Genomic DNA, 57671 nt, shown 5'->3' with positions numbered 1-57671 from the left:
TACTACTTCTGTATATGTCTTTATTATACTATCGTCATTATAACCAATTAATGAAACGCATCTTGATCAATTTTGTTGCGGTCAGGCCTTGATTAAGACTCAAGGCTCCTGACCTTCTTCTGCTGAATGATTATGAGCATCGTTGAGGACATCGCCCATATAAATTCGTATAGTTGAACCTTGATCAACACGTGCTCCAGGCTTGGGTGCTTGATTAATTACATATTTTCCGCTGCCGGACTTCGCGAGCATGAAGTTCATATTCAGATCCTCATACAAGTCTTCAACCGTCGCGCCTGTTAGATCAGGTACGGTCACGATTTTAGTTTCACCATATTTATATTCTTTGGCAACTTGATCCTTACGCACAGGAACCTTCATATAGTGAAGCGCATCCTCCAAAATATTCTGTACGATCGGCGCCGCGACGACACCACCAAATTGAATCCCCTTAGGATTATCTACCGCAGTGTACACAACAATCTGTGGGTCATCAGCTGGGGCGAAGCCAATGAATGATACAATATGTTCACTCGAAGAATAACGACCATTTATAACCTTCTGTGCCGTTCCTGTTTTACCACCTACACGATAGCCATCAATAAAAGCTGGCCGACCAGTACCTTTTGCTACAACACTCTCTAATGCTTCACGCACTTGTTTGGACGTGTTCTCCGAAATGACTTGTCGCACTAGCTCTGGCTTAGCTTCCTCTATCACTTCACCTGTCTCAGGGTGAACCCACGCCTTGGTAACATAAGGCTTGTAAAGCTTACCGCCATTAATTGCAGCAGAGACTGCTGCAACTTGCTGGATCGGTGTCACGGATACACCTTGACCAAATGCAGTAGTTGCCAGCTCTACAGGCCCTACGCGTGAGAGCTTGAATAGAATACCACTCGCTTCACCACTAAGATCGATGCCCGTTTTGGTTCCGAATCCAAAGTTTTTAATATATGAGAAAAGAGATTCCTTCCCTAACTTTTGACCCAAAGCTACGAATCCCGGGTTACAAGAGTTCTCGACAACCTGCAAGAATGTCTGACTCCCATGCCCGCCCTTTTTCCAACAGCGTAACCTTGCACCGCCAACCTCTACATAGCCTGGATCAAAAAACTGATCCTGCTGCAGATTCACTTTCTTCTCTTCCAGCGCTGCTGCTAATGTGATGATCTTAAACGTTGAACCTGGTTCATATGTCATCCAGATTGGCAGATTGCGGTTATAAATCTCGGCAGGATACTGTTGATAGTCAGCAGGCTCATATCCTGGTCTACTTGCCATCCCTAACACTTCACCTGTTTTGGGATTCATCGCTATGGCAAGTGCGGAGTTTGCTTGAAACTTGACCATCGCCTGATCTAACTCTCGCTCCATGATTGACTGAATGGATTTATCAATCGTCAACTCCAGATTCAGCCCGTCCCTCGGTTCCACATACTTCTCAGATGAGCCCGGCATTAGCCTTCCGGCCGCATCGGACAAGTAGGACACGCTGCCGTTCAAGCCATTGAGCTTATCATCATACTTTTTCTCTACCCCAGTTAAACCTTGATTATCGATCCCAGTAAACCCAAGAATATGCGCAGCCAAATCACCGTAAGGATAAAAGCGTTTATTGTCTTCTGCAACAACGATACCCGGAAGCTTCAAATCACGGATGCGTTGAGCTTTATCCATCGTAATTTTGCGGCCGCCGGGCTGTAGTCTGACAATGAGTTCTCTTTTCTTGATGGTTGCCAGCACTTTCTCTTCCGTCATGCCTAGCAGTGGAGCAAGTGCTTTTGCGGTGACCTCCGCTTCCTTCACCTGGGCAGGAATAGCCATAATAGTTGGGCTCGTCACATTATAAGCAAGCGAGGTTCCATTCCGATCCAGAATCTCTCCCCGTTTTGCCGAATATGGAATATTCCGACGCCACGATTCCTCCGCCTTAGCCGACAATTCTGGTCCCTTCCCGAGTTGTACATAAGCCAGTCGTATAACCAGAGCCGAAAACAAAAAGATTAAAACAACTAAACTCCATAACAGCCTGCGCCGTAAATTTACACTTGATCCCTTCACGAAAAAGATCCCCCCACTCGTCCCAAAATCATGACCTTCCTTACATTCATGAATATTCGGGACAACCAGGGGTTAGAACAAGCTCTATTTTAAATGCTATCACGTTATGGAAGTGAACTGTCCGTCTGCTTACCTTCGGACGATTCGGTGTCACTTGAAGATGCATCGTTCTGATTGGACTGATTCGCCTCTTCACCCTGCCCAGTAGCATCTGATTTTGAATCTTCGGCATTCTTACCGATTGCCGCGTCCGAAGAATCAGGAGCATCATCTGCAATACCCGTGACAGCCGCCTTGGCCGTTTGAAGTACCAACTGAACTGTACGCTGTTCACCTGATACCTGCTCCGTCTGTTTCACCACAAAGCCTTCTCCCTTAACGGTTACACCTACTTTTATTAAAGAGAGAACTTCAAGTGCATCTCGGAGAGAGGAACCCTTCAGATCTGGAATCTTCATCTTACTGCTTTCTTCCGTCAGCAGGTAGATGCGTTGTCCAGGATTCATTAAAGAACCAGCAGCTGGATACTGACGAATTACATTCTCGCCTTGGCCTAATGTTTCATAGGCAATACCAGCATTCAGTAATTGACTTCTAGCTTGCTTCGCTGTTTTGCCAATCAGATCAGGAGCCTTGGATTGAATGACAGGAGCGGCTTTAGTTTTACTGTTCCCCGTTGAAACTGTTTCTTTGGGAATTCCCCAATATTGAAGGGTTTGGCTAACAATTTTCTTAAATACCGGAGCGGCAGCAGTTCCGCCTCCAATGTTAGCACCGCTTGGTTGGTCAATAAGAACTAACATCGCGATTTTGGGATTGTTCACAGGAGCGAATCCAATGAAGGAAACGACGTCCTTGGATTTGCTATATTCCTTGCCATCCCATTTTCTCGCTGTACCTGTTTTACCCGCTACTCGATATCCTTCAATATAGGCATTTTTCCCTGTACCAATTGTTTGGTCAGCCACAACCTGTTCTAAATAACCACTCACAAGTTTGGAAGACTCTTTCGAAATAACTTGACGAACTTCCTTCGGTTTAATAACCTCTGTCGTTCCATCATTCGGATTAATGATTTCTTTAACCAGATGAGGTGTCAGTAGTTTTCCGCCGTTGGCAATCGCAGAAATAGCTGCCACCTGTTGGATTGGTGTAACTTGTACGAGACCATGACCATAAGCAGCCGTTGCAATCTCTGACTTATACACCAGTGGTTTAATTGGTGAAGCCGACTCACTTGGAAGATCAATCCCCGTCTTCTTACCGAAGCCAAACTGGTCAATATAGTGACGTAACCGATCACCGCCCAGCATGTTATAACCGAGGTTAACAAACGCAATGTTACTTGAGCGTTTTACACCCTCTAAATATGAAATCCAGCCATATGCATGACCATTATCACTGATCGGATAACCGCCAATATAAACCCGTTTCGATTCAAAGGTCGCATTAGGATCGAATAACTTCTCTTCAACTGCGCCTGCTAAAGTAACAATCTTGAACGTGGAACCTGGCTCATAGATGGATTGCGTCGCATGGTTGATAAAGTTCTTCTGATCCGGTGTTTCACCATACGTATTCGGGTTAAAGGTTGGCCAGTTAGCCATACCTAAGATTTCCATAGTATTAGGATCTGCTGCAATGACAGTCATACTCAGCGGATTGTATTTAGCCACAGCTTCTTTCATGGCATCTTCAATATAATATTGAATCGTATCATCAATCGTAAGTTTCAACGTTTTACCATTCTTCGGTGGCAGATACGTGTCCTCAGAGCCCGGAAGTTTAATTCCTTTGGCATCCTTTTGGTAATTCAAATGCCCGTCAGTACCTGTCAATACATCATCATAAGACACTTCGAGCCCATTGACCGCTTTTCCATCACGATTCATATAACCTAGCAGATGTGAAGCAAGTGTCTCCTCTGGATAATAGCGCTTCGATTCCTGTGTCATTACAATAGCATTTCGTGCCTTATACTTTTCCTGCAACTCTTCCCGAAATTCATTCACTTTCGCTTGGAGGTCAGGTCCAATCTTGTACCCCTCACTGCGCACTTCACGTTGGGCATAGAATCCGCCATTATCTGGTTTTTTCGCTGTGACGATCGCACGCATTTCACTTTCATTTTTACCTAGTATAGAAGAGAGTCTACTTGTAACTTCATCCTCGATACCTAGCTCATTAATAAGCAGAGGGTTTACAGATACGGTGTATGCAGGCGCATCCGTTGCCAGTACATTTCCGTTTCGATCTGTTATTGAACCTCGACTGGCTTTAATCGTCTGTTCACGTTCAATCAATCCGGAAGCTTCCTCTGTCCAGAATTCTTTGTTCACAATTTGAATGAAGAAGATTCGAATCACCAGTACAAGAAAAAAGAGGGTAATACATCCCCCTATAAGTAGCGTGCGCATTTTTATTCTTTTTACCATCGGTACACCTCTTTACTTACTTTGCTGTATCCGAAGAAGATCCTGCGTTGGTTGAACGTGGTACATAAATTACGTTTTTGTCCGTCGCTTCAACATAACCAAGTTCACGTGCATGTTCGATTACCAAATTGTTTAATTTCTCACGTTCCACTTGTAAATCAGCAATCGTTTTCTCAGCTTCTCTAACCTCGGATAACGTTGATTGTGCTTGTTTGTTCAGATCATAGATCTGAGCATAACGTGACATCATTAAACCGCCTACAACGATTACTGCCAACAAAGTGAGTAAGTATAGAAATTTTTCGCGTGCGGGAAGTCCGGTACGACGCGTCACTACTTTCGTAGTTTCCTTGTACCGTTGCTGGGTCACACGCTGTTGAGACGCTTTTTCTTTTACAGCCAGATTACCACGTGTATATGCCATGCATAGGCTCCTCCTTCACTCTTTAAGTTTACAATTTCTCTGCTACGCGCAATTTGGCTGAGCGTGCACGGGAATTATCAGCTAATTCTGATTCCGTCGGAATCATAGGCTTCCTGTTGACTAAACGCAACGTTCCCTTACCGCCACACACGCATAAAGGGAAATCGGGAGGGCATGTACACTTCTCCAGATAACTGCTAAAAATCTGTTTGCATATCCGATCTTCAAGCGAGTGAAAGGTTATGACAGATACACGTCCACCTGGTGCTAGGCATCGAACGGCCTGATGCAAGCCTTCCTCAAATGCACCTAACTCATCGTTAACTGCAATTCGTAGAGCCTGAAAACTTCTCTTAGCAGGGTGCCCACCGGTACGACGAGCCGCCGCAGGGATCCCTTCCTTGATCAACTCGACAAGCTCACCTGTAGTTTCAATAGGTGACTGACTTCGCTTATCTACAATGACACGTGCGATTCTTCTTGAGAACTTCTCTTCACCATAACGATATAGGATCTGAGCAATTTCATTCTCTGGCCACTCATTTACGATTTCTTTGGCAGTCAAAAATGCATCCTGATCCATTCTCATATCGAGTGGAGCATCATGATTGTAACTAAATCCACGTTCTCCTTCATCAAACTGCGGTGAGGATACACCTAAATCGTACAAAATACCATCGACCTGTGGTACGCCATCCTTCTGTGGAATGTCCAGTTCCTTTAGAACTTGTTCCAAATCACGGAAGTTGGTTTTGACCAACGTTATACGGTCTCCATAAGCAGCTAACTTCTCACGTGCATTATCCAAAGCCCAATCATCCTGATCCAGTGCGATCAGACGTCCCCCTGGACCAAGCTTGGAAGCAATTACGGCACTATGTCCGCCACCGCCTAAAGTGCAGTCCACGTATATACCGTCCTGCTTGATGTTTAATCCCTCTGTTGCCTCTTCTTTGAGTACGGTTATGTGGTGAAACAACCTGCACCCCTCCTGACTTTATAAATCAAAATTAAAATCGACTAGCTTTTCGGCAATGTCGTTGAATACTTCTTCTGATTGATTAAAATAATTCTCCCAGATGTCTTTGCTCCAGATCTCTACCCGGTTCGATACACCAATTACAACACAATCTTTGTCTAGTTTGGCATATTCCCTTAGATTGCCCGGCAAATTTACCCTACCCTGTTTGTCCAAATCACATTCAGTCGCACCAGAGAAAAAAAATCGAGTAAATGCACGCGCATCTGACTTCATTAAAGGTAGTGCCTTGAGTTTCTGTTCCATGACCCCCCACTCTTCCATAGGGTACACGAAAAGACATTGATCCAACCCCCGTGTGACAACGAAAGACGATCCTAGAGATTCGCGGAATTTGGCAGGGATAATAACCCGCCCTTTATCATCAATGCTATGTTGGAACTCCCCCATAAACATTGGCCCACTCACTCCTCACCCGTTTCTCCCACTTTGCCCCACTTTCCACCACCTAAGCATAATAGATTCGCACTAAAAAATCAAAACCCTTCTTACTTGCTTGATTTTTTTTAATTTCAGCAAGTAAAAAAACGCCTCTGACCCTGCAACTCAGGATCAAAGACGTTTCCTTCTACGGGCAAATGAATATTTACCCGATTATGAGCCATATCATCAATACACTATTGTAGACCGTTTGAATCAGTTATTCAGCTTGTAATTACTGGGAAACGTCTAGAATTTCCAGCTGTCCAGATATTTTTCTTGCTCCGCGGAGAGTGAATCAATCGTAATATCAAGGCTTTCAAGCTTATAGCTAGCCACTTGTTGATCGATTTCATACGGTACATTAACCACGTTTTTGCCAAGACTTGCATAGTTTTCACTTACATAGCGCAAACCGAGCGCTTGAAGCGCAAACGTTGTATCCATGATCTCAGCCGGATGGCCATCAGCCGCTCCCAAGTTCACAAGACGACCTTCTGCTAACAAGTACATCTTACGTCCATCTTTGAAGCGATATTCTTCAATGTTACGACGAACCGTGCGAATAGACTCGGAACGTTTAGCAAGCTCAGGTTTATTCACCTCGACGTCAAAGTGACCTGCATTACTTAGGATTGCACCATCTTTCATTACATCATAATGCTCACCTGTGATTACGTCTTTGTTTCCTGTAACTGCGATGAAGAAATCACCAATCTTAGCTGCTTCCACCATTGTCATCACGCGGAACCCATCCATGTGCGCTTCTACTGCTTTGATTGGGTCAATCTCGGTTACGATAACATTCGCTCCGAGCCCTTTGGCACGCATAGCTACACCTTTTCCACACCAGCCATAACCTGCAACCACGACGTTCTTGCCTGCAACGACCAGGTTGGTCGTACGGATAATTCCATCAAATGCAGACTGACCCGTGCCATAGCGGTTATCGAACAAGTATTTGCAATAAGCGTCATTAACTGCAACCATCGGGAATTGCAATTGGCCTTCTTTCGCTAATGCTTTCAAACGGATAATACCTGTTGTCGTTTCCTCTGCACCACCACGAATCGTTGCAGCAAGGTCAGGACGTTCTGATGCAATAATCGTAGCAAAATCGCCACCATCATCAATGATGAGATCAGGCTTCACTTCAAGAGCGCGAAGTTGAAGCTGTTTGAACTCTGCAGGTTCTGGATTGTATTTTGCATATACCGTTACGCCATCTTCAACAAGCGCGGCACACACATCATCCTGCGTGGACAATGGGTTACTGTGGGTAATCGTCACTTCTGCCCCACCAGCCTGAATCACTTTAGCAAGATAAGCCGTCTTGGCTTCAAGGTGAAGGCAGATCGCAACTTTGAGTCCTTTGAATGGAAGATCCTGCTCAAATTGACGGCGAATCCGGTTTAAGACAGGCATGTGCGCCTCGACCCAATCAATCTTCAAATGTCCTTCTGGAGCAAGCCCCATATCTTTCACAATACTATTTTGCAGAGCGGGTGTTGTCATTACAGATCCTCCTTAGATTGTATTCCTTCTATTATAAAGAGCATTACAGTCTGATCACTTGATGTTGCCCACGGAATTCACGCTGATCTTGAATCAATTCTTCAATCCATTCGGTTCCGAAGCGATTCAGATAATAGAGCGCATTGTGTACGCGTTCTTGTGGTTTATTCATTGGGAAAAGAGCATTTTGTATGCCATTCCAATGACTAAGCCCAACCTGATGTTTAAGTGAAATCGCTTTGTTCGTCTGGTTTTGCAGATACTGAATTTGTTCGTTGATTTTTCTTAAATTCGTATCACAGATTCGATCCAGACCGGGATGAATTGCCGTAATTTGGTCAAGCAAAGGACGATAGATATCAGCAATCGCCTTACTAACCTGGCTGAATTGTTCTTCCACCTGAAATGTCTCTTGACCAGCAAGCCACCTATCACGTTTTTCTTCGAGATGGTACTGCACATCTTGGAAAGAAAGCCCGTACTGATTCATATGTTTCTGATGAACATCCTCAAGGATAGTAAATGACAAACGTGGTAACAGAATGGGCATCTGAAGACCAAACTGTGTAAATGCAGTACGTGTCAACCCCCAATAGGAAATCTCACCTTGCCCCAAAATAACAGCGATAACAGGTAGAATCGAATCCTGCATTAACGGACGGGTAAGTACGTTATTACTGAATCTCTCGGGGTGTTCCGCCAGTTCTTGTAACAAGCGTTCTTCTGAGAAGGAAACCAGACCTTTCCGATCCGTGTATAGACCGTCCTTCAACAGCAACAACAGGCGTGCTCCTCCATGAATGTAAAACAAGTTGGCACCGTCGTCTGCCACTTCTGCTGGCATGTCGTAGCCTGCTTCTTTCACTAATGAAGCTCCGTGAAGATAAGCCTCACGCAATATATCATTTTCACGAATGATCCGTTCAAAAACGGGTTGCTCTAATTGGCGAAGATCCGGCGAAGCAGCATCCATCAGGATAAGTCCACTTTTGCCAAACAACGCAGCAATCAATCGAGCAAAAGCATCACTAAGATTGGAACTTGAGTTATGGATATCAACCAGCAGTTTCATTAAGCTCGGTTTATGTACCGTGTCAGGTAATAGATGCTCTACCTGCTCAATTGAAGTCATCCATTGTTCTGTGTCAACCTTCACGTTACTGACCGAATCACGCCCCTCAAAGCGTCCATGCAGCTTCAGCTTCACGATATCGCCTTGGGTATCCGGTAAATAGGTGTGGTTAACCTCATCCCAGTCATGATCTTCTCCCGCAATCCAAAAGACGGGTACAACCGGGCGCTGTAATCTAGTCTCAGCTTCAAGCGCAGCTGCTACTACACTGGCTGCTTTGTAAATAACGAACAAGGGCCCTGTCAACAATCCACTCTGCTGACCCCCTGTGACTACCAGCGCATTCTCGTCAGCCAAACGATCGAGTGATCGTTGCACAGCATCATCAGGGTTTAATCGCTTATTATATATACGTAGATATTCTACTAAGTCCTGACGGTTAATACGTGTGTCTTCCGATTGGTCGAGCCATTCGGCACGTCTATCCAGTTCAGATTCCCAGTGAATGTCATACTCATAAAGGCCACGCGCAGCATCACGTGAACAGATGTAGTCTTCTGCAAGCCGTGATCCGCTGCGGAGCGCCTCTGTAACACCTTTCATGAGGTCTGCCTCCTATTCTGCTTCAAAGCCTTTCTTGATTGTACCGAATCCAATGCCTCTTCGTCAAAAGAAAGTCACAAAAACTACAAAAAAACCGCCGAACAAGTCGACGGTTTAAGATACATAGATAAGTCCAGTTACAATTGGTTTACACGTAAGGCTCTGAAACCCAATGACCTTTGGAAACTTCAATTAATTGAGCATTTTCCAGATTATAAGGATCGTTTACAGGGCCACTACCTGCATTCTGGATTGGGCCAGCTTGCTCATCCGGCAACAAAATACGACGTTTGTTCGCTTCAACTTCCGGATCAGGTACCGGAATTGCTGACAGCAACGTTTTCGTATATGGATGGATCGGATTAGCATATAACTCTTCACTTTCAGCAAGCTCAACCACTTTACCCATATACATAACCGCTACGCGGTCACTGATATGTTTAACCATGGACAAGTCATGCGCAATAAAGAGATACGTCAAGCCAAGACGTTGTTGGAGCTCTTCCAACAGTTTAACGACTTGTGCTTGGATTGATACATCCAATGCAGACAATGGCTCGTCACAGATGATGAATTTAGGGTCTACAGCCAAGGCACGGGCAATCCCGATCCGTTGTCTTTGACCACCAGAGAATTCATGTGGGTAACGAAGCGCATGGCTAGGATTCAAGCCTACCAGATCAAGCAGCTCTTCAACCCGTTTTTTACGCTCAGCCCGGCTGGAAGCCAAACCGTGGATATCTAGAGATTCACCGATAATATCCATAACGTTAAAACGAGGGTTCAAGGATGCATATGGATCTTGGAAGATCATCTGCATATCTTTACGCATTTCTTTCATCTTACGTGGAGACAGCTTGTAGATATCTGTTCCGTTAAAGTTAACACTTCCGCCAGTTGGTTCATAAAGGCGCAGTATAGTACGACCTGTTGTAGATTTACCACAACCAGATTCGCCTACAACACCAAGTGTTTCGCCTTCAAAAATATCAAAGCTAACATCATTAACCGCCTTAAGAATGTTACCTTTACCCAGATTGAAGTATTGTTTCAAGTTCTTCACTTGAACTAGCGGCTTGTTGGCACCTTTGATAATACCAGCCGGTGCAGGTTTTTCTTTCTTAGGCTCATCCAAGCGTGGTAGAGCGTTCAACAACTTGATCGTGTATGGATGTTGAGGATTGCTAAAGATTTCGGCAGTTGTTCCTGTCTCAACCACTTCGCCTTCCTTCATAACTACGACACGGTCACACATACCAGCAACTACACCAAGGTCATGGGTAATCAGCATGATCGATGTTCCGAGTTTTTGTTGCATATCCTTCATAACGTCCAGAATTTGCGCCTGAATCGTTACATCGAGTGCTGTTGTTGGCTCATCCGCGATGAGAAGAGATGGACGGCACGCCAGCGCGATCGCGATCATCGCACGTTGACGCATACCACCAGAGAATTGGTGTGGATAATGATTCATGCGAATAGCCGCATTTTTGATTCCCACGAGCTCCAACATTTCCAGGGCGCGTTTTTCTGCTTCTTTCTTGGACATATTCTGGTGCTTACGCAGAACTTCAGTGATCTGTTTACCTATTTTAATTGTAGGATTCAATGAAGTCATTGGATCTTGGAAGATCATACCGATATCTTTACCACGAATGGCTTCCATTTGTTTATCTGTTTTATTTAATAGGCTTTGCCCGTGAAAAGTAATTTCTCCACTTTTGACCTTCGAAGGCGGGGAGGGAATCAACTTCATGATCGTTTGGGCGGTAACACTCTTACCACTACCTGATTCACCAACGATTCCCAACGTCTCTCCTTTGCCAAGTTCAAAACTCACATTTTTAACGGCATCAAATTCTCCAGAACGTGTCGTAAAGGACACGCTCAAATCTTTGACAGTTAAAATCGGCTCCATTATTCCCACCTCCTATTTCTATTTACGTAATTTCGGATCAAGTGCATCACGTAGACCATCACCGAGCAAGTTAAATGCTAGCATTGTGATAACCATCAAACCTGCTGGGAACCACATCCGCCATGGGAACAGTGTCCAACCTGTCAATGCATCATTGATCATTGAACCTAGTGAAGATCTCGGTGCAGATACACCTAGTCCGAGGAAGCTCAAGAAAGCTTCGGCAAAGATTGCATTTGGAATAGACAACGTCAATGTTACGAGAATTGGACCGATTGCATTAGGCAGCAAATGACGGAACAATTGACGAGTAGTGCTTGCACCCATGGAACGTGCCGCGAGAATAAAGTCTCTGTTTTTGAGTTGCATAATCTCTCCACGGACAATCCATGACATACTGATCCAGCCCGTAATGGTGAGTGCAATGATAATGGTAGTCAAACTTGGTTCCAATACGACCAACAACAGGATTACAACAAGCATGTACGGCAAGGAATATAGAATTTCGGAAAACTTGTTCATAATTCCATCTACACGTCCACCGTAGAAGCCCATGATCGCCCCATAAATAACACCGATAATAAGGTCAATCAAAGCGGCTGCCAAACCTACAGTAAGGGATACACGCGCGCCGACCCAAGTTCTTACCCAAACGTCACGACCAAGCTCGTCCGTTCCGAACCAGTGCTCTGCACTAGGTGGTGAGTTGGAATTGATCAAATCATTGGAATAATAGTTATACTGAGTAAACAACGAAGTTGGACCGATTATAGAGAAAATCACGACAAGAATTAAGATACCTAGACTAATCATTGCGGCTTTATTGGCTGCAAGTCTATACATAGCATCTTTAAAAAGAGATATGCTTTCTTCCGATTTAACCGCTGCCTGACTATTTAGGTCAGTGTTAGCCGTTTCATTTTTTTTATTGTTCGTGCCAGACAACGTTATGCCCCCTTCCGGCTTTCCAGCTTAATTCTAGGATCAATTAACACGTAAGCAATGTCTGTGAAGAAACGTGCCAGCATCAGGAGAATACCGTAGAAGATCGTAATCCCCATGATCATGGTGTAATCACGGTTTGTGATACTTTCTACGAATACTTTACCAATACCACCAATGTTAAAGATTTGCTCAATTACGACAGAACCTGTAATGATATTCGCAGTCATTGGACCTACATAAGTCACGACCGGAAGAATACCGTTACGTACAACGTGTCTGAACATAATTGCAGGCCACTTCAGACCTTTAGCTTTCGCTGTTTTGATGTAATCAGCATGAAGCACTTCCAGCATGCTTGAGCGTGTCAAACGAGCGATAAAGGCAATTGGAGATGCAGATAGAGCTGCAACTGGAAGCACATAATCAAGTGGCCCATCAAAGCCCATAACGTTGAACCAACCTAATTTGGAAGCAAAAACATACTGTAACAGCGATGCAAGCAAGAAACTTGGGACAGCGATACCAATGACCGCAAGAATCATGGTCACATCATCGATCAGTTTACGGTGATAGACTGCTGCGATAAGTCCGAGCATAACACCAACGATAACAGAGATAATGATTGCAAACACACCTATTTTCAAGGATGCAGTAAAGGTCTGCACAATCATGTCAGAGACACTTTGGTTAAGATAGTTCATCGAAACTCCAAAATCCCCTTGAATAATCCCACCCATGTACTTCAGGTATTGAACAATCATCGGTTTGTCTAGCCCGTACTTCACCTCCAAAAGCGCCCTAATTTCAGGTGATACTCTCTTCTCAGATGTAAAAGGGTCACCTGGAATGGCCTTCATCAGAAAGAAAGTCATCGATGCGAGTATGAAAAGCGATAGCAGCATAAATAGCAATTTTTTCAGCACGTACTTAACCAACCCTTACACACCTCCAAAAAAACAATATTTTGTATACAAATCGATTGTAGAATTAGACAACAATAAAGTCCAATCCATTTATCGGAAATTTCAAGAATTATAAGGAAAATCAGTTCACATACAAAAAAATCGGGATATATATGGAATTCCACATATATATCCCGAAGTAATCATATAGACTTCAGAACAACTTATTTCTCTTCCAGATATGCACGAGTGAAGTCAATTGCTCCACTGAAATCAAGTTGTACGCCTTTCAGGTAAGGCTTAGTCAAAGATACGTTAGTGTAGTAGTAGATCGGCATTACTGCCATTTCATCTTGAATCAGAATTTTTTCAGCGTCAGCGAAAGCAGCCATACGAGCAGCTGGATCAGCAGATTTTACAGTGTCTTTTACATCTTTGTCATACTGAGCGTTGCTGAACTTGGAATCGTTGTTTGTGTTTCCAGTAGTCCACATTTCCAAGAAGTTGTAAGGATCGTTGTAGTCAGCAGACCAGCCTGCACGAGCCACTTGGAAGTTTTGTTTTTGACGATTGTCTAGGAAGACCTTCCACTCTTGGTTTTCCGTTTTCACGTCAACGCCGAGGTTGTTCTTCCACATATCTGCAATAGCAAGCGCAACCTTCGCGTGAGCATCACTAGTGTTGTAGATCAATGTAATAGCCGGCAATGTTGTATAGCCTTCTTCTTTCATGCCTTCATCAAGCAATTTTTTAGCTTCTTCAACATTTTCAGTGAAGTAGTCATCTTTGTGCTCATCACGGAATTCGCCGTTTTCACCGCGGATACCTGGAGGTACGAATCCGAATGCTGGAATTTGTCCACCTTGTGTTACTTTGTCAACGATTGGTTGACGGTTAATCGACATTGCAAAAGCTTTACGGATTTTAACGTTGTTGAATGGAGCTTCATTTACGTTAAATTGATAGTAGTACGTACTTGCAATACCAGTAGCTTTGAACTCATCTGGCAATTCTGCTTTCACAGAAGGAATTTGCTCTGTTGGAACTTCACCGTTAGGTGCGCCTGTGTAGTCCAATTGTCCGGATTTGTAAGCTTGCAGTTCAGAAGCACTGCTGCTTGTCAAGGACATATCAATTTCAGTCAGTTTAATATCAGATGCTGCATGGTACGTATCGTTTTTCTTCACTACGATTTTTTGACCTTTAAGGAACTGATCCATAGTGAATGGCCCGTTAACGATCATGTTTTTGTAGTCTGTGAAGAATTTGTCATTTGTATCAGCAGACTGGTGTACTGGGTAGTACGTATAGAATGCTGTCAGACCCAAGAAGTAAGGTGTAGGGTTTTCCAAAGTAACTTCAAGCGTATGCTCGTCTGTTGCTTTAACACCTACTTGTGCGAAGTCTGTAACTTTAGTACCTTCGAATGTTTCATCAGAGCTGCGGTTGTAACCTTCAGCGCCTTTGATGTAGTACAATTGGTAAGCGTAAGGAGAAGCAGTTTCTGGTTTCAATGCACGTTCCCAAGAACGAACAAAGTCTTCAGCAGTGATTACATCACCGTTGCTCCATTTTGCTTCCGGATTCAGGTTGAAAACATATTTCAAACCATCTTCGGAAATTTTCCAGTCAGTTGCAACGCCAGCTTGTTCTTTACCATCAGCATCGATGCGTACAAGACCTTCATACAAGAATTTCAAAACTGTGTTGGTTTGGCTGTCTTTTGCTTGAGCCGGGTCCAACGTAGGAGGTTCAGCTGTCAGGTTGATTTTCAGCACTTGATCTTTTGCAAGACCATTACTTTCGCTTGCAGAACCAGTATCGGTGTTGTTACCTGTGCCTTCATTTTTCGATCCGCACGCTGCAAGTACGGTACCGAACGCCAAGATCAGCGTCAAAAGGACTAATAGACTTTTCCTTTTCATCTAACACTTTCCCCCTAAATTGATGTGGTTTATGTTTATAGATTATACAACCACCGGTCAAAAAAATCTACATTACTTTTTCAGAAAGTAATGTTTTTTTCATTTTTCGACAAAATCGACACATTTTTTAACCCTTTTGCGTTATGTAACCTCACATCTGTTTCATGAAATATCTAAATAGTCCAAATATAGTAAACAAAACATAACCAAAACTCATCATTACAAATGCCATACGCCAAACTGCCCGGAACATTCGTCCCCCATCGACTTTACCTTTTAGTCGATTTTGCGCCCCTCCTACCAATCCAAGTGCTATTAGTATGAAAATAAGCGTCAAATAAAAACCAAAATTCATTTCGAATGTTAAGTTGAATAACGCAGATACAGAGAAAATTAGAAATAGCGTTGTAACATCCATAGCTTTTCGAACCGCAACCCGTTTATCCTTTTTCCAAGCATACATAACCCAATATACAATAATGAAAGGAAAGAAGGGCAGTATACTCAACGTGATAAAAAAGCTCATCAATTCACTCCTTCCGGATGCATAGCTTTGATTAAATGCAGCAATGTTTCATGCAACGGAGCAGTCAGTCCACACTGATGCGCCAAATTTACGACTTGCCCATTGATGGAGTCAATCTCAGTACGACGTCCTTCCAGAACATCCGCAAGCATAGAAGAGGTATTCGAGGCTGTCGTCTGGCATACGTTCAACAGTTGTTCCCAGAGATCTGCATCCGCCGTAATTCCGCTTGCTCTGTATATTGTGATTGCCTCATCATATAGCTGGCGCATAATCGTGGTGCGTTCTTTATTTAGAAGTAATTCGCCGTTCGATACTCGCCAGACTGCCGTAAGTGGGTTAATGACTGCATTGATGATCAACTTCCTGTATATCAGCTTATCGATTTGATTCGACACTGTACAGTCAAATCCTGCCTGTTGTATAGTGTGCACCAAACTTATTAGTCCATTCTCTCCTGCTTGTCCTACATGACGCGGTGAAGCCTCCTCACTTTGACCAATCCAAGTCTGTCCTTCACCTGCACGGATTACCTCGTTACCTATTCTTTTGGCTCCTTCTGTAGTGATTGCATTGTGTATAGTAGCTCTTCGCATAGCTTTTTGTAATTTTGCCACATGTCCAATCCCATTTTGGAAACATATGATATTGAGCGGTTCCTTACTTATAGACTTAATGTCATGGATAATATCATCCATTGCCGTCTGCTTCACCATCAGGAGTAACGAACTCCCAGGTGAATGTGCCCATGTTTCGGCCAACTTCATAATGCAATGGGCCTGAATATCAGCTCCGCTTATGCTCAGTGCTTCTGCTTCGTTAGGCTCTTTAATTTGCAAACCAAGCCTCTTCATGTTGGATGCTTGCTCAGAAGTTCGAGTCCAATAACGTACCTGTTGGCCAGCAGCCTGTAGTTTACTTCCGTACAATAATCCAAGTGATCCTGCGCCTACAATGTCAATAATCATATGACACCCTCCTCTCGCCATTATCCATACCTTAGATTAGATCTATATATCATAGAACAAAACGATTAAACAAAAAACCCGTGCACGCTGCCGTATCTAACGGAAATGTGACGGGTTCATTCCTATATCGAAGATTAAACACAGATCTGTACTACTCAATTCGCTCCAAATTTCCGTTAGCATCCATTTTAAACCGTGTTTTGAGCTCTTCTTCTTCTTCTGACAAAAATGCAAGTCTTCTTGCACGATCCATAATCTGAATCAATGCCTTGTAATCGTCGTTCACTACACGGTAATCGGTTTGAACTTCATTCACTTGCTTCGATAAACGATCATTCTCACAACGAAGCTCATGAAGTTCGTCTTCTTTTTCTCGTAATTCTTTTTCCAGCATTTTAAGCTGACGGCCATTTTCTTGCACTGTTCCTCTCCATTGACGTAAGAAACGGATCACAGCATCGATGGAGAGAGTCTCTTCCAAGATTCCATCTGACTTATACAAGCTTTCTTCCGTTTCTAATGTAGAGAGTGCCGCCACTTGTGGCCCAAGCAATGCAGGTTGTTTTCTAAGATAACTACGTTTTTGGCGTTGTGCTTTGGCATTGCTGATCGCAGATTCATACTTTTTCCGGACAAAACTGTTCCAGCGAAATCCGCAAGCGGCAGACGTTCTGCCAATTTTATCGCCTACTTCTTCAAATGCAGCGAGCTGCGTGCTTCCATCCCGAATATGACGTAATGTAACCTCAGCCAAAATCAAATCGTCCTCTGTACTCCAAGCATCCTGTCTCACTGCAGTCATGCTATAATACCCTCCTAACAACATCCTAAAATAACCGTTCACCTTACCGATCTCTCGGCTTGTGAATGAGGTATAAAAGCTGCTTCATTCATTCTTATGCCTCTCATAGAGTTCATAGAATTGATTTCATACTAAAATGTATTTCCACATTTAAGTGCACTCATACGTCACATGTGTAAAAGAAAGCATAATTGTGCGCTTTAGGGCAAAAAAAAAGAATTCGCTTTCATATCCAATTCTGTTTACACCTTTTTCCTTTCCCGGTATAATGTTGTGTAGACAATCTATGATCGTACATAGAGAGGAGGACTTACCGTGGCACGCATGTTTCGAGTACTCGGGTTCTTCACACTCACAATTGGCCTGATGGCTTTTGCAGGGAATTTGGTCGAGATGGCCTTGCTTTTTTTCTTGCAGACTGCGTTTTTCGTCATTTTGGGATATCTGAAATTTACCGAAAGAACGTACATATTGCTCTTCTGGGGTTATATGATCGTTACCTTTACGGGGTTCAGTTACTGGACCGTATTCCAAATGGATTTGCCGCTCTAATCCGCCAACAGCAAAAAAGCGATCCAGTTTACTCCGGATTGCTTTTTTTGTCGTTCAAAATCTATGATGACTCTGATGATTGAAGTATGGTTTAACGCGTTATGTAACCACTAAGGATATTTCACAGTATTGTTTCATATATTGTTTGAAAGAGAGAAGCCTGTACAATAGATATGACTAAGGAAAGGAGAATGATATTGGTGAAACGTCGGTATAACATAATTGCTCTACTCGTATCCATCCTACTTTTTGTCCAACTTACATCGACTTCCGTTTATGCCGAGCCCTCTCCTGAGGAAACACGTGAGATATTGCAAAAAAGCTTGTCCATCGTTGAGATCGACCATGAGATTGAACGGATAACACAAAGACAGAATGAATTGGATCAGCAGCAACTTACGTTGACGAGTCAGCTTCAAGAGCAAAAAGAACAAATACATATTCAACAAGAACGGGCAGGTTCGGTTGTACGATCCTATTATACAGGTGAACGCGACAGCCTCCTCATGACCGTCCTTGGTGCCAGATCATTCAAAGATCTATTTATTCTTTATGATTACTATCAGATTATTATTGGCAGAGACCAGGCTGTGTTGGATAAGTTTCAGGAGAGGTATAGAAGCATGCAGCAAACGTCAACTCGCATTGCTCAAACGGCCCAAGAGCTCGATGAACTAAAATCTAATTTGCAGAATCAACGGGAGCGTGTAATCACATTACAAAAAGAAGTGGATGGGCAAGTAGCAGCTAGCGGAAATGCAGATGCCATTCAGAAGCTAATGAACGAACTTACAATCTATTGGGAGAATATCGGAATATACGAGGTTAAACGGTATTTCAAAGCTTTGGCATCAGCCATGCAAAATCTACCCGACTTTATTCAAAATCAGAATGGTGGAATTTCTACAACGGGAACAACATACACGATTCGAATTGGACAGAATGAGCTTAATCAATTTTTGCGAGAGCAGAATCCTATTTTCAATGATTTTGCATTTCAATTTGAAGAAGATCGAATCACAGCATCGGGTAAACGTGATCAATTGGAGTTAAGCATTGAAGGTCATTATACGGTGGAGAACGAGCCTCAGAATTCCATTCGATTCCATGTCGACAAGCTGGTATTTAACCAATTGGAGCTGCCTGATACAACACGTCGGATGCTGGAAAAGGAATTCGATCTCGGGTTTTATCCACAGAAGATTCTATCTTTCGTAAAAGCAACAGAAGTATCCACAAGTGAAGGAGTGCTTGAAGTGAAATTAGCTGTTTCATTTTGATAAGCCTCGTATCTCAACAATACTGTTCATGTACTGGATCGCTGAGATCTGACCTTGGATAAATTGCTTTATCTTCTGCTGAACCTTTCCCGTTGGCACATACGTTATCTCAGTTTCGGAAGGTACAGTCTTTGTAGCCAATAAAGCTTTAATGTCCATTTTTCCAAAAAGAGAAGCCAATTTGCCAGACTGGACATTCACCTGATCTTGTTTAGCTGGCAAATAACGCGCTCGTTGGAACCATTCCAATTGCACAGAGGCGGAAGTCATGCCTTCAATCCATCGACTGGCTCCATCGGTCTCAGAAGAGCCGGTTGTAATGACAAAGCTTCGCGATTTCACTGGCATCAGAGCTGTAAGCGCTATCTGGTTAAATGAACCCGTGTCCTCCACTATTGTCTTATTCTCTTGTAGAAGTCTGGATAGTGACATGACCGTCATCGGAACTACATTTTGTTGAAACGCCTCTGAAAATTCAGCACTCTTCGCGTTCAGTTGCAGGTATGGTTGAATCTGTTCTATTAACTGTAACTCCTGTTGGTAATCTCCCTCTAAAAGACTACCTTGTTCCCCATTCATCATTCCGTCCAGAGCAAGACCAGGCTCAAAATGATTCAACCATGCACTCGTTGCGTAGATATCATCGCTGTCGATTGATAACAGTTTCGTCCCCGCGTTACTCGCCTGCTGTATTAGCTTAATCCACTGATCTTCTCGTTGTGGCAATGTATCTAAACCAGCTTTAGTAAGAAATGCAGAACGAGCCGCAAGCACGTAAGTATCAAAATCAAACGGCATTGCCCATTGGTAGCCATTCCATTCAGTCATTTCCCGCAAAGGAATGACAGTTTCTCCAAGTGACTTGGACAACGTAGTCCCATTTAAGGGATACAAGTATCCTCTTTTGGCATAATTCTGAACCTCGGTACCCTCTAGCAGAATAACATCTCCACTATCTCCAACCGCAAACTCAGATTCAAGCACACTTTCGAATGTGTCCTGCTCCAAATTACGTAACTGAATTTCTACACTAGAGGAATCCGCAACTTGATTAGCAATTGTTTGAAATATAAGAAACTCCTCAGGATTCATGGAAACAACAATTTCCACAGGTGCATGTTGATCTTCTCCACGGGATGTTTGGTTTGGAAATGTAGTACGATCCGGGTTACCCTCTTCACTTGATTGTGAGCCACCAAAGTCAAAGCTTGGAGAAAGTATAGTTAACGAAAGCAGCAACACTGCAAACAATACGATCTGATGTCTCCGCTTCATTACCTCTCCTCCTTGCTTTCTAATTATTTCCTGCGATGTCCATTGTAACAAATTCATAGGGCTCTTGTCCTAATCTGCCTAAAAACTGTTTTTCTAACTTTTGCATAATTTGAGCATATCGAGTTCTGAACATTATGTGATGTTCGGTTTTTTCGCAATAAAAAACCGGCTCTATTGAGCCGGTTATGCTAGAAACATTTTCCGGGAAATATCCCTGCTATATTCCCATGAATCACAACAAGTCTGCAGCTAATTGTGCAAGCTTGGATCGTTCTCCTTTTTCGAGCATAATGTGTCCGCTAATTCCTTCTTGTTTGAATCTCTCTACGATGTACGTTAGACCATTACTCGCAGAATCCAGATAAGGATGGTCAATCTGCTCAGGGTCGCCCATCAGAATGATTTTACTGCCTTCACCAACCCTTGATACAATCGTCTTCACTTCATGACGGGAGAGGTTCTGCGCTTCATCAATGATAATGAATTGTCCTGGGATGGAGCGTCCGCGGATATACGTGAGTGCTTCGACCTGAATACTACCTAGACCCATTAGGATTTTATCAATATCGCCTGCTTTTTTGGTGTCAAACAGAAACTCCAGATTATCATAGATCGGTTGCATCCACGGGCGTAGCTTCTCTTCTTTCTCACCAGGTAGATAACCGATATCTTTTCCCATTGGAACTACAGGACGAGCAATCAATAGCTTTTTATATTTATGATCATCTTCCACTTTTAACAAACCAGCCGCAAGTGCCAGTAACGTTTTGCCTGTTCCCGCTTTTCCCGTTATCGTCACAAGAGGGATATCATCATTCAACAGCAGTTCAAGAGCCATACGTTGTTGTGCGTTACGTGCACTAATTCCCCACACATTATCATTACTAAGGAAAAGCGGCTCAAGCTTGGTTCCTTCTGTATTTACCTTGAGCAACGCTGATTTATTCGTACCCATCTCATCTTTGAGAATGACAAATTCATTAGGATAGAGTGAATAGGATAGTTGCAATGGCTTGATCGGGAGAAAGCGATAGGTGTAGAACTCATCAATAACGGATGGGTGCACCTTCAAGGCGGTATAACCCGGATACAGTTCACTCAGCCCTGCTGTCCGATCTGATAAGTAATCTTGTGTAACCAAACCAAGTACATCGGCTTTGATCCGAACAAGGACATCTTTACTGACCAGAACGACCTGTCGTTCTACGACCTCTTTTTCATTTTCTTCAATCTGATAATTCACAGCGACAGCCAAAATACGATTATCATTGGATACTTCACCAAACATCTCCTGTACCTTTACGAAACTGCGATGATTCAACTCAACTTTTAGGTTCCCTCCATTGGCAAGAGGCACACCACTATGCAGATGCCCTAACTCACGTAGTCCATCAAGCAGCCTTGATACGTTGCGGGCATTGCGGCCTATTTCATCGGCATTTCTTTTCTTGGAGTCGATCTCCTCCAGTACAACCGCGGGAATGATTACCTCATGTTCCTCAAAGGCAAATATGGCATTGGGGTCATGCAGAAGCACGTTGGTATCCAATACAAAAATCTTTTTCATTCAATCCCCTCCAAAGCGGCGTCGTTAAAGGCATGGATAAGTGCGATCTTTCAGCAGCGGCATGGACAATCATGCTCCCATACATAAATGTATTCGACTAGGACAAAATAATTGTCAACCATTCTGAAAAACTCCAGGAAAGGATGAACATTTATGAAATTAGGGATATGCACGCTGCTTCTGATCTTTATACTTACAGGCTGTAACAGTACTTCGCATAACGCTTCGCAGCAGCAAGGCCAGCATGCTAGAGGTTATGGAGGCAATGTTACAACTCAGCAAGACGGGCAGAGAGGATCTCATATGCTGGACGCACAAGATGATCTTAATAACCCTTCAGGATTGGAAGAAATCCCTGAAAATACAGGTGAAGTCCATGATCCAAACATCGTAGATGATGCACAAACAGGCCGGATGCCTAATGATCAACGAATTCATCACCTCAAAGCACTCGCTAAGCAAGTGGAAGGTGTGGAGGATGCCAATTGTGTCATTCTAGGTAATACTGCAGTGGTTGGTATCGATGTTGATGGCGAGCTTGAGCGTGCACGCGTTGGAACCATTAAATACGCTGTTGCCGAGGCTCTTCGTAAAGACCCTGAAGGTGTAGATTCTATTGTTACGGCAGATGCCGATGTCACTGAACGAATCAAAGAAATTGGTGAGCATATCCGTCAAGGACACCCAATCTCCGGTTTTGCCTCAGAGCTTGCTGATATGGTGGGACGAATCATCCCACAGCTGCCAAAAGATGTTCAGGTTCGACAAAATCCTGATGAACAAAATGAGCAGGAACCTCAGATGCAACAACAACAGCAGCAACAACATTCTACAGACAAAAGACAACAAAAAGCCCAGTGATTTCTCACTAGGCTTTTTTCATTGCAGCAAAAACCTGCTCATCTAATTTTTCAGCAGCACGCTGATCGTATATTTTGACATATTGAGGCACAGAGGATAGCTGAGCTCCATAAAACAACGCATTTCGCACAGCTTCGATTGAAATATCGAAACAGCACATATTAAATGGAACATCCTGTAATGGATCTTGGCGCACCGAAGCACGACCGTTAATGGCATATACCATCTCTTCTCCAAATACAGTGACAGTTATTAATGGATTATGCATCATATTCTTCACGAGACGTGAACGATGATCCAGTGCAACACGAAGAGTCGAAGCATTCTCTGCATAAATCCAAGAAATCGCAGTAGATGTAGGGCCTCCGAATTCCAAATCAACGGTATTCAGGAGGACAAATGTCTCATGTTTGAACTGTTGCAAAAGAGATTCAGTTAATTGTGTGACGGCTTCGGACATTCAACCAGCCCCCTAATCTTCTTTAGGCAAGACTTGCTTCACTGTTTAAGTCATTATAGCATACCGCTAAGCTCGCTTCCAATCCCCAAAGAATGAGAGTTATTCTGCTGCTGGAGACGCAGTCACTTTACCGGATAACGTATCCTGCAGAGCTTGCTTCGCATTCGCTAGCTCTGTCTCGTTGATATATACATATGGACTTCTCCACTCACCTGTCACTGGAGTATAGTGTACATCCGATTTAGATATATCCCAATACGTGGAAATGAAATTTTTCATTTGTTCTGATTCCACATCTGTGGTCATATTGTCATCCACTGCCCCAATGACCTTACCGATTTTGGTAACACCACCTAGTGACTTCATCTGATCTAACATGGAATTCAACACTTGGTTTTGGCGTTTATTTCGGTCAAAATCGTTGGATTCTTGTGTTTTGGGATCACAATTCGATTTACGGTAACGAACGAAGTCAAGCGCCTCTTTACCATCGAGATGCTGTGGGCCTGCTATGAGATTAATATCCGTACCATCTGCTTTATCTCGGTAACACATATTTTTGTCAACAGTCACATCTACCCCGCCAACCGCATTAACGGCATCACGGAAAGCTTGGAAATTCAAGACGGTTGTATAATTGATGTCCACACCAAGATAATTACCCATCATTTCTTTCATCTGATCTTCCGCTTTTTTACCGGAGGTTTTTTCCTGTGCCTTAAATCTTGGATAATATGAGTTCAATTTATTCGATTTATATCCATCCAATGTAATTCGTGTATCGCGTGGTAGCGACACAATCGTTGCCGTTTTGGTCTCCGGATTCATGGAAGCCACCATCACTACATCGGATAGATAGGTCCCTGTCTCAGGACGATTATCCGTACCTAAAAGTAGCATCGTAATCGGTTTGGTTTTAGCCGACATCCCTGCAGGTACCGGTTTATCAATACCTGTATCAGCTACTTGGTTGTACACCCAGTAGATATATCCAGCCCCCACCAATATGCCGATGACGAACAAACTGAGTACGATCTTCGCAAATGCTCGCAACCCTTTTTTCTTTTTCTTAGGTTGACCCTTGCCATTCTTCGATCCAGAAGTACTGGATTTCGTCGGTGCCTGTCTCCGTGGAGGTAAGCCGTTCGAATTCATATCTTCAACACCTTTATCACATCTGTTTTTTGTCTAAATAAAAGACAACCGCTTTCCCGAGGGAAAACGGATGGTTTGTACAAGACAACATTTATGAGTTTCGTGCGGAAGCTTCCGCTTTTTTCTTTTGTCGACCTTCAATAAAATAGCGCACTCGTACTAACAACATCAAACCAACCGCTACCAGCAAACATTGAATGATGGGAAGCTTATCGATCTGAAAAATAAGAAGCATGAATGTGCCCATCGCCATCAACAGATAGAGGAAAATTTCCTTAACGAGTGGTAATTTCTGACGTACCCGAAACACCTTGTTGTATACGTAAGTTATTAGCACAAAGATGACGATATAGGCTACGATCGGGTTTGACGCAAACCATGCTTGCATGCACAGCCAGCTCCTTTCGTGATCATGCTTGTATAAGTAAATCGGTTGATGAAACAACACTGGAAATTAATTACAAAACCGTCGTATGAGACCGTTCCGGATTCGGATCGTTCTTTCGATCGCTGTTGTCTCCGGATTTCCTGAATAATTTTTCCAAGGTTGCAACCCGGAGACAAAGGCGAACGCTTCGCTTCTATCGAATCGATTCCGTATCCTACACTACTTTGAGCGGTTTAATAATCAACGTTGGCAGTGTAAGTCAAAGAATCAAACGTTAACTTATACATACTATTTTTTGTTAGTTAAGATTAAGCGTTATTTTGAGCCATTTTGCGTTGTTTTTCTGAACGCTCACGCTCGGATTTGTTCAAAAGCTTTTTACGAAGACGAATAGATTTTGGTGTAATCTCACAATATTCATCTTCATTCAGATATTCAAGCGCCTGCTCCAACGAGAAGATAATCGGCGTTTTAATTTTAACCGTATCATCTTTACCTGAAGAACGAACGTTAGTCAGTTGTTTTTCTTTGCAGATGTTCACGACGATATCATTGTCTCGTGTATGCTCACCAACGATCATACCTTCGTAAATTTCTGTTCCTGGCTCAAGGAAGAGCGTACCACGATCTTCAACACCCATCATTCCGTAGAACGTAGATGTACCAGTTTCAGTTGAGATCAGTACACCTTGGTGACGTCCACCCACTTGACCGGATACTACTGGAGCGTAGCTGTCAAATGCATGGTTCATTACGCCATAACCACGAGTCAATGTCAGGAAGTTGGTGCTGTATCCAATCAAACCACGTGCAGGGATCAGGAACTCCAGACGAACTTGACCGCTACCATTGTTGACCATGTTAACCATCTCTGCTTTACGTGCGCCCAGGCTCTCCATTACGGAACCCATGCTTTCTTCAGGGATATCAATCAACAAGCGCTCAAGAGGTTCCATTTTCTTACCGTCAATTTCTTTGATGATAACTTCTGGTTTGGATACTTGAAGCTCATAACCTTCACGACGCATATTTTCAATCAGGATACCCAAGTGAAGCTCACCACGACCGGAAACGATAAATGCATCTGGGCTCTCTGTTTCTTCAACACGAAGGGATACGTCAGTTTCCAATTCTTTTAACAAACGCTCGCGCAGTTTACGGGAAGTTACCCATTTACCTTCACGGCCAGCGAATGGACTGTTGTTTACGAGGAATGTCATTTGCAGTGTTGGCTCATCAATTTTCAGAACCGGCAAAGCTTCAGGGTTGTTCGGGTCAGCAATCGTTTCACCGATGTTGATATCCTTAATACCCGCGATCGCAACGATGTCACCTGCTCCAGCTTCCTCTGTCTCAACACGTTTCAGACCTTGGAAACCAAACAGTTTCTCGATACGAGCTGTTTTGCTTTTGCCATCACGCATAATAACAGTAACGGATTGGCCTTGACGAATCACGCCGCGGTTTACACGACCGATAGCGATACGTCCGAGGTATTCATTGTAGTCCATCAGCGTAACGAGGAATTGCAGTGGCTCTTCAACGTTCTCTGTTGGATGAGGGATATGACTTACGATGGTATCGTAGATTGCCATCATGTTGTCATCTTGTTTGGCAGGATCGTCTTCCATGCTGGATGTTCCGTTCAATGCGGAAGCATATACGACAGGGAATTCAAGTTGTTGATCGTTGGCACCCAGTTCGATGAACAGGTCAAGTACTTCATCAATAACCTCAGCCGGACGAGCCGCTGGACGGTCAATTTTGTTTACAATAACGATTGGAGTCAGGTTGTGCTCAAGTGCTTTACGAAGTACGAACTTCGTTTGTGGCATACAGCCCTCATAAGCATCAACAACGAGCAATACGCCGTCAACCATTTTCATGATACGTTCTACTTCACCACCAAAGTCGGCGTGTCCAGGTGTATCTACAATGTTGATCAGGTAATCTTTATAAGTTATAGCCGTATTTTTGGCCAAAATCGTAATACCGCGTTCACGCTCCAAATCGTTGGAGTCCATTGCGCGCTCCTGTACCGTCTCGTGATCACGGAATGTACCGGATTGCTGGAGCAACTTGTCGACGAGTGTCGTTTTCCCGTGGTCGACGTGGGCAATAATCGCAATATTGCGAATGTGTTCTCTTGAATGCATGGTTTGTATCCATATCCTTTCCAATTTCAATTCTTATCTTATCTACTAAACTTCCCGCAAAATCGCAGGTTACTCACAAAATAAGCGTCGGTGATAACCCGACGCATGTCTATATCCCTTATATTATAGTTTATCATAGGTAAAAATCAAGATATTTCGCTTGAAAGTAGCACTGAGATTATTACCAGCCCGTACCGCGACGTCCCCGTCCTAGTAATAACCAGACTCCACCTAAGATCAACAGAACAGCAAGTACATAGATGATTCCCGTCTGCAGCAAGGTAAATCCGAGCAATATGACAGCTACAGCACCTATAATCATTCCGCCAGGTAACACATACTGAGGTCTTCGACGTTCAGCTAGTCCGAATTCCAATAAACCTACAGCTACACCTAACAAAAGAACCGGCCACAACCTTGTCATCAGTCCCGCTCCCCATGTGTTCGTTATGCCGAACAACACGCCGTATACCGTAAGAATTCCCGCAGGAACAAGTGACCATGAAGACGAGAGTCGTGCATAATACAGCGCATGAAGAGCAATACCCGGCAGAAGGATCAACAACGGCCAGAAATGGCGCCCAATGAATCCAAACACCCCTAGCTTACCGAGCAAAATAATCACACCTGCAACAACTATAAAAATTCCGATGGCTTTTTCATTTCTCATTCTCACTTCTGCAAGTCACCTCTTATCCCATTTGACTATGTACCTCGCCTGGCTAACATACAGTCTTTTTCGCAATGCCAGACATGCATCTATGGTATCTAGTGTAGCTGAAGTTTCGGCAAAAAACTATCCTTTATGTCATACGCTGCGGCTACTCCATAATTCTTGGATCTCGATGCATCCGATGATAGGGATACACTTCCTATTCTTCTCAGTAACCTTCTTAAGCAAACCAAACTCAACAAAAAAACCGCTCTAACCGAGCGGCCTGGACTTCTTTTGGAGATAAGATGTTTTATCTTCAGAACGTATATTAAATGTTCCGTCTTACAAACTTGCTTGCTCCTCCAACAGCAAGAACCAGACAAGCCATGGCTGCTGGGAGCAGCATATGTGCTTCAGCTGTCAATCCGGTTAACCATTCACCAAGCTTCGGATCATTCATAACCATCTCACCAGCGGTAAAAGCTAAAATTCCAGAACCCACAAACACCAAGATTGGGTATCGCTTCAACAGTCCAACGATCAGACCACTTCCCCATACGACGATAGGAATACTTATAGCAATACCAATAACAATAAGCGCTAGATCACCTTTGGCTAATGCAGCGATGGCTAGAACGTTATCTAAACTCATGACAAAGTCGGCGATCAGAATCGTTTGAATCGCTTTCCACGTCGTTTTTGCTTCACGAATATGTACAGCATCCTCATTTTGAAGCAAGAGCTTCATGGCAATCCAGAATAACATCAGTCCACCTGCAGCTTGGATAAACGGAATCCCCAGTAACAAAACGGCAGCAAAGGTCAATACACAGCGTAATACTACCGCTCCAAATGCCCCCCACCATACGGCTTGCTTACGCTGCCTCACAGGTAGATCCTTACTAGCAAGCGCAATAACAACCGCATTATCTCCACTCAAAACCAGATTGATCATTAATATTTCAGTCAACAGCCATAAAGTATCCATAATCATCCCCCCACTCTAACTTGTATGTCAAAGTTGTCCATGCTATTCTTATCGATTGAACAAGCTTATTTTAGACAGGCATGTAAATGAAGGAGTGACAGCAAATGGACATATTTAGCGCTGTTTTTTGGATTGCTTTAGTTAAAATTGTATTTATTGATCTCATGTTAGCTGGGGACAATGCCATCGTCATTGGTTTAGCTGCACGTAATCTTCACCCCTCCGTGCAGAAAAAAGCGATTCTATACGGAACAGCAGGTGCACTCCTCATACGGATTGTAGCAACCGTGGTTGTACTATGGCTCCTTAAAGTGCCTTGGTTGCTCCTAGCTGGAGGCGTGCTTCTCGTCTGGATTGCCTATAAATTGTTAGCAGATCAAGGAGAAGAGCACAGCGATATCAAAGCAGGCAACTCACTGTGGGTTGCCGTTCGCACCATCGTAATCGCAGATGCAGCCATGGGACTGGATAATGTCATTGCTGTCGCTGGCGCAGCCGAGCAACATCTCGTACTCGTTATCCTTGGACTTCTTATCAGCGTACCTATTATCGTGTGGGGCAGTACGCTGTTCATTAAGCTGATTAATCGTTTTCCATGGATTATTTATCTTGGAGCTATCGTGTTAGGCTACACCGCTACCAACATGATTACGGAAGAACATCAGCTTCTGCCTTTCTTCACCGAGCATCCGGCACTGCGAATATTGTTCATCGCTCTTGTCGTTGTCGGCATCGTATTGGCAGGTTACCGGAAACGTGTAAGTCATGACAAAGCAGTCAAAAAGCATGAGCGCTCCTATTCGTAAGAAGAGTATATAAATATAAATGTTAAACACAAAAAGGACTGGCCGATTATTGTCGACTAATCCTTTTTGTGTTTAACTTTGTCATATTTTAAGATGCGGGTAAACATATTTCTTGTTATGTCGTTCCATCCACTTGAGGTCACTATAATGATTAAATGACTAGTTGATTAAAACCAGTCTTCTTTGATTTCAGAGTCATCACTAGAACTTGCTCCAGTGACAGATTCACCTGCATGTAACACAATCGTTTCGGTCTGTGCTACAGCTTCGTCGACCCATGCAGTCAGATGACTCATCGTTGCCTCAATTTTATCCACAATGCGGAGATTAGGATTCGTCGTTGGCGATTTTGGCACAAACAGGGTACAGCAGTCCTCATAAGGCAAAATGGAGATATCGTACGTTCCAATTTGCTTGGACAGCGTAATAATTTCTTGTTTGTCCATCATAACTAGCGGTCGCAGCAAAGGCAGATCCGTTGCACGTCCAATCACGTTCATGCTGGGAAGTGTCTGACTGGCCACCTGACCTAGGCTATCGCCTGTAATCAATGCAAGCGCCCGTTCACGTTCAGCTAGTTTGGTTGCAATCCGTAACATAGAGCGCCGCATCAGCGTAATGATTAAGTTGTCCTGTCCGAGCTGCGTGAATGCCGTTTGTATCTCGGTAAACGGAACAAGATGCAGCTTAATCGTTCCCGCATGATCTGCGAGTGCACGGGCAAGGTCGATAACTTTCTCCTTGGCACGCTGGCTTGTGAATGGATAGCTGTAGAAGTGTACACATTCTACTTCGAGTCCACGACGCATGGAAGACCAAGCCGCTACAGGACTATCGATACCACCGGACAACAGAAGCATAGCTTTTCCGTTTGTACCTAATGGGAATCCTCCTACAGCAGGTATTACCTCATTGAAAATATAAGTACCCTGCTCACGAATCTCTACGCGCAGCTCGATATCCGGCTCACGCACATCCACGCTAAGATCCTGAAAGGTTCTGAGAATGGGCGATCCCACCATATGGTTCATCTCATGCGAAGAATGAGGGAACTCTTTCCATACACGGCGAGCATTTACTTTGAAAGTCATACCGCCTTCGAACTCGTGCTTTCTCTCCTCCATAAAAGCAACCGAAGTCTCCACAATGGCATCCCGCTCAGAAGGAGTCACTTTAACAGGACTAATCGACATCACGCCGAAAACCCTTTTTAATACCTGGATCAGATCTGTATAAGATTCATTACCAAGATCTACATACAGGCGACCAAACTCTTTTCGCAAACTCGCACTTGGGTAAGGCTTGAGCAAGGAACGCACTTGAGTAATGATCGTTTTCTCGAAACGTGCACGATTTTTTCCTTTTAACATAAATTCTCCAAAACGGAGAAGTAACATATCGTATTTCATCTGACTTTACATCCGCCTTTCCAACGGGCGCAATTGCGCCATCATCTGATGTATAGCCTGCTTCAGCAGGGTCACATCTTCTTCTGTATGTTCATCACCAAGACTAATGCGTAATCCTCCAGCTGCACAAGCCGCATCTTTGCCCATCGCAAGCAGTACACGACTTGGTTCAGCAGAACGGGAAGAACATGCTGACTGGGTCGATACCGTAACCCCGAGCTGCTCCAATGTATGAAGCACCACTTCGGCTTTCATGCCAGGATATGAGAAATGAATAATATGAGGTGCTCCCTGTTGATCGCTATTCAGCACTAGACCCGGAATTTCCTTAATAAACGCCATGATCTGGTCACGATACACCGTCACTCGATCAGCAAATTGGGGTTGATGCTCTACAGCAAGACGTATCGCCTTCGCCATACCTACGAGCAGAGCTACATTTTCCGTCCCTGCTCTCATCCCGTTCTCCTGTGAACCCCCGGATAATAGTGGAGTCAGTTCAATCCCACTACGCACGTACAAGAGTCCAGCTCCTTTAGGGCCACGAAATTTATGAGCAGATAAGCTATACAGGTCGGCGTACCAAGAAACAGGCTTAGCCTCCAGCTTTCCAACGCCCTGCACACCGTCTACATGAAACAAAACACGGGGAGCTTCACTCTTGAGACGTTTACCGATCTCAGCAATCGGGTGAATAGCACCTGTCTCATTGTTGACATGCATTAAGCTTACAAGGACAGTATCCGGTCTTAACGCTTCGATAACCTGCTGTGCGGTAACCCTCCCAAGTGAGTCCACAGGAATCCATGTGACGTCCCATCCCCACTGTTGCAATTGGAGGAAGCTCTCATACACTGATGCATGTTCGGTAGCCGTAGTAATGATGTGTTTGCCTCGTGATTGGTAGCGTAATGCCGCCCCCTTAATCGCGAGATTGTTGCTTTCCGTTGCACCCGAGGTGAAAATGATCTCTTCAGGCTTAACCCCAATTGCTGTAGCACAACCAGCTCTTGCTCGCCGTAATAGTTGGTGTGCCCGCTCACCATAGCCATGAATGGATGAAGGATTACCATACTGAGCCTCCATCACTTCAGTTATGGTTCGTACGACATCTGGATCTGGAGGCGTCGTCGCTGCATAATCAAAATATTTCAAAACGAGGTTAAACCTCCTTATCATGTGCATTCAAACTTCATGATTGTACAGTGAGCATTGTAACACGATACCGCTCCAACACAAAAAGACCAAACAGAAACAGGTAAAAACGCCCCTTCAAGTTCCTGAATTGATCTTTTGGCTGGACTCACTGTATATGCATTTCATTCAAAGTTACAGCGTATATTTCGCTTGTGCTTTCTCTACCTTTGCGATATATGCTTGCGTCTCGGTAGGCAGAAGCTTCAGTGCATTCATCAGTTCAGTGTCATTGGATACGCCCAAGCGTGATACACGTCCAGGTCCTGCATTGTACGCGGCGAGAGCCATCTTCACTTCTCCACCAAAACGTTGAAGCTGAAGAGAAAGATACTTCGTTCCCCCATCAATATTCTGCGCAGGGTCGAATGAATTGCTTACTCCGAGTCCAGCAGCCGTTCCGTCCATCAATTGCATTAAGCCTTTGGCTCCTGCTGAGGAAACAACGTTTGGATTAAAATTGGATTCTGTATCGATAACCGCCTTGATTAAAGACTCAGGCACGCCATACTTGGCACTCGCTGCCGCAATTAAGGAATCATAATCGGTAGGTACAGTCTCTTCCCCATTCGTTGACACTGCATCCAACAGAGACGAAAGAGATACGGATGGACTGCTGCTTGTGGAGGCAGTTAAAAGTGTACCCGAATCTGAACTGTATTGGCTGCCCAATTGTAACCATAATAATCCGTCATTGGATCGTTTGGACAAACCTAGAGATGCTGAAGATGCATCGCTACTGCTTGTTCCACGGTTTCCAGTGCCTAATAGCCCGTCCATCATATTAGCAAAATCTACAGAGGAATTGGCCGCTCCGGCTGACCCGCTGGATGGATTGGCAACGTTGGACAATTGCAATTCAAGCAACTGCCGTGACCCATTGGGATCAATCTGCATGTGTATATCCACTCCCGTAATTCAAAACTATATTCTGCCTTTATTCTACATCGTTTTACATGAATCTGCCATCATTTTCAAAAAAATAAACACAGATATACTCTCTTTTGCACATAGACGAAAAAAACCTTCTCCATTCCCCGAATAGGGAACAGAAAAGGTCATCATATTAAAGTACTGTGTTCGTTTAAAGAAGCTGCAAGAGGGATGACCCTCCGCGCTTACCGAGCGAAAGGAATCATGAAGAAATAACTGAGTGTAGCTACAATGCCTAGCCCCATAGACCATGCACCTGCCGTTTTACGGCCATTTACAAAAGCATAATAACCGAGTACAGCAGCGACGGGTCCAAGCACGATAGACCACATGAATAATGATGCAATCCCTGAGGCCAATCCAACATAACCTGCAACCCTGCCTGTAGACTCCATCACTGCATCTGCCTCGTGATTTTCCTGCGTACTTACTGGACGTTCAGAACGCTCGGTACGCACAGCCGTTGGAGGAGCAACCTCAGCACCGTATTCTTCCCGATGTTCACGTCTCGGATAATCAACGCGTTCACGAGACTTCTTGTCCTCAGATTCAGAGCGCTTAAGCAGAAGATCTTTATAATCATTTTTCATTACTAAGCACCTCCATTAAGAATGGGAATGACTGCTCATTTGGGTTTGAACGTGTGACAGCATGTGGCAGAGGATGTTCGTGCATGATCGTGATGATCGGAATCAAACGTTTCTCCAGCGAATTCCTCATGTAGGCGGCGGGTAGCATGCTGATCGATATCAATCATGATGGCATCCGCCTGACAGAAGTTATTCTCGCCCCAGTAGTTACAGTTAGAGACACTGCATTTAACGATTGGCTTTTCTTGACTCATTATTTATCACCTCGCACCTATTGTCTCCACGGTAATAATCAGCTATTCCCGTTCTAAATGTCAGATGATGACATGAATTCCCCTCTCGCAGCTATTTAGTGAGAACGCAAAAAAACCGCCAAAATCGGCGGTTTCATTCATTGATATAGTAAGTCTACATGTAGTCTACGCTTAGGCGTGGTTACGTTGATTCTGCATCCGACGCTGAGTCAAGTAATCACTCTCATAGAAAGCCAAGTCGTCGCGCAATTCTTCATACGTTTTGGAAATCTCAAGAATGACGTCACGCACTGCACGGATAGGCTTGTCACGGAAACGAATTGCATCTTGCCCTGTGTAAGCATATCTGCCGTCTTCAGAGTAACATTCATTTTTGGGATAGAAAAAGCTATTTACACTTTGGTGGTACGTATTATAAAGCGCCTTTTCCGCAAAATCGACATCGAAATTAGCACGACGCAGCACAACGCCAAGTTTTTCGTAAGAAACTTCAGAAAAAACAAGCAGATGACGGAGATCCGAAAGAAATCCTTTGTAGAACGTAGTTGATTCTTCCGTCTGATTCTGATCCAGTTCAGGCAAAGCATTTTCGTTCAAAAATTGTTCAATCCGGTCGATAGCAGGTTTTAACTTTTCCCTAGTTGACTCACAAATTTTCTGTACATTGGCTGCTGACATAAAGGTAGCTCCCCCTTAAATAAGTCCTTACATATAGGTAGGTCGGGCGGTGAATTTCACCTGACCTTCAATTCTCAGGTACTATCCTACCATAAAAAGCTGACGAGCGGTATCCCATAATCCAACAGGTGTCTTCAAGTGTTCGACGATCTTATTTGCAAAATGCTACGCATGGTCTATATCTGCATAAAAATATCTACTTTTCCTAACGATAGAACTATGCACGGACAACGATGAGGCCTGAGCACGGTTCAGATTATTGTCCCAATTACAGAGGAGGTTATCATCTCGATGTCTAAACCAAAATGGATTAACTGGGTTATTGCCGCAGGTGTAGGAACGCTTGCTCTAACCCTGCTACTACCAACATCCAATCGCACGCTGCCAGAGCATAGTGCATTACCTGATGCTCCTCACGTGGAGCAAGGAAATAAACAGCGCCTGAAAGTTCAAGACGTGAAAGCTACGGATCTCCTCACCCGAATGGATGCGAAACAGCATCTAAGCACCATGTTAGAGAAAACCTCCAGCATGTCAGATTCAGAATTGCGTAAGTATGTGCAAGACCTTCAACAATCTCACAAACACATCCATTCTCTCATGTTCATGGACAATACATCAGGTTCACAGCGCCATCAGTTCGGCCAAGACCTGCCAAAAGGAAGTAAATTGGAGCAACAACGCTTCGATCATTCTCTTAGCCTAGCCAAAAAAGCCGTTATGAAACGTCAAAGCTTCGAGTCTTCTTCATTTGCCATGGGTAAAGAAAAGTATTTTGTGTTAGGTCAGCCTTCCAAGGATGGCAAGCAAGCTGTCATCGCTTTATTCAGCCAAAACGTGCTTAACGCGGTGGAACAGCATCAACGTAAAAATCTACGTATGATCCCTTACCCTCGGGAAGGCAAATTCAAAATTGAATCGGTGCATCCAGATACCTTAAACGAAATTACGGTCAAAACAGGACATGACAACGCAAATGCCAGCCATTTTTATGAAAATGAAATCGTAATTCGTTTCCGACAGGAGCCGGGCGAACGTGACATGCGCATCATTAAATCTGACTTACGAACACAGTCTGCTCGCAAATTGGGATACACGTATGTTTTCCGGTCAGAACATATGAATTATGAACAGCTGCATTCCTATTTTGAGCGTAAATGGAATCCACTTTATATGGAACCCCACTACATGTATTTAACCAATGAGACACTGACTGAAAAGGACAATTCGGCTGAGGTCACCGTTCCTAATGATATTTTGTTTACCGATTACCAATGGAACCTGCCTGCAATTGAAACCAACCGAGGGTGGAATATTTCAAAAGGGAACAAGGATGTTATTGTTGCCGTGGTGGATACTGGGGTAGACATCAATCACCCTGATCTCAAAGGAAAGCTGCTTAAGGGATACAATGTGATCGACCCTGCGAGTCAACCTCTCGATGATGTCGGTCATGGTACGCACGTTGCTGGAATTATCGGAGCGATTGTTAACAACAATGAGGGTGTAGCAGGAATGAGCTGGTACAATAATGTACTTCCAGTAAAAGTTCTGGATAGCTCGGGTTCAGGCACGACTTATGCTGTTGCTGAAGGGATTATCTGGGCAGCAGACCATGGAGCCAAGGTCATTAACATGAGCTTGGGAAACTATGCAGATGCTCAGTTTCTTCATGATGCAATCAAATATGCGTTTGACCGCGATATTGTACTGATTGCCGCTACAGGCAACGATAATACAGAACGTCCTGGATATCCGGCTGCCTATCCCGAAGTATTCGCCGTATCTGCTACTGACCCTGATATGAATAAAGCATCCTACTCCAACTATGGCGACTACGTTGATGTTATGGCACCAGGCACCAGCATTGCGAGCACCTATCCTGACAACCAGTATGCTGCATTGTCGGGAACATCCATGGCCAGTCCCCACGTGGCCGCACTTGCAGGATTAATTCGTTCGATCAACCCTGACTTAACGAATACCGAAGTGATGGATCTCATGCGTCAGAGCGTGATTGATCTCGGCGATCCTGGACACGATAAATATTATGGATACGGTCAAGTGGATGTCTACAAAGCGCTTCAAGCCGCATCGAGCAATAGTGCTCCTCTGCAATTCTGGCCACAACATGTGAGACAGCAAATGGACAATACGATGAAGAAATATACGAAGTAGTGTTTATTTATGTTCGACAACAACAAAAGCAGCTGCGCCCCCGGGCGTATGCTGCTTTTTGATATGGTATCAAATTATCATTCCCGGGGGCTTAGGCTGCGCTTAACGTTTACGTGAAGTTGTACGGGATTTGCTTGATTTTTTGGCGGATTTTTTCTTGCCATTGTGGCTAGATACATAACCTGTTTCTTCTTCTCTTATAACGACTGGGTACATATGGTGAGGGATCGGCACACAGTGGTGCTTCTTGATAACCTCAATCGGATGAATTACAGGTACGATTTGTGGAATGTAGTAGTCTTGCACAACCTGGATAGGATCACAGACAATCGGGCAAACCGGTGGACAGAAATGGTTCATTTCAAAACCAACTCCCTTTCAAGTGATACTATAACGTATTGCATTAGGACGAAAGTGGATTGGATGTATGTCCATTTTTGAGAAATTAAATAAGCGGGAGCCTGTCCGCAGCCGCCCCTCCCTTAAGCGGGGCTTCGTTTGCGATCACATTACATAAGACACGCAGACCTTCACACAATCGTTCCATGTCCGTCACCGTAAAACAAATTCGCAAATTTGAAGTGTCCGGTTCCCCCACATAACAAGCCGAACCAGGCAAAAAGGAAACGCCTGCAGCCAGCGCGTGTCTATGTAGTTCACGCATATCTATACCATCGGGCAGTTGCAGCCACAGGTTCAACCCTCCGTCCGGTAAGACCCAGAACATCCCTGGTGGTGCATGCGCTTCTAAGACAGCCGATGCTGCGCTCAATCTAGTGTACAGCTCATCTCGAAGCTGGCGGATATACGCGCTATACTGATGCTGAATGAAGGATTGCAACGCTTTTTGAGTTAATAGAGGACTGCCTAGATCTGCGGTAGATTTCGCAGCCACCAGCCGCGTAAGAACACTTCCATCTGCGATAGCACAGGCCACACGGCAGCCTGGTGATAATACTTTACTGAACGTTTTGAGGTATACGACATGCCCGGTTAGATCCATTGACTTAATGGAGGCTGGAGGCGGGTCGCGGAAATAAAGATCAGAGAACGGATCATCCTCCAGAATGAGGCAATGGTAGCTCTGAGCCAAATTCAGCAACTGCGCTCGCCTTTGAGCACTCATCGTGATCCCTGTGGGATTATGAAACGTTGGAATGGTATAGATTAACTTCGGCGGATGGGTATCGCATAACCGGGTCAACAGATCGATGCGCATCCCCTCGTCATCCATTGGTACGGTAATAATTTTGGCGCCTCTGCTCGTAAATACATCGATGGCTCCCGTATACGTCGGGGCTTCCATGTAAACCACATCACCAGGTCCTACAAACGTTCGAGCCACCAAATCAATTCCCTGTTGCGTGCCGCTAGTAATTAACATGCGCTCAGGCATTACCTGGGAACCTCTCTCTGCAAAATGATCTGCAAACGTCTGGCGAAGCTCACGATCTCCTTGGAACGAACCATACGCAGCCATCCGTTCCGGATGATCTGAGGAGAGACGATAAGCACTCTCAATAATCTCTCGTGTAGGCAACAATTCAGGCTGAATAGCAGACATATGGAGCTCATACCGCACTTGTGGAGAAGTATCGAAGTGTCGCCAAAGCTGAGCCCGAGGTAAATAATCAACCAATGCCATCTGCCAGTTCCACGGTGTATTTTTCTCCCCGTTTCCTTGCACTGGATACATCTTATCTATATTTCCGCTTCTCTCGGACTCCTGCACTCCCCGCACATAACAACCTTTGCCTTGAGAACACGTAATTAATTGAATCGCTTCAAGCTCCGCATATGCTTTGGACACCGTCACTAAACTTACACCAAGGTCTGAGGTAAGCTTTCGGACGGATGGCAGACGGGTTCCTGGTTCAATAAGCCCAGATCGGATACGATCTGCAAGAGTAAGTGCAATCTGTATGTACAATTTGGTACGACTTCCCCGCTTCAGTTCGATATGCATTGTTCCCCGTCCTCCCAACTGTTATGATCTACATTTTACTGTTATACAGTTTCGGTCTATTATAGAATATAACATTACTATAAGTTCGTGTTCAAAGGTTCGTTTTTAGTACGAAGACGATGGAAAAAGCTGCAAAACGAACTTTATGAAGCACCTCTATAACAGTGAATAACAGGAGATGAGAACACAATGAATATCCCTTGGTCTAAAATGGCACTAAACACACCGTCCTCTGTCGTTCGCGACATGTTGCAGGCAGCGCAGGCTCCGGGCATGATTTCATTAGCTGGAGGTTTACCCGCACAATCATCATTCCCTCTGGAAGCGATTCGTGTCGCTTATGAAAAAGTATTTGCGTCCGGAGCATCCGCTCTTCAATATGCAGAAACGGAAGGATATCGTCCACTTCGCGCCAAAATCGCGGAGCGCCTCGAATCCAAAGGCATACCTGCTTCTCCAGATCATATGCTGCTGACTACAGGATCTCAGCAATCCATTGATCTTGTATGTCGCATCCTGCTTGATCCAGGTGATTGCGTACTGGTTGAATCACCAACCTATCTGGCTGCGCTTCAAGTGATTCATTCCTACCAGGCGATATCGCACGGTGTAAGCTGTGATGACGAAGGAATGCTACCTGAATCATTAGAAGAACTGCTTCAATTGCATCGACCAAAATTGGTCTACATCAACCCAACCTTCTCCAATCCTTCGGGTAAAGTGTGGAGCCGTGAAAGACGTCAGAAAGCGGTGGATCTTTGCCGGAAATACGGCGTCCTGATTCTGGAAGATGACCCGTATGGCGAAATTCGTTTTAACCCGGAAGAGCTGGACGCGCCCGCACTTACTGAATTGGACGCTGCTTATGAAGGGCCTTCCAACGTGATCTATACCAGTACCTTCTCCAAAACGGTTGCTCCTGGACTTCGTACAGGCTGGATCCTGGCTGCACCGGATATTGTTAAAATCGCAGCAAGAGCTAAACAGGGTGCGGATCTGCACTCTAGCAGTATTGACCAAAGAGCGCTTCATGCCCTGATGGAGACGTTTGATCTCGATGAGCATATTCGTGGAATTTCCGCTGATTATAAACAGCGCATGGAGAAAATGACTGAGCTGATGACGAAAAAGGCATGGGAAGGCATCTCGTGGAATTCACCACAAGGGGGAATGTTCCTCTGGCTCGAATTACCTGAATCGATGTCTGCCAGCAATCTGTTCACTTACGGCATTCAGGAAAAAGTATGTATCGTTCCTGGTGATTCCTTCTACGCAGGCACGCCTGAGTTGAACCGGATGCGGATTAACTTTACTCATACCGATCCAGAACTACTCCCTGAGGCTGTAGAACGTATGGATCGTGCCATTAAACGCTGGCATGCTTCAGTACAATCCGATGCTACAGTGACCATGTAATTTTTGATAATCGCAGTTATATTGCAATATAACTGCGATTATTGCTTACTTTATCAATAGCAAATAAATATGGCGTCAGATTCCGTATAGATCGGATTCTGACGCCATCTTTGTTTATAACACTAAAATTACGCTATGTTCATCATGAGAATCACCATTCACATGAATGAATTCCAAATGATTAGCTGTTGTTACAGTTAGGAAAGCTTACCGTAAGCCGGGTTCTGTGCTCTTCGTGGTTCATACGGGAACTACCCTCCCACCACAAGCGACAATCATCTATCTAGGCCATACATTGCTGCACAGCTCAAGCGACCAACCTAGACACACCTCGGGCTAAGGCTGCCTCCTCCAAAGAGTCGACTGTGTCCCATTAGGTCTTGCTCCAGATGGGGTTTACCAGGAACGAAGTCACCAGCGTTCCTCGGGGTCTCTTACACCTCGGTTCCATCCTTGCCTGTGCCGGAAAATCCGGCCATCGGCGGTCCATTTCTGTGGCACTATCCTTCAACTCGCGCTGACTGGACGTTATCCAGCATCCTGCCCTGTGGAGCCCGGACTTTCCTCTCGTGGCAACAAGGCCACCAGCGATTGTCTGTCAAGCTTTCCGAAACAACATTACATAGTATACAAGGATTTCAGTTTACAAACAAGCTTAATATTAATGGAAGCATTGGGAACAGGCACGTTTAGAGGAAACGGAATACTTCTGTATTTACCTCTGATGCTGTTACCTGTGTTTCATAACGTTTATGGTCTAAGCGCTCCCGTAGCCAATCGGCTGTTTTTGGCTTCATAATTTTCTCGGCATTATGTCCAACATCAATGATACACATGCCTGCCATTAACGCATCGTGAGCCGTATGATAATCAATATCCCCAGTTACGATGACATCTGCTCCTTTGAAACGTGCCGTAAGTGTATAACGGCTACCTGAGCCACCAAGAACAGCCGCTTTTTTCACTTTACGGTTCAAGTCTCCTACCACTCGGACGTGAGACACGTTCAGTTGGGTCTTCACGACGTCTACTAGCTCACCGAGTGTCATTGATTGCTTGAGTGGTCCTAAGCGCCCCAGACCAAGCGTACGCCCTTTTAAATCCATAGGATATAGATCGTATGCCACTTCTTCATACGGATGTGCCTTCAACATTGCTTGTATAACTTGACTGCGCAGACTTTGTGGCACAATCGTCTCGATGCGCATTTCCTCTACACGTTCCATCTGCCCCTGTGTACCAATAAAAGGCTGCGTGCCTTCTCCAGGTACAAATGTACCTGTGCCTTCCGTATTGAAGCTACACTTGTTATACTGTCCAATGCTGCCAGCACCAGCTTCTAGAATAGCGTTCAACACTTGTTCATGATGTGTACGAGGAACGAATACCGCAAGCTTGAGAAGATGATCCGTATGTACATCTTCCAGTGACTCTCTGCTATCGATTCCGATCGCTTCTGCCATCCAATCGTTCATACCGCCCTCTGCTACGTCTAGGTTCGTATGACTGATGTACACAGCAATATCATGCTTAATCAGCTTTTCGTACAGTTTTCCCATAGGTGTATCGGTTGTTAGTGATTTGACTGGACGGAATATAATGGCATGATGCGCAATTATGAGATTGGCTCCTATGCGAATCGCTTCCTCGACCACTTCATCAGTGACATCCAATGCAACAAGAACGTGTTTAATTTCTTTTTGTAGACTTCCCAGCTGCAGACCGATCCGGTCATCAGGTACAGCTAAATGTTTGGGAGCCAGCTGCTCCATCAATTGAATTACCGTTTGACCTTTGGCAAACATGCCAATACCTCCTTCAAATTCGCAATCAATCGTTCAACATCCGAAGCCTTCTCTCGAGCAGATTCTTGATCGGATTTCATGATCGACTGTACTACGCCCTGCAGCTTAACGATTTCACTTTCCCATTTGGCGAAAAATACGTCTGTTGGTTGATCGACCAGATATGGCCCCATGCGAAGCAAAATTTCCTCCGTCAACTCTACACCATTTGTGAGGGGACGAGGCTTGTATACTTCTTCATTCGCAATAGGACTACTCGCTTGTGGCATAGCCGTGATAATTTCGTAGATCTTCCCATCTTCCTCGAGCAGTTTCTCCGCCACGACCACCCAGTTGTGAGCTAGAAGCCAACGTCTCAAGATATCCTCGCCTACGTTGGGTTGCAGTACAAGCAGGCTAACCCCTTCTAACTTGGAGAGACCTCGATCCAGAATGGACGCAATTAATGCTCCACCCATACCAGCAATTGTAATCACGTCCACTTCACCGGGCTCGATTACATCAAGACCGTCCCCGCGACGAACCGTAATTTTCTCTTGCAGACCTGCGTCACTCACTTGTTTCCGCGCTGCTTCATAAGGTCCGGGATTCACTTCACCAGCGATTGCGCTGACAACGTTACCGCTACGAACAGCTGCTACAGGTAACAACGCATGGTCTGAACCAATATCCGCTAAACGGCTTCCCTTCGGAATTTGTACATGTATTTGCTCTAAACGATTCGAAAGTTTCATGACACACCTACACCATTCATTTAATTTATTGATTTGCATTGAACAACGAAAAGCGATAAAATAAAATCCAATCAAACATTTCAAGGATGAATTACCAAAACCAAGAAATTAAGACGTTCAATTTAAAAATAAAGGAGACCCCGCAGCCGCGTTAGCGTCTTGCGGAAAGTCTCCCAAAGTGTTGTTATTCGAGGAAATCCTTGAGTCGTTTACTGCGACTCGGGTGACGCAACTTACGAAGAGCTTTGGCTTCGATCTGACGAATCCGCTCACGCGTAACGCCAAATACTTTGCCGACTTCTTCGAGTGTTCTCGTCCGTCCATCATCGAGACCGAAGCGTAGACGTAGTACATTTTCTTCCCGTTCAGTCAATGTATCCAGAACATCCTCAAGTTGCTCTTTCAACAGTTCATACGCGGCAGCATCAGCAGGAGCCAATGCCTCCTGATCCTCGATGAAGTCACCCAGATGGGAATCATCTTCCTCACCGATTGGTGTTTCAAGGGAAACCGGTTCTTGTGCAATCTTCGTAATTTCACGCACTTTCTCAACACTCAGATCCATTTCAGCAGCGATCTCTTCTGGTGTTGGTTCACGCCCAAGCTCTTGCAGTAGCTGACGGGATACCCGGATCAGCTTATTAATCGTTTCTACCATGTGTACAGGGATACGAATTGTCCGTGCTTGGTCAGCAATGGCACGAGTAATCGCTTGGCGAATCCACCATGTCGCGTACGTACTGAACTTGTAACCTTTTTTGTGGTCGAACTTCTCAACCGCTTTGATCAGACCCATGTTACCTTCTTGAATCAGATCGAGGAACAACATGCCGCGTCCAACATAACGTTTAGCTATGCTGACAACGAGTCGCAAGTTGGCTTCAGCCAAACGGCGCTTCGCTTCCTCGTCCCCATTCTCAATCCGTTTAGCGAGTTCTACCTCATCGTCTGCGGACAATAGCGGGACACGACCAATTTCTTTGAGATACATACGGACAGGGTCATTGATTTTGATGCCTGGAGGCAAGCTCAGATCATCATCAAAGTGGAACTCATCGCCCTCTTCTCTGTTGTTGTTTTCCGAATCCTCGCTCGGACGAAGTGTTACCTCTTCATTATTCTCGTTAACAACATCAATGCCGAGATCGCTCAATTGCTCATAGAACTCATCCATTTGCTCTACATCCTGCTCAAACGGGGAGAGTTTTTCAATAATTTCCTTGTAATTTAGCGAAGCTCTTTTCTTACCTGATTCAATCAATTGATCTTTAACCTGATCCAGCGTCAATTCTGTCTCTAGTTCAGTATGCTGATCATTCGCCATAATTCGACTCCCTCCTCCCTAGAAACATCCAACACTCAGACGTTCACTGTCTCTCTAGGGCAATCATTTCAATTGCAATTTGTGCCGCACGTACTGAATCACCTGCACGCTCTGCAGCAATCATTTCTTCTTTCTTCAAGTCGTACTCTTTCTTACGCGGATACTTCAGCACTTCTCTGATGCAATCGTCGAGTACTTGAACACTCCATTCACCAGGACCATCCATCATCGAGATTGAACTGACTGTCTTCTCAAGGCGGTCATCATGCAGCGAAGACATGAAGCGGCTCGTATCCGGCGGTTTGCCTTGCGCATAGTAGGCATATAGATAAGCAGCAATAGCTGCATGATCATCCAAGTTAAAAGCTTCACCAAGATGCTCGTTAACGTACTGTGCAGCCTCGTCGTCCTGAAGCATCCAGGCGAGTAGCTTACGCTCAGCAGAGTGATAAGCCGGCAACAGATTAGGTGTAGGCAGCTGCCTATTTTGTTGCCTACCATTATTCCACCTTTTCGAATTATTATCCCCAAACTGCTCGTTATTTTTCATGGCTTCTCGCTCTTCGTTGCACTCCTGCTTCAATGTTTCAAAAGAAACATCGACTTCTGCAGCAAGCTCACGAAGGTAAACTTCCCGTTCTGTTGGGGAAGGCAAAGGCGCAATGAGTTTCACAGCTTCCTTTGAATAAGCGATTTGTCCGCCACCTTCTAGCAGTATATGGTTTTTCTTAAGGTTTATAAGCTTAAATTTTGTTGTCGTTACGGCACCATCTATAATCTGATTCCGGAATCGTTCGCCACCATGCTTGCGGATGAAATCATCCGGGTCAAGCCCTTCGGGAATGAGTGCTACCTTAACTTGCAGCCCTGCTTCCTCAAGAATAGGGAAGTTTTTGAGCGCCGCAGCCTGTCCAGCTCGATCGCCGTCATAACAGATAATAACCTCATCGCACATGCCTTTCAGCATTAAAGCCTGATTCTCGGTAAGTGCGGTTCCCATAGCTGCTATACCGTTCTGAATGTCTTGATCCCAAGCGGAGATAACGTCACCGTATCCTTCGAATAGTATGGCTTGCCTTTGTTTACGAATTGCATTCTTGGCATGATGCAGATTGTAGAGCACTCGGCTTTTGTTAAACAACCGGGTTTCCGGAGAGTTAAGATACTTAGGCTGTCCGTCTCCCAAAATGCGACCCGCAAATGCAATTGGCTTACCGCTCCTGCCATTAATCGGGAACATGACTCTGTCACGGAATCGATCGACATAACCTTGACCTTCGTTTCTCTGTGACAGAAGACCACCCTTTTCCATCTCTTCAAGCGGAAAATTGCGTTTCTCCAAAAATTGAACCACGGTATCCCAGCGATTAGGTGCATAACCAATCTGGAAATGGTCAATCAGCTTGTCATTAAAGCCCCGTGAGCGTAAATAATCCATAGCCGCTTTGCCATGCTCTGTATTTTTCAATAAGAAGTGATACAGCTTCGCGGTAAGCTCGTATGCCTCCAGCAGACGCTCAGTCTCCGGATTCACATGAGCAGATTCACGCCCTTGCCAGTCACCCATAGAAATATGGCTTTCTTCTGCCATCGTCTTAACAGCCTCGGGAAAGGATAACCCTTCGATTTCCATCCTAAATTTGATGGCATTTCCACCCGTGCCGCAGCCGTAGCAATAGAAAATTTGTTTCTCTGGTGTAACTGTAAACGAAGGCGTCTTCTCAGAATGAAAAGGGCAGAGGCCTTTCATATATTTCCCCTGTTTGGTCAGATGCACAAATCGGCTCACCGTATCGACAATATCATTCTGCTGTAACACCGATTCAATAATACTTTCGGGTATACCGCCTTGTCCGGTACTCATCTCTGGCCACCTTCATCTCTTTAGCACGTAAATATAATTCGATAAACTTACACATTCTCCTGCAAATCTTTTAAAAGTTTTGTCAGTTTATGTTGAAATATTTGACGATCCTGCTCTGTGAAAGGCTTTGGCCCTTTCCCATAGTGACCTCTTTTTCGTGCTTTAGCCGCAGTGTGGCGGGAATCAAGCATGAAATCAATGTCACGATCGTTAAACTCACGACCACGAAATGATAAAACATAACAACGCTTGCCTAAAGCGAGCGCAGCCAAACCATAATCCTGTGTAATGACCACATCGCAAGGCTTAATATGATTAGCAATATATAGGTCAGCGCTTTGGTCACTACGATCTACCTGCACCGTTCGTATCCCTTCTCCACCTTGAAGCAGATGGTCAAAAGAAGAAACCAGCAGCACAGGGATTTTGAAACGGCGAGCCGTTTCCGCAATCTCGGCCTTAACCGGGCAAGCATCGCCATCCACAACAATGTGGCGTACATTCAACTCACTCAATCCCAGACCACCCAGCTTCATAAAGTTCGCATGTTGTCATCATGTCTAGATGCAAAATGCACAAAATAAACTGCATATTGTTATATACGACCTTAGTTAGGCGAAATCCTTCTGACGAGTCAACGTAATTCAAAGGCTAAAATACGGAACAGGTGTCTAAAATAAATTTCACAACCCGTTCCGTATATTTATACCCTGTTATATCCCGCTTTAATACTGAAATTGCGCTTTGTCTCTGAACCACTTGGTCTAAGCGGTCAGAAGAAGAATTACCACACTAATTTAGAGAAATCAGCGAATTGTTTCAGGTCACGATCAATCGTGGCAAGTAGCGCCAAACGGTTAGCACGAATCGCTTCATCTTCGGACATTACCATAACGGAATCGAAGAATATGGTAATTGCCTCTTTCCATGCAGAAGCAATCGCAAGTGCCTCAGCAGTCGCATGTTTAGACAACGCTTGGTTGTACTCTTCGCTCGTTTTGCTCCAAGCTTCATGCAGCTGGCGCTCTCCTTCTTCTACGAACAATTCAGGATGTACGGAAGCATTAGATGCTTTGGCAGCCAAATTCCCCACACGGTTGAACGATTCGACCGTTGTTTTGAATGCATCTCCGGTTTGAACAGCCGCCATCAACGCTTCACCCTTAGGAACAATAGCACTAATATCATCGAAGCCAGAAGAGATCACTGCATCAACTACGTCGTATCTTACCGTCTCGGACAGCAATTTTTTCACACGAAGTCCAAAGAAGTCCTGCAAGTCTTTACGTACTTCTTCGTCTGCACGTTTCAACAGGTTCATCTGAGCGTGTACTTCAAGTGCAACTCCGAATACGTCTGACAATGTCAATGGAAGCTGATGATCGAGCAAAATCTGCACGATTCCTGCAGCCTGACGACGAAGTGCGTACGGATCTTGTGAACCTGTAGGGATGATGTTGATGGAGAAACAACCTACAATCGTGTCCATTTTGTCCGCAGCGCTCACAATCGCACCAATTAGGGAAGCCGGGGATTGATCTCCAGCAAAACGTGGCTGATAGTGTTCAAATACGGCTTTGGCCACATCTTCTTTTTCGTTAGCTTTGCGTGCGTAATCCTCACCCATGACACCTTGCAATTCTGGGAACTCACCAACCATCAGGGTAACGAGATCGAATTTGCAGATATCTGCAGCACGGCTAACCGATTCTGCTACAGCATTCGACACCTGAAGCTTAGATGCCAGAGCATCTGCAATTTTGCGAATACGACGAACTTTATCACCAACAGTACCTAGCTCTTCTTGGAACACGATCGTTTCGAGCTTAGAAAGTGCGTCTTTGATCTCTAGCTTTTGATCTTCTTCATAGAAGAATTTTGCATCCGAAAGTCTTGCACGCAATACTTTTTCGTTCCCTTTGGCTATGATCTCAAGTGAATCCGCACCACCATTGCGAACCGTAACGAAATACGGCAGCAATTGTCCCTCACTGTCAAGCACAGGGAAGTAACGTTGGTGCTCTCTCATAGATGTAATCAGAACATCCTGAGGAATATTCAAGAATGAAGAGTCGAATGTACCAAACAGCACGGTTGGCGTCTCAACCAAGAACAGTACTTCTTCAAGAAGATCTTCTTTGATGCCAATACTCCATTTTTTTTCAGCAGCGAGCGCTTCGATTTGGGAGACAATCATCTGTTCACGTTCAGCAATGTCTACAATGACATGCTCAGAACGAAGAGTCTCTACGTAAGAAGAAGCACTACTGATTACGGTATCCTTGCCCAAGAAGCGATGTCCACGAGTAACATTTCCAGACTGCACACCCGCTACTTCAAGCTCAATGACTTCGCTTCCGAACAAAGCAACAATCCAACGAATTGGACGGACAAACTTGAAATCGTAGGAAGCCCAGCGCATGAATTTAGGGAACGTCATCGCATGCAGGATAGACAACAGGCCTTCACCGATTACAGAGGAGGTTTCTACCCCTTTACTGCTCTTCGTAGCATAGATGTACTCCACGCCACTAAGTTCCTTAAACGTGAATTGTTCTGGGTCTACACCCTGGCTACGAGCGAATCCTAAAGCTGCTTTGCTCCAGTTGCCGCTCTCGTCCAGTGCAATTTTACGCGAAGGACCTTTGACTTCTTCCTCCACGTCCTCTTGCTTCTCAGCTACTCCTTGAATCAATACTGCCAATCTGCGTGGCGTTGCATAGGCATTCACTTCACCGTAAGAGATACGAGATGCGTCCAACCATTTCACAACGCGCTCCTGCAACTGCTCAATCGCACCGCGCATGAACCGAGCTGGAACTTCTTCAAGACCAATTTCAAATAATAGATCCTTAGACATGCTCAGCTCCCCCTTTCTTAATCAGCGGGAAGCCAAGCTTCTCACGCTCTTCCATGTATGTGGCAGCCACTTGCCGAGCTAGATTACGAACACGTGTGATGTAACCTGTACGTTCTGTTACACTGATTGCGCCTCGAGCATCCAGCAGATTGAACGTATGCGAACATTTCAGCACATAGTCATATGCAGGAAATACCAAGTTTTGTGCCATTGCTTTATTTGCTTCTTCTTCATGCATGTTGAAAAGCGTAAATAACATTTTCACGTCTGATACTTCAAATGTATATTTAGAATGCTCGAATTCTGGTTGACGGAATACATCACCATAGGTAATGCCTTCAACCCATTCAAGATCAAACACATTTTCTTTATCTTGAATGTAAGAAGCAAGACGCTCCATACCATACGTAATCTCAACAGCAACCGGATTCGTCTCGATTCCGCCTACCTGTTGGAAATACGTAAATTGGGTGATCTCCATACCATCCAGCCATACTTCCCAACCCAAACCTGCGCAACCAAGAGACGGATTCTCCCAGTTGTCTTCAACAAACCGAATATCATGTTTGAGCGGATCAATACCTAGACGTTTCAAGCTCTCCAAATAGATCTCTTGAATATTGTCTGGAGAAGGTTTGATAATGACTTGGAATTGATGATGCTGATACAGACGGTTTGGATTTTCACCGTAACGTCCATCCGATGGGCGACGGGAAGGCTCCACATAAGCTACTTTCCACGGCTCAGGTCCAAGCGAACGCAAAAAGGTCATTGGGTTCATCGTACCTGCCCCTTTTTCCGTATCATACGGCTGGACAATAATGCAGTTGTGCTCAGCCCAGAATTGTTGCAGCGTTAAAATCATCTGCTGAAAATTCATAATCATGCTCCTTTTCAATGGTTTGTTGGCAAGCCTAGAACGGTTTAGACAATAAAAAGCCCCCGTCCTACGCCTGTTGTCCAGACGTAGGGACGAGAGCTATTCCCGCGGTTCCACCCTACTTGGCTCAAGGAGTACAGGATAACCTGCTAAACCTAAGCCCACTTTTCCGTGTCCATTCATGCTCCCGAGTGCCCTTTCATAGACCAATTCATCCGGGCTTCCACCATCCCCGGCTCGCTCTATTATGATATCAGAGCTAATGCCCTAAATCATAAATTATAGAATTCTGTCTACTACTCTCTCGTTCAATGCATGTCTCCAAAAGAGAAATTATAGTCCATCATATATAAAAATAAGAATGAAGTCAAGTTGTATTTCATCACTTCTACAAACAACTCAAATCCCGTACTTCTCCATTTGATCAAGAAAAGAACGGGACTTCAAATTCAAACCTAGTTGGTGATCCATAAACGCGCGCATGATTTTTTTGATCTCAGCTCGGGTTCCTTCGCTTACAGATATGTTACCCAGCCGTTGCAGATCAAACTGTGCGAACAATCTCAGCAATTTCAGCGCCTTAGGGCTTACTGACATGGCAGGCGGATCAAAATGCTTACATGCACGACATAATACGCCCCCAAGTCTAGGACTTACGAACAATTGCTCATCCGGTCGTTCCTGACCACAAGAGATACAATCATCCAGTGCAGGCCCATAACCAGCCGATTGCAAAATTTTCATTTCGTATAAACTAGTCATGACGACTGGATCCTTATCTTCCTTTAATGCTTGGAGACAGGCTTTTAGTTGTTTAAACCAGAAGGTACCTGTCTCCTCATCCTGTAGCACGCGATCAAGCAGCTCACACGCATAAGACGCATATGCAGCTTTGACCAGATCCTCACGCAGCTCATGGTATGACTCAATAATTTCGCCTGCATTCAAGTTTCCCAAACCCGTGTTCCGAAAGTAAACGTACTGACCGAACGTAAACGGCTGCACAAGTGCAGCATGTCGACTTTTGGGCTTTTTGGCACCACGGACAAGTACACCTACTTTTCCGCCGCTTTCGGTGCAAAGCGTAACAATTTTGTTTCCCTCGCCATAGTCCATGCTGCGGATGACAATCCCTTCCACCCTGTATAGCATGCCTCGTCACCTAACCATTCTTGAATCCGCCAATCAATGCTCGGCTTCTTCATCTTCAATCACTTCCCCTGCATGATCCGACTCTTGCTCCAATGAGCTGCATGCCTCGGCGTACAGTAAGTAGGATTCTACATCCCCCGTCATCGCAAAAACCTTCCACGAAAAATCTCGCATCGGAATTTCATCCTCTCTTCGGAAATGACGTGTGCTTCTAGAAGATAGGATGGAGTCTTGCAAGGTAAACTATGCGTTGCAATTACTGGATACCTCTCGGATGATTACTCACGACCGAAACCAAGGTCACGCAACACACGATCCTGATTTCTCCAGTCTTTTTTCACCTTTACCCACAGTTCCATAAAAATTTTGGAGCCTAACAGGTTCTGAATGTCCTGCCTAGCACGTTTACCGACTTCTTTGAGCAAGGCACCTTGCTTGCCGATAATAATCCCTTTTTGTGAATCGCGTTCTACAAAAATAACTGCCGAAATGTAGACAACGCCATTATCCTGCACTTTCATGTCTTCAATCGTTACCGCAATGGAGTGCGGCACTTCTTCACGAGTCATTTGCAGAATTTTCTCCCGAATCAGCTCAGCGCAAACGAATTGCTCTGGGTGATCTGTCACCTGATCCTCAGGGTAGTATTGCGGACCTTCTGGCAAGTATTTACTGATCTGCTCCAGTAATGTATTCACATTATTGCCGAGCTTAGCGGATACAGGAACAATCTCAGCAAAATCGTGAAGTTTACGATATTCCTCAATCAAAGGAAGTAATGCTTCAGGTTCAACTTTATCAATTTTGTTCATTACCAAAATGATTGGAGTGCGAACATTTTTCAATTGTTCTGCAATGTAACGATCGCCTCCACCCATACCCTCAGAAGCATCAATCAGGAATAGCGCAGCTTCAACTTCGTGAAGTGTGTTCAGTGCAGTCTGATTCATGTAATCACCTAGTTTGGACTGACGCTTATGGATACCAGGTGTGTCTAGAAAAACGATCTGTTGATGCTCAGAAGTATATACACCATGAATTTTATTACGTGTCGTTTGTGGCTTGTCCGACATAATGGCAATCTTTTGACCAATAACTTGATTCATTAACGTCGATTTACCTACATTGGGGCGTCCAACGATGGCTACAAATCCGGATTTAAATGCTTGTTTTTTCATATGTTCCTCCTCAGGCGCCTAGGCCTGGAATGTAATAGTTTATTTTTGAGCCGAATTTAGATCAGACGGTCCAAATGCATATGGAATCAATTCTGCAACCGTAGTCTCGCGCAGGTCACCTTTCATGTTTCCAAGAATAACCTTCATGTCTGGTTCGCACAATTCGAACATTACTTGACGACATACTCCACAAGGCGCAATCGGGTCATCCGTGTCACCTACAATAGCAATGGCTTTGAAGCTCCGCGGCTGCTGGCCACCTGCAATCGCACTAAACAATGCTGTTCGTTCAGCACAGTTGCCAGGTGTATACGCAGCATTTTCAATATTACATCCGTGATGCACATTACCTTCATGATCAAGTAATGCCGCGCCTACACCGAAATGCGAATAAGGGATGTACGCTTTGGTACGCGCCTTAATCGCTTCCTGCATCAGCAGTCCGTTATCCATACTACATTCTCTCCCTTAGGTCATATAAAGCTACGCTCTATAAATTAAATTCAACTACATTTAGAAAATTAATACAATCCTAACCAGTTCAGTACCGGTTTAAAGAATACAACACATCCAATAATGACAGCGAATACCGCAGCCAGAAGTACTGCTCCAGCCGCGGTGTCCTTCGCCGCTTTGGCAAGCGGGTGAATATCCGGATGTGCGAGATCAACCGCAGCTTCTACAGCCGTGTTCATTAATTCGGTCACCAGTACCAAAAAAATGGCTGCCAAAACAAACAGCCAATCTGTTCTGGAAATCCCGAAAAAAAATCCAGCTGCACACATGATGAGAGCTACTCCTGTATGGACTCTTACATTCCTCTGAGTTCGGAAGCCGTATGCAATTCCTTCCGCTGCATTGCGGAACACCAGACCCCAGGAGCGCCGCTTCATTATCGTGTCAACCCGGCCTGAGCCAATACAGCTTCCTGCTTACCCATCATCTCAGCCTCACTGACCTCATCCTGATGGTCATAGCCAAGCAAGTGTAAAAATCCGTGGACAAACAGAAAGCCTAGTTCGCGTTCAAAGGAATGCCCGTACTCTTCACTTTGCAGAATCGTACGCGGAACAGAGATGATAATGTCGCCGAGTACATCTGGCATTTCTTCCATTTCCTCATCTTCGTCCAGTTCATAAATGATATCCAGTTCTTCATCCACAGTCTCATTCATGGCGAATGACAATACATCTGTTGGACGGTCGATACCACGATAATCCCGGTTCAATTCATGGATCTGTTCATCATCTACAAATGTCAGAGCTACTTCTCCTTCAGCAACACCTTCGGCTCCCCCTGCAAGGTTGAGCAATTGCTCCAGCATCGCAATCATAGGCTCTGTAATTTCTTTATCCTGTTGTTCATTATTCCATGCCAGGTTAAGACTCATTCTTTCATAACTCCTGTCTACTGATTATTAGAGGTTTTAATCAACCTGCTTCGGGTGAAGTAGGTTTTGGTTTCTTCATTTCCTCTGGATATTCGATCCGGGAGTGGAAAATGCCCATTACCGTTTCTTTCAAAGTTTTGGCAACAATATCAAGTTCCCGCATCGTTAGATCGCAATCATTAAACTGATGATCATCCAATCTACCTTTGATAATCTTCTCAATCATGGACTCCACTTGCTCAACCGTCGGTTTACGCAGCGAACGAACAGCCGCTTCCACACTATCTGCTATACCAACAATGGCAGACTCTTTGGATTGAGCTTTCGGCCCTGGATAACGGAAATCCTCTTCCGTAAAATCAGGTTCGATCCCCGCTTCTTCAGCCTGTCGTAACGCCTTATGGTAGAAGAAGTGCAGGAATGTTGTCCCATGATGCTGTTCCGCTATATCGCGAATCGGTCTGGGTAGCTTGTAATCCTTTTGCATTTCCACTCCATCTCTAGCATGAGCAACGATGATCGACTTACTCAGCTTTGGATCAATGGAATCATGAGGATTCTCCATATTATTTTGGTTTTCAATAAAATAAATAGGTCGCTTCGTCTTCCCGATATCATGATAATACGATCCGACACGACATAGCAGTCCGTTAGCTCCAATCGCTTCGGCCGCAGCCTCTGACAGATTACCCACCATGACGCTGTGATGATACGTACCTGGCGTCTCCGTCAATAGCTTGCGTAACAACGGATGGTTTGGATTGGATAGCTCCACAAGTTTGAGAGCAGACAAGATGCCAAACGATGTTTCAAAGAATGGCATAAGTCCAATGACAAGTATAGCGGTTAACACACCACTAGCAAAGGCGAAACCTACACCATACAATGTCGTTGTGCGGTTCCAGTCACCTGTGTCAATTAAAGCGAGTGTGAAAACAGCAATGGAACCAAAGAGACAGACCATAATAGCACCCTTTAAGATCGTTGAGCGCTGACTCGCCTTATGGGTTGCAAAAATAGCAACAAAGGAAACCAATACAGCGAAGAAGCCAAATTCGAAGTCAAAAATCTGACCCTGATGCGTATTAAGAATGATACTTGAGAGCATGCCAATGATTATGGAACATACAAAAGCAAGCGAAGTATCCAGTAGCAAAGCAATTAACATCGCACCCACAGCAACCGGTGCAAGGAATCCTACATACGACTGTTCGTTTGTCTGGATGAATGCGGTCACATGCATAACTACAATCGTAATGATGAATATAAGGACAAGCATTAGCAGCTGTGCATTGTTGTATTTAAAATGTGTGCCGCTACATTGCTGAATATACATGAGAATCGCCGCTGATAACAGACAGGACAGCATGAGCAATCCAAGTTGCGGCCAATAATTCACTTCATTTTTCAACAAATCATTCTCATCCAGCAGTGCATACATCTCTGGGGTGATTATTTCCCCTTTGGCTACTAGAGTGTCTCCTTGCTTGATAAACACGGTTTGCGTGTTCTCACGAGCCTGTACCTTCGCTTCTTTTGTCCCCTCTTCATCGTAGAAACGATTGGACGTTAGAACAAGTCGTCCTAGCTCCTGCACAACTTCACGCTGTGTACGTTTGCTAAGCGAGCTGACACTAACCATCTCGGCGACTTTCGCACGAGCCGTTGTTGCATCACTGATCTGATCCGTCATCAGTCTAGAGACAATGTCCCTGGCAACAGATTTCATTTCCTGAATATCATCCGACGTGAGACGAGATATTTTGATGTATGTCTCTTCCGGGATCCGGTAGCTTTGCTCCTGTACTACATTTCTGATTTCTTCCAGTAACGTTTCGGAGTATGTACCTGACTTCCGGTTATTGTTGATAAAATTGGACACAAAATCCTTCTGACGCTGCGGAATTTCTTCCCGGTAAATGTCAATTTTATCTTGACTTGATATCTGATCATCCTGATTCAATCGGTCAATACGATCAAGTAATGTCGTCATTAGATTCTCATTGCGCATCTGAACAATTTGATAAATAGGCTGCACACGTTCGGCGGCTTCTTCTTGCGCTTTTAGCGTAGCTTTATTGTTCGGAATCTGCATAGGTGCAGCAATATCCACTTCACTGCGTGTCCCTTCCTGAATATCGTACCGCTCAGGAAGCAGCTTGGGAGCTAGGCTCACGAAGAAGAGAATCACCAGAAACAAAAACAGAAGATAGCGTGCCCACACGCTATACTTCCATCCTGTAGCTCTATTCTGAAAAGATTTGCCTTTTGACAGTTCCTTAGAGGTCACCTTAGACAATCCCTTTCTATTCTTGATTTTCTGCGGCGTGGTTGTATGCAACGATAATTTTCTGAACGAGAGAGTGTCTTACAACATCTTGCTCTGCAAAGAACACAAATCCGATTTCTTCCACTTCAGTCAGTATCGTTTTCGCTTCCACTAATCCAGATTTCTTGCCGCGGGGTAAATCAATTTGTGTAACATCGCCGGTAATGACCATTTTGGAGCCAAAACCAAGACGGGTCAAAAACATTTTCATTTGTTCAGGCGTCGTGTTCTGGGCTTCATCCAAAATAATGAATGAATCATCAAGCGTACGTCCACGCATGTATGCCAAAGGTGCAATTTCTATTAACCCTCGCTCTAGCGCTTTTGCTGTCTGCTCTTGTCCCATCACATCATATAACGCATCGTACAGTGGACGTAAATAAGGATCTACCTTCTCTTGCAAATCACCCGGGAGGAAGCCTAGGCTTTCACCAGCCTCAACCGCAGGTCTTGTAAGTACAATTCGCTTTACGCTGCCTTCCTTGAGCGCTGCCACAGCGAGCACGACTGCCAGATAGGTTTTACCTGTACCTGCAGGACCAATACCAAATACAACGTCCCGTTTCTTAATCGAAGTTACATAGTGCTTCTGTCCAATCGTTTTTACCCGGATCGGCTTCCCTCGATAGGTCGTTGTAATCTCACCCTTGAACAGGTCAAGAAGCTGGTCTGCACGCAGTTCCTTCGCTAGCTCAATCGCGTATTTAACATCCCGCTCAGTTAACACATATCCATTACGTACCAATTGCAATAATACATCAAATAACTGTTCTAGCGATTCTACGTTCTGTGCATTCCCGAAGATCACGATCTCCGCTTCACGGGATGAGATCTGAGCAGGAATCTCAGCTTCAATTAATTTCAGAAAAATATCTTGGGGTCCAAACAGAGATTGACCCTCTCCCGCAGTTTGGAGGGAGATTCGTATGCTGCGTGTTTGTTCTGACAAATAGCCTCATTCTCCTTGACTATGGACTAGCGGAAGTTCTTCCGCAATACTTTCTTCTACTTCAAATAATACTTTCATATAAACTTTACCATTCTCTTTCTTCTCATGCAAAATTTTTTCACTTATAATTTTAGTTTCTTTCCCATTTTTAGCGATAATATCGTTTCTAGCCCCTTCCAATCCTTTGCTTTTCGCCCATTCTACACTCTGCTGTACTTCATGTGCACGGGTTTCCCTATCTGTCTCCGTTAACCACCCCATAGGAAGACTAAAGGAGCGCCAAGTGAGCGGATCATGGTTGCTGGATGTTTCATATGAGTTAAAAGGAACCTTACCATACCCCCATAGCTGTACTGCCCATTTCCCTAGCACGATGTAAAATCGCTCTTTGCTCTCACCAGTCATCGTATTGAGCTTTTGTATAAGTGGCACTTCAACTTGATATTCACGCCACACTAAACCGCGAATATCACCTTTCGCCACTACGTTTTCCGTATTTTCTTCATCTCCTAGTATACCTGAGATCAACACTTGTCCTTTTTTTACACGCATGTTTTCCTGTACAACCGGCCGCCCCTGCTCCGCGTAAATCTGAGTGACCACCGCGTCGGACTTACTTATTAGATGTCTAGGGTTCATTAAAGGCTCTCGCTTCGGTTGTGCTGACTCTACAACTTGAATGGTGACATTCGTGCCTTCCTTGGTTACCCCAACCCAAGTTACATCTGGCAGCGTCAACGCAAGCTGTCTAGAGAGCTTGTCCTGGCTGGGAAGACGAAATGACCACTGAAAAGGATATAACCCCTCTTTTTGGGCAGCCGCAAGAATCTCATCTGTTGGAATCTTCACATTGCCCTTCACTTCTACATTCCAGACCATAGACGTTA

General features: G+C 44.5%; 52 protein-coding genes and 1 other RNA gene (1 of these 53 running past the window's edge). 6 read left to right on the top strand and 47 right to left on the bottom strand.

Annotation, left to right across the window (positions count from 1 at the left end):
- Window positions 1–99: 99 nt before the first annotated feature.
- The 14 genes from ASD24_RS12525 to ASD24_RS12460 all read right to left on the bottom strand — a co-directional run bounded on the left by ASD24_RS12525 (window position 100) and on the right by ASD24_RS12460 (window position 17558).
- Entirely contained in the window at window positions 100–2064 is a 1965-nt protein-coding gene (locus ASD24_RS12525; RefSeq protein WP_056696136.1) for a stage V sporulation protein D, read from the bottom strand.
- A 104-nt stretch (window positions 2065–2168) separates the two neighbouring features.
- On the bottom strand, window positions 2169–4499 hold the full coding sequence (locus tag ASD24_RS12520) for a penicillin-binding transpeptidase domain-containing protein (RefSeq protein WP_056696134.1): 2331 nt from the start codon (window positions 4497–4499) through the stop codon (window positions 2169–2171).
- Window positions 4500–4515: 16 nt separating this feature from the next.
- On the bottom strand, window positions 4516–4923 hold the full coding sequence (locus tag ASD24_RS12515; protein ID WP_056696132.1) for a hypothetical protein: 408 nt from the start codon (window positions 4921–4923) through the stop codon (window positions 4516–4518).
- Window positions 4924–4951: 28 nt separating this feature from the next.
- The gene (gene rsmH / locus ASD24_RS12510; protein ID WP_056696130.1) at window positions 4952–5902 is read right to left on the bottom strand and encodes a 16S rRNA (cytosine(1402)-N(4))-methyltransferase RsmH; all 951 of its coding nucleotides are present in this window, start codon (window positions 5900–5902) and stop codon (window positions 4952–4954) included.
- 18 nt (window positions 5903–5920) lie between these two features.
- Window positions 5921–6358 (bottom strand): division/cell wall cluster transcriptional repressor MraZ, encoded by a 438-nt coding sequence (mraZ, locus tag ASD24_RS12505; protein WP_056696128.1) that lies wholly within the window; start codon window positions 6356–6358, stop codon window positions 5921–5923.
- A 273-nt stretch (window positions 6359–6631) separates the two neighbouring features.
- On the bottom strand, window positions 6632–7897 hold the full coding sequence (locus tag ASD24_RS12500; RefSeq protein ID WP_056696126.1) for an adenosylhomocysteinase: 1266 nt from the start codon (window positions 7895–7897) through the stop codon (window positions 6632–6634).
- Window positions 7898–7940: 43 nt separating this feature from the next.
- A complete protein-coding gene (bshC, locus tag ASD24_RS12495; RefSeq protein ID WP_056696124.1) occupies window positions 7941–9572 on the bottom strand; it encodes a bacillithiol biosynthesis cysteine-adding enzyme BshC in 1632 nt (543 codons plus the stop codon).
- 148 nt (window positions 9573–9720) lie between these two features.
- On the bottom strand, window positions 9721–11490 hold the full coding sequence (locus ASD24_RS31425; RefSeq protein WP_056696122.1) for an ABC transporter ATP-binding protein: 1770 nt from the start codon (window positions 11488–11490) through the stop codon (window positions 9721–9723).
- Between the two features lie 18 nt (window positions 11491–11508).
- Window positions 11509–12435, bottom strand: coding sequence for an ABC transporter permease (locus ASD24_RS12485; RefSeq protein ID WP_082560388.1), 927 nt, complete (start codon window positions 12433–12435; stop codon window positions 11509–11511).
- Between the two features lie 2 nt (window positions 12436–12437).
- A complete protein-coding gene (locus ASD24_RS12480; protein ID WP_056696118.1) occupies window positions 12438–13370 on the bottom strand; it encodes an ABC transporter permease in 933 nt (310 codons plus the stop codon).
- Between the two features lie 191 nt (window positions 13371–13561).
- On the bottom strand, window positions 13562–15262 hold the full coding sequence (locus tag ASD24_RS12475; RefSeq protein ID WP_056696117.1) for a peptide ABC transporter substrate-binding protein: 1701 nt from the start codon (window positions 15260–15262) through the stop codon (window positions 13562–13564).
- Between the two features lie 151 nt (window positions 15263–15413).
- Entirely contained in the window at window positions 15414–15788 is a 375-nt protein-coding gene (locus tag ASD24_RS12470; protein ID WP_056696115.1) for a DUF3397 domain-containing protein, read from the bottom strand.
- Complete coding sequence (locus tag ASD24_RS12465; protein ID WP_056696113.1) at window positions 15788–16756, bottom strand: ketopantoate reductase family protein; 969 nt, start codon at window positions 16754–16756, stop codon at window positions 15788–15790. Before ASD24_RS12465 ends, ASD24_RS12470 begins: the two co-directional genes overlap by 1 nt.
- A gap of 151 nt (window positions 16757–16907) precedes the next feature.
- On the bottom strand, window positions 16908–17558 hold the full coding sequence (locus ASD24_RS12460; RefSeq protein WP_056696111.1) for an RsfA family transcriptional regulator: 651 nt from the start codon (window positions 17556–17558) through the stop codon (window positions 16908–16910).
- Window positions 17559–17873: 315 nt separating this feature from the next.
- On the opposite strand from ASD24_RS12460, the gene ASD24_RS12455 reads away from it, so the two are divergent.
- Both ASD24_RS12455 and ASD24_RS12450 read left to right on the top strand, forming a co-directional pair.
- Window positions 17874–18110, top strand: a complete 237-nt coding sequence (locus ASD24_RS12455) for a DUF2626 domain-containing protein (protein WP_056696109.1) — start codon at window positions 17874–17876, stop codon at window positions 18108–18110.
- Window positions 18111–18301: 191 nt separating this feature from the next.
- Complete coding sequence (locus ASD24_RS12450; protein ID WP_156395439.1) at window positions 18302–19390, top strand: hypothetical protein; 1089 nt, start codon at window positions 18302–18304, stop codon at window positions 19388–19390.
- Here ASD24_RS12450 and ASD24_RS12445 read toward each other — a convergent pair.
- Together ASD24_RS12445 and ASD24_RS12440 are read right to left on the bottom strand one after the other, a co-directional pair.
- Complete coding sequence (locus ASD24_RS12445; RefSeq protein ID WP_056696107.1) at window positions 19382–20665, bottom strand: extracellular solute-binding protein; 1284 nt, start codon at window positions 20663–20665, stop codon at window positions 19382–19384. The two genes, ASD24_RS12450 and ASD24_RS12445, sit on opposite strands and share 9 nt — an antisense overlap.
- Before the next feature lie 232 nt (window positions 20666–20897).
- A complete protein-coding gene (locus ASD24_RS12440; RefSeq protein ID WP_056696100.1) occupies window positions 20898–22232 on the bottom strand; it encodes a PhoH family protein in 1335 nt (444 codons plus the stop codon).
- A gap of 153 nt (window positions 22233–22385) precedes the next feature.
- On the opposite strand from ASD24_RS12440, the gene ASD24_RS12435 reads away from it, so the two are divergent.
- The gene (locus ASD24_RS12435; RefSeq protein WP_056696098.1) at window positions 22386–23093 is read left to right on the top strand and encodes a YhcN/YlaJ family sporulation lipoprotein; all 708 of its coding nucleotides are present in this window, start codon (window positions 22386–22388) and stop codon (window positions 23091–23093) included.
- 7 nt (window positions 23094–23100) lie between these two features.
- Here ASD24_RS12435 and ASD24_RS12430 read toward each other — a convergent pair whose 3' ends face one another.
- The 6 genes from ASD24_RS12430 to ASD24_RS12405 all read right to left on the bottom strand — a co-directional run bounded on the left by ASD24_RS12430 (window position 23101) and on the right by ASD24_RS12405 (window position 28895).
- Window positions 23101–23553 (bottom strand): pyridoxamine 5'-phosphate oxidase family protein, encoded by a 453-nt coding sequence (locus ASD24_RS12430; protein ID WP_056696096.1) that lies wholly within the window; start codon window positions 23551–23553, stop codon window positions 23101–23103.
- A 99-nt stretch (window positions 23554–23652) separates the two neighbouring features.
- Window positions 23653–24708: an LCP family protein gene (locus tag ASD24_RS12425; RefSeq protein ID WP_056696094.1), complete on the bottom strand. Its 1056-nt coding sequence runs from the start codon at window positions 24706–24708 to the stop codon at window positions 23653–23655.
- A 91-nt stretch (window positions 24709–24799) separates the two neighbouring features.
- Window positions 24800–25096, bottom strand: coding sequence for a YlaH-like family protein (locus ASD24_RS12420; RefSeq protein WP_056696092.1), 297 nt, complete (start codon window positions 25094–25096; stop codon window positions 24800–24802).
- A gap of 308 nt (window positions 25097–25404) precedes the next feature.
- Window positions 25405–27252, bottom strand: a complete 1848-nt coding sequence (gene typA / locus ASD24_RS12415; RefSeq protein WP_056696090.1) for a translational GTPase TypA — start codon at window positions 27250–27252, stop codon at window positions 25405–25407.
- 181 nt (window positions 27253–27433) lie between these two features.
- Window positions 27434–27922 (bottom strand): hypothetical protein, encoded by a 489-nt coding sequence (locus tag ASD24_RS12410; RefSeq protein WP_056696088.1) that lies wholly within the window; start codon window positions 27920–27922, stop codon window positions 27434–27436.
- A 313-nt stretch (window positions 27923–28235) separates the two neighbouring features.
- Complete coding sequence (locus ASD24_RS12405; protein WP_056696086.1) at window positions 28236–28895, bottom strand: TerC family protein; 660 nt, start codon at window positions 28893–28895, stop codon at window positions 28236–28238.
- Window positions 28896–28999: 104 nt separating this feature from the next.
- On the opposite strand from ASD24_RS12405, the gene ASD24_RS12400 reads away from it, so the two are divergent.
- Window positions 29000–29701, top strand: a complete 702-nt coding sequence (locus tag ASD24_RS12400) for a TerC family protein (RefSeq protein ID WP_056696084.1) — start codon at window positions 29000–29002, stop codon at window positions 29699–29701.
- Window positions 29702–29868: 167 nt separating this feature from the next.
- Here the strand turns inward: ASD24_RS12400 and thiI are convergent, their stop codons facing one another.
- The 6 genes from thiI to ASD24_RS12370 all read right to left on the bottom strand — a co-directional run bounded on the left by thiI (window position 29869) and on the right by ASD24_RS12370 (window position 34759).
- Window positions 29869–31110, bottom strand: a complete 1242-nt coding sequence (thiI, locus tag ASD24_RS12395; RefSeq protein ID WP_056696082.1) for a tRNA uracil 4-sulfurtransferase ThiI — start codon at window positions 31108–31110, stop codon at window positions 29869–29871.
- A gap of 6 nt (window positions 31111–31116) precedes the next feature.
- Window positions 31117–32265, bottom strand: a complete 1149-nt coding sequence (locus ASD24_RS12390; RefSeq protein ID WP_056696080.1) for a cysteine desulfurase family protein — start codon at window positions 32263–32265, stop codon at window positions 31117–31119.
- A gap of 174 nt (window positions 32266–32439) precedes the next feature.
- A complete protein-coding gene (locus ASD24_RS12385; RefSeq protein ID WP_056696077.1) occupies window positions 32440–33201 on the bottom strand; it encodes a lytic transglycosylase domain-containing protein in 762 nt (253 codons plus the stop codon).
- A gap of 221 nt (window positions 33202–33422) precedes the next feature.
- On the bottom strand, window positions 33423–33827 hold the full coding sequence (locus tag ASD24_RS12380; protein ID WP_056696076.1) for a hypothetical protein: 405 nt from the start codon (window positions 33825–33827) through the stop codon (window positions 33423–33425).
- 35 nt (window positions 33828–33862) lie between these two features.
- Window positions 33863–34081, bottom strand: a complete 219-nt coding sequence (locus ASD24_RS12375) for a DUF1540 domain-containing protein (RefSeq protein WP_082560385.1) — start codon at window positions 34079–34081, stop codon at window positions 33863–33865.
- 171 nt (window positions 34082–34252) lie between these two features.
- A complete protein-coding gene (locus ASD24_RS12370; protein ID WP_056696072.1) occupies window positions 34253–34759 on the bottom strand; it encodes a YpuI family protein in 507 nt (168 codons plus the stop codon).
- Window positions 34760–35050: 291 nt separating this feature from the next.
- Here ASD24_RS12370 and ASD24_RS12365 point away from each other — a divergent pair, with 291 nt between their 5' ends.
- A complete protein-coding gene (locus ASD24_RS12365) occupies window positions 35051–36937 on the top strand; it encodes a S8 family peptidase (protein ID WP_056696070.1) in 1887 nt (628 codons plus the stop codon).
- A gap of 102 nt (window positions 36938–37039) precedes the next feature.
- On the opposite strand, the gene ASD24_RS12360 is transcribed toward ASD24_RS12365, so the two are convergent.
- Window positions 37040–37297, bottom strand: coding sequence for a hypothetical protein (locus tag ASD24_RS12360; RefSeq protein ID WP_056696069.1), 258 nt, complete (start codon window positions 37295–37297; stop codon window positions 37040–37042).
- Between the two features lie 85 nt (window positions 37298–37382).
- Window positions 37383–38903: a MocR-like pyridoxine biosynthesis transcription factor PdxR gene (pdxR, locus tag ASD24_RS12355; protein WP_056696067.1), complete on the bottom strand. Its 1521-nt coding sequence runs from the start codon at window positions 38901–38903 to the stop codon at window positions 37383–37385.
- Window positions 38904–39092: 189 nt separating this feature from the next.
- On the opposite strand from pdxR, the gene ASD24_RS12350 reads away from it, so the two are divergent.
- Window positions 39093–40319: an aminotransferase-like domain-containing protein gene (locus ASD24_RS12350; protein ID WP_056696065.1), complete on the top strand. Its 1227-nt coding sequence runs from the start codon at window positions 39093–39095 to the stop codon at window positions 40317–40319.
- 198 nt (window positions 40320–40517) lie between these two features.
- Here ASD24_RS12350 and rnpB read toward each other — a convergent pair.
- The 17 genes from rnpB to yqfD all read right to left on the bottom strand — a co-directional run.
- Window positions 40518–40926, bottom strand: an RNA gene (gene rnpB / locus ASD24_RS14690) — RNase P RNA component class A.
- A gap of 82 nt (window positions 40927–41008) precedes the next feature.
- Window positions 41009–42124: a Nif3-like dinuclear metal center hexameric protein gene (locus ASD24_RS12345; protein ID WP_056696063.1), complete on the bottom strand. Its 1116-nt coding sequence runs from the start codon at window positions 42122–42124 to the stop codon at window positions 41009–41011.
- Window positions 42100–42858, bottom strand: a complete 759-nt coding sequence (locus tag ASD24_RS12340; RefSeq protein WP_056696061.1) for a tRNA (adenine(22)-N(1))-methyltransferase — start codon at window positions 42856–42858, stop codon at window positions 42100–42102. Before ASD24_RS12340 ends, ASD24_RS12345 begins: the two co-directional genes overlap by 25 nt.
- Window positions 42859–43042: 184 nt before the next feature.
- Complete coding sequence (gene rpoD, locus ASD24_RS12335; RefSeq protein WP_056696059.1) at window positions 43043–44182, bottom strand: RNA polymerase sigma factor RpoD; 1140 nt, start codon at window positions 44180–44182, stop codon at window positions 43043–43045.
- Between the two features lie 43 nt (window positions 44183–44225).
- Window positions 44226–46046: a DNA primase gene (gene dnaG, locus ASD24_RS12330; protein ID WP_056696058.1), complete on the bottom strand. Its 1821-nt coding sequence runs from the start codon at window positions 46044–46046 to the stop codon at window positions 44226–44228.
- 47 nt (window positions 46047–46093) lie between these two features.
- Window positions 46094–46582, bottom strand: a complete 489-nt coding sequence (locus ASD24_RS12325) for a YaiI/YqxD family protein (RefSeq protein WP_056696055.1) — start codon at window positions 46580–46582, stop codon at window positions 46094–46096.
- Between the two features lie 248 nt (window positions 46583–46830).
- Window positions 46831–48906: a glycine--tRNA ligase subunit beta gene (glyS, locus tag ASD24_RS12320; protein WP_056696053.1), complete on the bottom strand. Its 2076-nt coding sequence runs from the start codon at window positions 48904–48906 to the stop codon at window positions 46831–46833.
- On the bottom strand, window positions 48899–49786 hold the full coding sequence (gene glyQ / locus ASD24_RS12315; RefSeq protein ID WP_056696050.1) for a glycine--tRNA ligase subunit alpha: 888 nt from the start codon (window positions 49784–49786) through the stop codon (window positions 48899–48901). Before glyQ ends, glyS begins: the two co-directional genes overlap by 8 nt.
- A 399-nt stretch (window positions 49787–50185) precedes the next feature.
- Window positions 50186–50938, bottom strand: a complete 753-nt coding sequence (gene recO / locus ASD24_RS12310) for a DNA repair protein RecO (protein ID WP_056696048.1) — start codon at window positions 50936–50938, stop codon at window positions 50186–50188.
- Window positions 50939–50971: 33 nt separating this feature from the next.
- On the bottom strand, window positions 50972–51112 hold the full coding sequence (locus tag ASD24_RS29945; protein WP_082560384.1) for a YqzL family protein: 141 nt from the start codon (window positions 51110–51112) through the stop codon (window positions 50972–50974).
- 104 nt (window positions 51113–51216) lie between these two features.
- Entirely contained in the window at window positions 51217–52116 is a 900-nt protein-coding gene (gene era / locus ASD24_RS12305) for a GTPase Era (protein ID WP_056696046.1), read from the bottom strand.
- Window positions 52117–52155: 39 nt separating this feature from the next.
- Entirely contained in the window at window positions 52156–52569 is a 414-nt protein-coding gene (locus ASD24_RS12300; protein ID WP_056696044.1) for a cytidine deaminase, read from the bottom strand.
- Between the two features lie 68 nt (window positions 52570–52637).
- Window positions 52638–53009, bottom strand: coding sequence for a diacylglycerol kinase family protein (locus ASD24_RS12295; protein WP_056696042.1), 372 nt, complete (start codon window positions 53007–53009; stop codon window positions 52638–52640).
- Window positions 53009–53506: an rRNA maturation RNase YbeY gene (ybeY, locus tag ASD24_RS12290; protein WP_056696040.1), complete on the bottom strand. Its 498-nt coding sequence runs from the start codon at window positions 53504–53506 to the stop codon at window positions 53009–53011. The genes ASD24_RS12295 and ybeY overlap by 1 nt, the downstream gene beginning before the upstream one ends.
- A gap of 40 nt (window positions 53507–53546) precedes the next feature.
- The gene (locus ASD24_RS12285; RefSeq protein WP_056696027.1) at window positions 53547–55796 is read right to left on the bottom strand and encodes an HD family phosphohydrolase; all 2250 of its coding nucleotides are present in this window, start codon (window positions 55794–55796) and stop codon (window positions 53547–53549) included.
- A 16-nt stretch (window positions 55797–55812) separates the two neighbouring features.
- Window positions 55813–56784, bottom strand: coding sequence for a PhoH family protein (locus ASD24_RS12280; RefSeq protein WP_056696025.1), 972 nt, complete (start codon window positions 56782–56784; stop codon window positions 55813–55815).
- 6 nt (window positions 56785–56790) lie between these two features.
- Window positions 56791–57671, bottom strand: the 3' portion of a protein-coding gene (gene yqfD / locus ASD24_RS12275; protein WP_056696023.1) for a sporulation protein YqfD. Its footprint extends 313 nt past the window's final position; the window shows 881 of its 1194 coding nt (coding positions 314–1194); its start codon lies off the right edge, out of view; the stop codon is at window positions 56791–56793.

Source organism: Paenibacillus sp. Root52, assembly GCF_001426865.1.
Lineage (GTDB): Bacteria > Bacillota > Bacilli > Paenibacillales > Paenibacillaceae > Paenibacillus.
Note: the sequence above shows the minus strand (reverse complement) of the source record. Positions and strands in the feature narration are given on the sequence as shown.

What these genes read in the sequence shown, in the direction of transcription:
- ASD24_RS12520 (WP_056696134.1), bottom strand. Translation starts at nt 4,499, where the DNA reads ATGGTAAAAAGAATAAAAATGCGCACGCTACTTATAGGGGGATGTATT.
- ASD24_RS12515 (WP_056696132.1), bottom strand. Translation starts at nt 4,923, where the DNA reads ATGGCATATACACGTGGTAATCTGGCTGTAAAAGAAAAAGCGTCTCAA.
- mraZ (WP_056696128.1), bottom strand. Translation starts at nt 6,358, where the DNA reads ATGTTTATGGGGGAGTTCCAACATAGCATTGATGATAAAGGGCGGGTT.
- ASD24_RS12500 (WP_056696126.1), bottom strand. Translation starts at nt 7,897, where the DNA reads ATGACAACACCCGCTCTGCAAAATAGTATTGTGAAAGATATGGGGCTT.
- bshC (WP_056696124.1), bottom strand. Translation starts at nt 9,572, where the DNA reads ATGAAAGGTGTTACAGAGGCGCTCCGCAGCGGATCACGGCTTGCAGAA.
- ASD24_RS31425 (WP_056696122.1), bottom strand. Translation starts at nt 11,490, where the DNA reads ATGGAGCCGATTTTAACTGTCAAAGATTTGAGCGTGTCCTTTACGACA.
- ASD24_RS12475 (WP_056696117.1), bottom strand. Translation starts at nt 15,262, where the DNA reads ATGAAAAGGAAAAGTCTATTAGTCCTTTTGACGCTGATCTTGGCGTTC.
- ASD24_RS12470 (WP_056696115.1), bottom strand. Translation starts at nt 15,788, where the DNA reads ATGAGCTTTTTTATCACGTTGAGTATACTGCCCTTCTTTCCTTTCATT.
- ASD24_RS12465 (WP_056696113.1), bottom strand. Translation starts at nt 16,756, where the DNA reads ATGATTATTGACATTGTAGGCGCAGGATCACTTGGATTATTGTACGGA.
- ASD24_RS12460 (WP_056696111.1), bottom strand. Translation starts at nt 17,558, where the DNA reads ATGACTGCAGTGAGACAGGATGCTTGGAGTACAGAGGACGATTTGATT.
- ASD24_RS12450 (WP_156395439.1), top strand. Translation starts at nt 18,302, where the DNA reads ATGATATTGGTGAAACGTCGGTATAACATAATTGCTCTACTCGTATCC.
- ASD24_RS12445 (WP_056696107.1), bottom strand. Translation starts at nt 20,665, where the DNA reads ATGAAGCGGAGACATCAGATCGTATTGTTTGCAGTGTTGCTGCTTTCG.
- ASD24_RS12440 (WP_056696100.1), bottom strand. Translation starts at nt 22,232, where the DNA reads ATGAAAAAGATTTTTGTATTGGATACCAACGTGCTTCTGCATGACCCC.
- ASD24_RS12435 (WP_056696098.1), top strand. Translation starts at nt 22,386, where the DNA reads ATGAAATTAGGGATATGCACGCTGCTTCTGATCTTTATACTTACAGGC.
- ASD24_RS12430 (WP_056696096.1), bottom strand. Translation starts at nt 23,553, where the DNA reads ATGTCCGAAGCCGTCACACAATTAACTGAATCTCTTTTGCAACAGTTC.
- ASD24_RS12425 (WP_056696094.1), bottom strand. Translation starts at nt 24,708, where the DNA reads ATGAATTCGAACGGCTTACCTCCACGGAGACAGGCACCGACGAAATCC.
- ASD24_RS12420 (WP_056696092.1), bottom strand. Translation starts at nt 25,096, where the DNA reads ATGCAAGCATGGTTTGCGTCAAACCCGATCGTAGCCTATATCGTCATC.
- typA (WP_056696090.1), bottom strand. Translation starts at nt 27,252, where the DNA reads ATGCATTCAAGAGAACACATTCGCAATATTGCGATTATTGCCCACGTC.
- ASD24_RS12410 (WP_056696088.1), bottom strand. Translation starts at nt 27,922, where the DNA reads ATGAGAAATGAAAAAGCCATCGGAATTTTTATAGTTGTTGCAGGTGTG.
- ASD24_RS12405 (WP_056696086.1), bottom strand. Translation starts at nt 28,895, where the DNA reads ATGGATACTTTATGGCTGTTGACTGAAATATTAATGATCAATCTGGTT.
- ASD24_RS12400 (WP_056696084.1), top strand. Translation starts at nt 29,000, where the DNA reads ATGGACATATTTAGCGCTGTTTTTTGGATTGCTTTAGTTAAAATTGTA.
- thiI (WP_056696082.1), bottom strand. Translation starts at nt 31,110, where the DNA reads ATGAAATACGATATGTTACTTCTCCGTTTTGGAGAATTTATGTTAAAA.
- ASD24_RS12385 (WP_056696077.1), bottom strand. Translation starts at nt 33,201, where the DNA reads ATGCAGATTGATCCCAATGGGTCACGGCAGTTGCTTGAATTGCAATTG.
- ASD24_RS12380 (WP_056696076.1), bottom strand. Translation starts at nt 33,827, where the DNA reads ATGAAAAATGATTATAAAGATCTTCTGCTTAAGCGCTCTGAATCTGAG.
- ASD24_RS12375 (WP_082560385.1), bottom strand. Translation starts at nt 34,081, where the DNA reads ATGAGTCAAGAAAAGCCAATCGTTAAATGCAGTGTCTCTAACTGTAAC.
- ASD24_RS12370 (WP_056696072.1), bottom strand. Translation starts at nt 34,759, where the DNA reads ATGTCAGCAGCCAATGTACAGAAAATTTGTGAGTCAACTAGGGAAAAG.
- ASD24_RS12365 (WP_056696070.1), top strand. Translation starts at nt 35,051, where the DNA reads ATGTCTAAACCAAAATGGATTAACTGGGTTATTGCCGCAGGTGTAGGA.
- ASD24_RS12360 (WP_056696069.1), bottom strand. Translation starts at nt 37,297, where the DNA reads ATGAACCATTTCTGTCCACCGGTTTGCCCGATTGTCTGTGATCCTATC.
- pdxR (WP_056696067.1), bottom strand. Translation starts at nt 38,903, where the DNA reads ATGCATATCGAACTGAAGCGGGGAAGTCGTACCAAATTGTACATACAG.
- ASD24_RS12350 (WP_056696065.1), top strand. Translation starts at nt 39,093, where the DNA reads ATGAATATCCCTTGGTCTAAAATGGCACTAAACACACCGTCCTCTGTC.
- ASD24_RS12345 (WP_056696063.1), bottom strand. Translation starts at nt 42,124, where the DNA reads ATGTTTGCCAAAGGTCAAACGGTAATTCAATTGATGGAGCAGCTGGCT.
- ASD24_RS12340 (WP_056696061.1), bottom strand. Translation starts at nt 42,858, where the DNA reads ATGAAACTTTCGAATCGTTTAGAGCAAATACATGTACAAATTCCGAAG.
- rpoD (WP_056696059.1), bottom strand. Translation starts at nt 44,182, where the DNA reads ATGGCGAATGATCAGCATACTGAACTAGAGACAGAATTGACGCTGGAT.
- dnaG (WP_056696058.1), bottom strand. Translation starts at nt 46,046, where the DNA reads ATGAGTACCGGACAAGGCGGTATACCCGAAAGTATTATTGAATCGGTG.
- ASD24_RS12325 (WP_056696055.1), bottom strand. Translation starts at nt 46,582, where the DNA reads ATGAAGCTGGGTGGTCTGGGATTGAGTGAGTTGAATGTACGCCACATT.
- glyS (WP_056696053.1), bottom strand. Translation starts at nt 48,906, where the DNA reads ATGTCTAAGGATCTATTATTTGAAATTGGTCTTGAAGAAGTTCCAGCT.
- glyQ (WP_056696050.1), bottom strand. Translation starts at nt 49,786, where the DNA reads ATGAATTTTCAGCAGATGATTTTAACGCTGCAACAATTCTGGGCTGAG.
- recO (WP_056696048.1), bottom strand. Translation starts at nt 50,938, where the DNA reads ATGCTATACAGGGTGGAAGGGATTGTCATCCGCAGCATGGACTATGGC.
- ASD24_RS29945 (WP_082560384.1), bottom strand. Translation starts at nt 51,112, where the DNA reads ATGCGAGATTTTTCGTGGAAGGTTTTTGCGATGACGGGGGATGTAGAA.
- era (WP_056696046.1), bottom strand. Translation starts at nt 52,116, where the DNA reads ATGAAAAAACAAGCATTTAAATCCGGATTTGTAGCCATCGTTGGACGC.
- ASD24_RS12300 (WP_056696044.1), bottom strand. Translation starts at nt 52,569, where the DNA reads ATGGATAACGGACTGCTGATGCAGGAAGCGATTAAGGCGCGTACCAAA.
- ASD24_RS12295 (WP_056696042.1), bottom strand. Translation starts at nt 53,009, where the DNA reads ATGAAGCGGCGCTCCTGGGGTCTGGTGTTCCGCAATGCAGCGGAAGGA.
- ybeY (WP_056696040.1), bottom strand. Translation starts at nt 53,506, where the DNA reads ATGAGTCTTAACCTGGCATGGAATAATGAACAACAGGATAAAGAAATT.